Origin of the sequence: Cytobacillus kochii (genome assembly GCF_044790165.1) — a bacterium.
Classification (GTDB): domain Bacteria; phylum Bacillota; class Bacilli; order Bacillales; family Cytobacillaceae; genus Cytobacillus; species Cytobacillus kochii.
Genome location: NZ_CP085254.1, coordinates 2,478,611 through 2,536,281, shown reverse-complemented (window position 1 = coordinate 2,536,281; position 57,671 = coordinate 2,478,611). Strand labels below are relative to the sequence as shown.

The 57,671-nt window shown below is 35.6% G+C and carries 59 protein-coding genes (1 of these 59 cut by a window edge); 42 read left to right on the top strand and 17 right to left on the bottom strand.

Annotated features, from left to right (window positions below; genetic code table 11):
• From LG276_RS13100 to LG276_RS13085, 4 genes are all read left to right on the top strand, one after another.
• A protein-coding gene (locus LG276_RS13100; RefSeq protein WP_251161727.1) for a xanthine dehydrogenase family protein subunit M crosses the window boundary here: on the top strand, positions 1-205 show its 3' portion. It extends 689 nt beyond the left edge of the window; only the last 205 of its 894 coding nucleotides appear in the window; its start codon lies beyond the left edge, outside the window; its stop codon occupies positions 203-205.
• Between the two features lies 1 nt (position 206).
• A complete protein-coding gene (locus tag LG276_RS13095; protein WP_308937070.1) occupies positions 207-671 on the top strand; it encodes a 2Fe-2S iron-sulfur cluster-binding protein in 465 nt (154 codons plus the stop codon).
• A 14-nt stretch (positions 672-685) separates the two neighbouring features.
• Entirely contained in the window at positions 686-3,058 is a 2,373-nt protein-coding gene (locus LG276_RS13090; RefSeq protein WP_251161726.1) for a xanthine dehydrogenase family protein molybdopterin-binding subunit, read from the top strand.
• 161 nt (positions 3,059-3,219) lie between these two features.
• Positions 3,220-4,494 carry an MFS transporter gene (locus tag LG276_RS13085; RefSeq protein ID WP_251161725.1) on the top strand — a complete coding sequence of 425 codons (1,275 nt, stop codon included), beginning with the start codon at positions 3,220-3,222 and terminating at the stop codon, positions 4,492-4,494.
• Positions 4,495-4,571: 77 nt separating this feature from the next.
• On the opposite strand, the gene LG276_RS13080 is transcribed toward LG276_RS13085, so the two are convergent.
• Together LG276_RS13080 and LG276_RS13075 are read right to left on the bottom strand one after the other, a co-directional pair.
• Positions 4,572-5,003: a terpene synthase gene (locus LG276_RS13080; protein WP_251161724.1), complete on the bottom strand. Its 432-nt coding sequence runs from the start codon at positions 5,001-5,003 to the stop codon at positions 4,572-4,574.
• A 36-nt stretch (positions 5,004-5,039) separates the two neighbouring features.
• Positions 5,040-5,954, bottom strand: coding sequence for a DMT family transporter (locus tag LG276_RS13075; protein WP_251161723.1), 915 nt, complete (start codon positions 5,952-5,954; stop codon positions 5,040-5,042).
• A gap of 116 nt (positions 5,955-6,070) precedes the next feature.
• Here LG276_RS13075 and LG276_RS13070 point away from each other — a divergent pair, with 116 nt between their 5' ends.
• Entirely contained in the window at positions 6,071-6,940 is an 870-nt protein-coding gene (locus tag LG276_RS13070; protein ID WP_224938343.1) for a LysR family transcriptional regulator, read from the top strand.
• 54 nt (positions 6,941-6,994) lie between these two features.
• On the opposite strand, the gene LG276_RS13065 is transcribed toward LG276_RS13070, so the two are convergent.
• Positions 6,995-7,435 (bottom strand): OsmC family protein, encoded by a 441-nt coding sequence (locus tag LG276_RS13065; RefSeq protein WP_251161722.1) that lies wholly within the window; start codon positions 7,433-7,435, stop codon positions 6,995-6,997.
• 117 nt (positions 7,436-7,552) lie between these two features.
• Here LG276_RS13065 and LG276_RS13060 point away from each other — a divergent pair, with 117 nt between their 5' ends.
• The 6 genes from LG276_RS13060 (at position 7,553) to LG276_RS13035 (ending at position 12,281) form a co-directional block, all read left to right on the top strand.
• Positions 7,553-8,308 carry an exodeoxyribonuclease III gene (locus LG276_RS13060; RefSeq protein WP_251161721.1) on the top strand — a complete coding sequence of 252 codons (756 nt, stop codon included), beginning with the start codon at positions 7,553-7,555 and terminating at the stop codon, positions 8,306-8,308.
• A gap of 440 nt (positions 8,309-8,748) precedes the next feature.
• Positions 8,749-9,477, top strand: a complete 729-nt coding sequence (locus tag LG276_RS13055; RefSeq protein WP_095373096.1) for a DUF421 domain-containing protein — start codon at positions 8,749-8,751, stop codon at positions 9,475-9,477.
• Complete coding sequence (locus LG276_RS13050; RefSeq protein ID WP_095373097.1) at positions 9,478-9,846, top strand: DUF4363 family protein; 369 nt, start codon at positions 9,478-9,480, stop codon at positions 9,844-9,846.
• A 47-nt stretch (positions 9,847-9,893) separates the two neighbouring features.
• On the top strand, positions 9,894-10,949 hold the full coding sequence (locus tag LG276_RS13045) for an undecaprenyldiphospho-muramoylpentapeptide beta-N-acetylglucosaminyltransferase (protein ID WP_285840865.1): 1,056 nt from the start codon (positions 9,894-9,896) through the stop codon (positions 10,947-10,949).
• Positions 10,950-11,041: 92 nt separating this feature from the next.
• A complete protein-coding gene (locus tag LG276_RS13040; protein WP_191814296.1) occupies positions 11,042-11,305 on the top strand; it encodes a DUF1450 domain-containing protein in 264 nt (87 codons plus the stop codon).
• A 13-nt stretch (positions 11,306-11,318) separates the two neighbouring features.
• The gene (locus LG276_RS13035) at positions 11,319-12,281 is read left to right on the top strand and encodes a rhodanese-related sulfurtransferase (protein ID WP_224938338.1); all 963 of its coding nucleotides are present in this window, start codon (positions 11,319-11,321) and stop codon (positions 12,279-12,281) included.
• Between the two features lie 45 nt (positions 12,282-12,326).
• Here LG276_RS13035 and LG276_RS13030 read toward each other — a convergent pair whose 3' ends face one another.
• Positions 12,327-12,944 carry an NUDIX hydrolase gene (locus LG276_RS13030; RefSeq protein ID WP_251161719.1) on the bottom strand — a complete coding sequence of 206 codons (618 nt, stop codon included), beginning with the start codon at positions 12,942-12,944 and terminating at the stop codon, positions 12,327-12,329.
• 420 nt (positions 12,945-13,364) lie between these two features.
• On the opposite strand from LG276_RS13030, the gene LG276_RS13025 reads away from it, so the two are divergent.
• Complete coding sequence (locus LG276_RS13025; RefSeq protein WP_251161718.1) at positions 13,365-13,976, top strand: superoxide dismutase; 612 nt, start codon at positions 13,365-13,367, stop codon at positions 13,974-13,976.
• 429 nt (positions 13,977-14,405) lie between these two features.
• Here LG276_RS13025 and LG276_RS13020 read toward each other — a convergent pair whose 3' ends face one another.
• On the bottom strand, positions 14,406-15,035 hold the full coding sequence (locus LG276_RS13020) for a metalloregulator ArsR/SmtB family transcription factor (RefSeq protein ID WP_224938336.1): 630 nt from the start codon (positions 15,033-15,035) through the stop codon (positions 14,406-14,408).
• 187 nt (positions 15,036-15,222) lie between these two features.
• Here LG276_RS13020 and LG276_RS13015 point away from each other — a divergent pair, with 187 nt between their 5' ends.
• The 7 genes from LG276_RS13015 to LG276_RS12985 all read left to right on the top strand — a co-directional run bounded on the left by LG276_RS13015 (position 15,223) and on the right by LG276_RS12985 (position 21,370).
• Entirely contained in the window at positions 15,223-16,182 is a 960-nt protein-coding gene (locus LG276_RS13015; protein ID WP_251161717.1) for an MBL fold metallo-hydrolase, read from the top strand.
• A 443-nt stretch (positions 16,183-16,625) separates the two neighbouring features.
• Positions 16,626-17,216 carry a CalY family protein gene (locus LG276_RS13010; RefSeq protein ID WP_224938334.1) on the top strand — a complete coding sequence of 197 codons (591 nt, stop codon included), beginning with the start codon at positions 16,626-16,628 and terminating at the stop codon, positions 17,214-17,216.
• 36 nt (positions 17,217-17,252) lie between these two features.
• On the top strand, positions 17,253-18,836 hold the full coding sequence (locus LG276_RS13005) for a M4 family metallopeptidase (protein WP_251161716.1): 1,584 nt from the start codon (positions 17,253-17,255) through the stop codon (positions 18,834-18,836).
• A gap of 67 nt (positions 18,837-18,903) precedes the next feature.
• Positions 18,904-19,332, top strand: coding sequence for a hypothetical protein (locus LG276_RS13000; protein WP_251161715.1), 429 nt, complete (start codon positions 18,904-18,906; stop codon positions 19,330-19,332).
• Positions 19,333-19,881: a signal peptidase I SipW gene (sipW, locus tag LG276_RS12995; RefSeq protein WP_251161714.1), complete on the top strand. Its 549-nt coding sequence runs from the start codon at positions 19,333-19,335 to the stop codon at positions 19,879-19,881. It begins immediately after the preceding gene.
• Positions 19,882-20,192: 311 nt separating this feature from the next.
• Positions 20,193-20,522, top strand: a complete 330-nt coding sequence (locus LG276_RS12990; RefSeq protein ID WP_251161713.1) for a transposase — start codon at positions 20,193-20,195, stop codon at positions 20,520-20,522.
• The gene (locus LG276_RS12985; RefSeq protein WP_373370910.1) at positions 20,519-21,370 is read left to right on the top strand and encodes an IS3 family transposase; all 852 of its coding nucleotides are present in this window, start codon (positions 20,519-20,521) and stop codon (positions 21,368-21,370) included. The genes LG276_RS12990 and LG276_RS12985 overlap by 4 nt, the downstream gene beginning before the upstream one ends.
• Before the next feature lie 59 nt (positions 21,371-21,429).
• On the opposite strand, the gene LG276_RS12980 is transcribed toward LG276_RS12985, so the two are convergent.
• A complete protein-coding gene (locus LG276_RS12980; RefSeq protein ID WP_224936639.1) occupies positions 21,430-22,449 on the bottom strand; it encodes an AI-2E family transporter in 1,020 nt (339 codons plus the stop codon).
• Positions 22,450-22,492: 43 nt separating this feature from the next.
• Positions 22,493-22,807, bottom strand: a complete 315-nt coding sequence (locus LG276_RS12975; protein WP_224936638.1) for a hypothetical protein — start codon at positions 22,805-22,807, stop codon at positions 22,493-22,495.
• Positions 22,808-23,041: 234 nt separating this feature from the next.
• On the opposite strand from LG276_RS12975, the gene LG276_RS12970 reads away from it, so the two are divergent.
• A complete protein-coding gene (locus LG276_RS12970; protein WP_251161711.1) occupies positions 23,042-24,169 on the top strand; it encodes a metallophosphoesterase in 1,128 nt (375 codons plus the stop codon).
• A 300-nt stretch (positions 24,170-24,469) separates the two neighbouring features.
• Here LG276_RS12970 and LG276_RS12965 read toward each other — a convergent pair whose 3' ends face one another.
• Together LG276_RS12965 and LG276_RS12960 are read right to left on the bottom strand one after the other, a co-directional pair.
• Complete coding sequence (locus LG276_RS12965; RefSeq protein ID WP_251161710.1) at positions 24,470-25,918, bottom strand: spore germination protein; 1,449 nt, start codon at positions 25,916-25,918, stop codon at positions 24,470-24,472.
• 5 nt (positions 25,919-25,923) lie between these two features.
• Entirely contained in the window at positions 25,924-27,000 is a 1,077-nt protein-coding gene (locus LG276_RS12960; RefSeq protein ID WP_251161709.1) for an endospore germination permease, read from the bottom strand.
• A 153-nt stretch (positions 27,001-27,153) separates the two neighbouring features.
• Between LG276_RS12960 and LG276_RS12955 the strand changes: the two genes are divergently transcribed.
• From LG276_RS12955 to LG276_RS12910, 10 genes are all read left to right on the top strand, one after another.
• On the top strand, positions 27,154-28,260 hold the full coding sequence (locus LG276_RS12955) for an ABC transporter ATP-binding protein (RefSeq protein WP_224936634.1): 1,107 nt from the start codon (positions 27,154-27,156) through the stop codon (positions 28,258-28,260).
• Positions 28,250-29,056 carry an ABC transporter permease gene (locus tag LG276_RS12950; RefSeq protein WP_251161708.1) on the top strand — a complete coding sequence of 269 codons (807 nt, stop codon included), beginning with the start codon at positions 28,250-28,252 and terminating at the stop codon, positions 29,054-29,056. Before LG276_RS12955 ends, LG276_RS12950 begins: the two co-directional genes overlap by 11 nt.
• Positions 29,053-29,853 (top strand): ABC transporter permease, encoded by an 801-nt coding sequence (locus tag LG276_RS12945; RefSeq protein WP_224936633.1) that lies wholly within the window; start codon positions 29,053-29,055, stop codon positions 29,851-29,853. Before LG276_RS12950 ends, LG276_RS12945 begins: the two co-directional genes overlap by 4 nt.
• Positions 29,850-30,926 (top strand): PotD/PotF family extracellular solute-binding protein, encoded by a 1,077-nt coding sequence (locus LG276_RS12940; RefSeq protein WP_251161707.1) that lies wholly within the window; start codon positions 29,850-29,852, stop codon positions 30,924-30,926. Before LG276_RS12945 ends, LG276_RS12940 begins: the two co-directional genes overlap by 4 nt.
• 396 nt (positions 30,927-31,322) lie before the next feature.
• Positions 31,323-32,168, top strand: coding sequence for a MurR/RpiR family transcriptional regulator (locus LG276_RS12935; RefSeq protein WP_251161706.1), 846 nt, complete (start codon positions 31,323-31,325; stop codon positions 32,166-32,168).
• Positions 32,169-32,180: 12 nt separating this feature from the next.
• On the top strand, positions 32,181-33,317 hold the full coding sequence (locus LG276_RS12930; RefSeq protein WP_251161705.1) for a M20 peptidase aminoacylase family protein: 1,137 nt from the start codon (positions 32,181-32,183) through the stop codon (positions 33,315-33,317).
• 3 nt (positions 33,318-33,320) lie between these two features.
• Positions 33,321-34,157 carry a GNAT family N-acetyltransferase gene (locus LG276_RS12925; protein WP_251161704.1) on the top strand — a complete coding sequence of 279 codons (837 nt, stop codon included), beginning with the start codon at positions 33,321-33,323 and terminating at the stop codon, positions 34,155-34,157.
• A complete protein-coding gene (gene menC / locus LG276_RS12920) occupies positions 34,154-35,260 on the top strand; it encodes an o-succinylbenzoate synthase (protein ID WP_281202874.1) in 1,107 nt (368 codons plus the stop codon). The genes LG276_RS12925 and menC overlap by 4 nt, the downstream gene beginning before the upstream one ends.
• A 91-nt stretch (positions 35,261-35,351) precedes the next feature.
• Positions 35,352-36,431: a hypothetical protein gene (locus LG276_RS12915; RefSeq protein WP_224936627.1), complete on the top strand. Its 1,080-nt coding sequence runs from the start codon at positions 35,352-35,354 to the stop codon at positions 36,429-36,431.
• A 56-nt stretch (positions 36,432-36,487) separates the two neighbouring features.
• Positions 36,488-37,267: a divergent polysaccharide deacetylase family protein gene (locus LG276_RS12910; protein ID WP_373370907.1), complete on the top strand. Its 780-nt coding sequence runs from the start codon at positions 36,488-36,490 to the stop codon at positions 37,265-37,267.
• Positions 37,268-37,447: 180 nt separating this feature from the next.
• Here the strand turns inward: LG276_RS12910 and LG276_RS12905 are convergent, their stop codons facing one another.
• Both LG276_RS12905 and LG276_RS12900 read right to left on the bottom strand, forming a co-directional pair.
• Positions 37,448-38,305, bottom strand: coding sequence for an ATP-binding protein (locus tag LG276_RS12905; RefSeq protein ID WP_224936626.1), 858 nt, complete (start codon positions 38,303-38,305; stop codon positions 37,448-37,450).
• 559 nt (positions 38,306-38,864) lie between these two features.
• A complete protein-coding gene (locus LG276_RS12900; RefSeq protein ID WP_251162014.1) occupies positions 38,865-40,511 on the bottom strand; it encodes an AAA family ATPase in 1,647 nt (548 codons plus the stop codon).
• Between the two features lie 388 nt (positions 40,512-40,899).
• Between LG276_RS12900 and LG276_RS12895 the strand changes: the two genes are divergently transcribed.
• The gene (locus LG276_RS12895) at positions 40,900-41,172 is read left to right on the top strand and encodes a hypothetical protein (protein ID WP_224936625.1); all 273 of its coding nucleotides are present in this window, start codon (positions 40,900-40,902) and stop codon (positions 41,170-41,172) included.
• Positions 41,173-41,203: 31 nt separating this feature from the next.
• Here the strand turns inward: LG276_RS12895 and qoxD are convergent, their stop codons facing one another.
• From qoxD to qoxA, 4 genes are read right to left on the bottom strand one after another with little or no spacing between them, the layout of a single operon-like run.
• Positions 41,204-41,494 (bottom strand): cytochrome aa3 quinol oxidase subunit IV, encoded by a 291-nt coding sequence (gene qoxD, locus LG276_RS12890; protein ID WP_095373680.1) that lies wholly within the window; start codon positions 41,492-41,494, stop codon positions 41,204-41,206.
• Between the two features lie 2 nt (positions 41,495-41,496).
• Positions 41,497-42,093, bottom strand: coding sequence for a cytochrome aa3 quinol oxidase subunit III (gene qoxC, locus LG276_RS12885; protein WP_095373124.1), 597 nt, complete (start codon positions 42,091-42,093; stop codon positions 41,497-41,499).
• Entirely contained in the window at positions 42,093-44,039 is a 1,947-nt protein-coding gene (qoxB, locus tag LG276_RS12880; protein WP_251161702.1) for a cytochrome aa3 quinol oxidase subunit I, read from the bottom strand. The genes qoxC and qoxB overlap by 1 nt, the downstream gene beginning before the upstream one ends.
• 44 nt (positions 44,040-44,083) lie before the next feature.
• Complete coding sequence (gene qoxA, locus LG276_RS12875; RefSeq protein WP_224936623.1) at positions 44,084-44,998, bottom strand: cytochrome aa3 quinol oxidase subunit II; 915 nt, start codon at positions 44,996-44,998, stop codon at positions 44,084-44,086.
• Positions 44,999-45,868: 870 nt separating this feature from the next.
• Here qoxA and LG276_RS12870 point away from each other — a divergent pair.
• The gene (locus tag LG276_RS12870) at positions 45,869-46,198 is read left to right on the top strand and encodes a DUF3889 domain-containing protein (RefSeq protein ID WP_251161700.1); all 330 of its coding nucleotides are present in this window, start codon (positions 45,869-45,871) and stop codon (positions 46,196-46,198) included.
• On the opposite strand, the gene LG276_RS12865 is transcribed toward LG276_RS12870, so the two are convergent.
• On the bottom strand, positions 46,195-46,386 hold the full coding sequence (locus LG276_RS12865; RefSeq protein ID WP_251161699.1) for a small, acid-soluble spore protein, H family: 192 nt from the start codon (positions 46,384-46,386) through the stop codon (positions 46,195-46,197). The two genes, LG276_RS12870 and LG276_RS12865, sit on opposite strands and share 4 nt — an antisense overlap.
• Before the next feature lie 436 nt (positions 46,387-46,822).
• Here LG276_RS12865 and LG276_RS12860 point away from each other — a divergent pair, with 436 nt between their 5' ends.
• The 3 genes from LG276_RS12860 to LG276_RS12850 all read left to right on the top strand — a co-directional run bounded on the left by LG276_RS12860 (position 46,823) and on the right by LG276_RS12850 (position 51,674).
• Entirely contained in the window at positions 46,823-49,657 is a 2,835-nt protein-coding gene (locus LG276_RS12860) for a 2-oxoglutarate dehydrogenase E1 component (RefSeq protein WP_251161698.1), read from the top strand.
• 16 nt (positions 49,658-49,673) lie between these two features.
• The gene (gene odhB / locus LG276_RS12855) at positions 49,674-50,921 is read left to right on the top strand and encodes a 2-oxoglutarate dehydrogenase complex dihydrolipoyllysine-residue succinyltransferase (RefSeq protein ID WP_095373129.1); all 1,248 of its coding nucleotides are present in this window, start codon (positions 49,674-49,676) and stop codon (positions 50,919-50,921) included.
• A 618-nt stretch (positions 50,922-51,539) separates the two neighbouring features.
• The gene (locus LG276_RS12850; RefSeq protein WP_263624168.1) at positions 51,540-51,674 is read left to right on the top strand and encodes a hypothetical protein; all 135 of its coding nucleotides are present in this window, start codon (positions 51,540-51,542) and stop codon (positions 51,672-51,674) included.
• Between the two features lie 79 nt (positions 51,675-51,753).
• Here LG276_RS12850 and sda read toward each other — a convergent pair whose 3' ends face one another.
• Positions 51,754-51,885, bottom strand: a complete 132-nt coding sequence (gene sda, locus LG276_RS12845) for a sporulation histidine kinase inhibitor Sda (protein ID WP_095373130.1) — start codon at positions 51,883-51,885, stop codon at positions 51,754-51,756.
• A gap of 257 nt (positions 51,886-52,142) precedes the next feature.
• Between sda and LG276_RS12840 the strand changes: the two genes are divergently transcribed.
• From LG276_RS12840 to LG276_RS12810, 7 genes are all read left to right on the top strand, one after another.
• Positions 52,143-52,886, top strand: a complete 744-nt coding sequence (locus LG276_RS12840; RefSeq protein WP_251161697.1) for a VOC family protein — start codon at positions 52,143-52,145, stop codon at positions 52,884-52,886.
• A 15-nt stretch (positions 52,887-52,901) separates the two neighbouring features.
• Positions 52,902-53,405: a GNAT family N-acetyltransferase gene (locus LG276_RS12835; protein ID WP_251161696.1), complete on the top strand. Its 504-nt coding sequence runs from the start codon at positions 52,902-52,904 to the stop codon at positions 53,403-53,405.
• Positions 53,406-53,430: 25 nt separating this feature from the next.
• Entirely contained in the window at positions 53,431-53,901 is a 471-nt protein-coding gene (locus tag LG276_RS12830) for a GNAT family N-acetyltransferase (protein WP_251161695.1), read from the top strand.
• A 243-nt stretch (positions 53,902-54,144) separates the two neighbouring features.
• Positions 54,145-55,788 carry an AMP-binding protein gene (locus LG276_RS12825; protein WP_251161694.1) on the top strand — a complete coding sequence of 548 codons (1,644 nt, stop codon included), beginning with the start codon at positions 54,145-54,147 and terminating at the stop codon, positions 55,786-55,788.
• A 241-nt stretch (positions 55,789-56,029) separates the two neighbouring features.
• Positions 56,030-56,899 carry a gamma-glutamylcyclotransferase gene (locus LG276_RS12820; RefSeq protein ID WP_251161693.1) on the top strand — a complete coding sequence of 290 codons (870 nt, stop codon included), beginning with the start codon at positions 56,030-56,032 and terminating at the stop codon, positions 56,897-56,899.
• A gap of 72 nt (positions 56,900-56,971) precedes the next feature.
• Positions 56,972-57,160 (top strand): hypothetical protein, encoded by a 189-nt coding sequence (locus LG276_RS12815; protein WP_224936613.1) that lies wholly within the window; start codon positions 56,972-56,974, stop codon positions 57,158-57,160.
• A 115-nt stretch (positions 57,161-57,275) separates the two neighbouring features.
• Positions 57,276-57,479 (top strand): DUF6501 family protein, encoded by a 204-nt coding sequence (locus LG276_RS12810; RefSeq protein ID WP_095373136.1) that lies wholly within the window; start codon positions 57,276-57,278, stop codon positions 57,477-57,479.
• Positions 57,480-57,671: the final 192 nt, after the last annotated feature.

Sequence of the window (57,671 nt, the reverse complement as noted above, 5' to 3'; positions counted from 1 at the left end):
AGAAGCTGAGGAATTATTAATAGGAAAGAAAGTAACGGAAGCTTTATTAAAAGAAATCGCTGAATTAACGAGTGAGTGTGTGGACCCAGAAGGAGATTTGCACGGAAGTGCTGATTATCGCAGGGAACTTATTGGGACCCTATTAAAACGTGCAATAGAAGAAGCAATAGCAAGAGCATGGGAAGGAGAAGAGAAGGTTGGATAAAGTGAATATTTCTTTAAATGTAAATGGAGAAAAAGTGGAAAGAGATATAGAACCTAGGCTCTTATTAACAGACTTCTTAAGAGAAGAATTATTTTTAACAGGCACACATGTCGGTTGCGAGCATGGGGTATGCGGGGCATGTACAATACTTTTAAACGGTGAAGCGGTTCGAGGTTGTTTAATGCTAGCTGTTCAAGCAGATGGGGCAACAATTGAAACGGTTGAATCACTTGCTGGTGAAGATGGTCAATTAAATCCTCTTCAACAAGCATTTACGGATTGCCATTCCCTCCAATGTGGATTTTGCACACCAGGGTTCTTAATGACACTAACGCAATTTACGAAAGAAAATCCCAATCCGACAGAAGAAGAAATTCGAGAAGCCATCTCAGGGAATCTTTGCCGTTGTACAGGCTATGCCAATATTGTTAAAGCAGTAAAGCAAGTTACACATCAAACGGTATAAAAGGAGGGAGAAACATGCATAAATATATCGGAAAAAGCATGCACAGAAAGGAAGATTATCGCCTTTTAACTGGAACGGGCATGTTTGTAGGCGATATTAGTTTAACCAATATGGCAGAGGCAGTATTTGTAAGAAGCCCTCATGCACATGCGAAGATTGTGGACATAAATATAGAGGCTGCAAAAGCAATAGAGGGTGTTTATGGTATATTTACTGCAAAAGATATTGAAGACATCAAACCATTGACGCAATTTGAATCACATTGTTTTTTGCCACCCAATTTAGTTGAGGCTATATCGCCAACAATCAACTTTAACTATGAAGATATTTTGGCTAAGAAGAAAGTTACATACGTTGGCCAATCTGTAGCAATAGTTGTGGCGAAAAATCGTTACATCGCCGAAGATGCAGCTGATCTAGTTGAAGTAACGTATGAGCCGCTACAACCCCTTGTTGACCCATATGAGGCACGAAAAGAGGGTGCACCTCTCATACAAGAACATTTAGAAAGTAATATTCAGTCCCATTTTCATGTGACAACAGGCAATGTTGAGCAAGCATTTGCCGAGGCGGACTATATAATAAATGAAAAAATTCGCACCCCACGACTCGGATCAAATCCGTTAGAAACAAGAGGAGTAGTGGCGAAATTTGATACAAGAAATCAAGAGCTGAGAGTTTGGTCGTCTTCGCAAATGCCTTATGAAATCAGATCTACTCTAGCACATTGTTTGTCATTACCCGATTTAAGTATTCGTGTTACAGCACCTGATGTTGGAGGGGGATTTGGACCAAAAGGAGGTGTTCACCCAGAAGAGATTGTTATTCCTTACTTGGCTAAAAAATTGCAGAGGCCGATAAAATGGGTAGAGGACCGAATGGAGCATTTAACAAGTGCAAGGCAATCTAGGGATCAAATCCATGATGTGAAAGTTTCTTTTAAACAGGATGGAACGATTACGGCAATTAAGGATTTTTTTGTGATTGATAGTGGTGCTGTTAATTTCTTCGCCTTAACTTGTGCTTATAATAGTGCCTATCATTTAAGAGGAGCTTATAAAATCCCTAATTATGATAGTGAATGTGAAGTCATCTTAACGACCAAAACACCTAATGTCCCATTTAGGGGGGCAGGTAGACCTGAAGTAGTCTTTGTAATGGATCGAATTATCGATATCGTCGCAAGAAAATTAAAAGTAGATCCAATCGAAATTATGAAGAAAAATATGATCCAAGCTGAAGACATGCCTTATGATCAAGGAATTCTAGTAAAAGATGGTCATCAGCTTATTTATGATAGTGGCGATTATCCTGATGCATTACGCAAGGCAGTTGATTTAGTTGACTATGATGCTTTTAGAAAAGAACAAGAAGAGAAGAAGAAAGAAGGTAAGCTAGTTGGTATCGGCATCTCTTCTTACGTAGAAGGTACGGGCGCAGGACCTTATGAAGGGGCACATATCTCTATTGACCCTTCTGGTCATGTAACAGCTTATTTAGGCTGTACCCCTCAAGGACAAGGGCATGAAACAGTATTTTCACAAATTGCAGCAGACGGATTGGGTGTAAATCCGCAAAATATTACTGTTCGAGTTGGCGAAACAACTGTGTTGCCAATGGGTCAAGGAACTTACGCAAGCCGAAGCGCAGTAAATGCAGGTTCAGCTATTTATGAGGCAGCATTAAAAATGAGAGAGAAAGTGTTAAAAATCGCTGCACATTTGCTAAAAACGGATGAAGATTTAGTCATTGATGAAGGGAAAATATATGCAGAGACTTCTCCTGAAAAGTTTGTCACCTATCAAGATGTGGGGCGAGCGGCGCTGCCTGCTAAATTAGGGAATTTACCAGAAGGCATGGAAGCAAGCTTAGAAGTAACACATTATTTTGCCCCTCCAACCGTTACATTTGCTGCTTCGATTCATATGGCACAAGTGGAGGTTGATAAAGAAACAGGTTTTGTAGATTTACAGAAATATAGTGTTGTACATGATTGTGGTACGGTTATTAATCCGATGATTGTTGATGGTCAAGTGCAAGGCGGTATTGCACAAGGAATTGGTTCAGCTCTTTACGAAGAAATCGTCTATGACCAAACAGGGCAATTGCTTACCGGTACTTATATGGATTATTTATTACCAACATCGATGGAAGTACCAACGGTGGCAAAAGCACACCAGGAATTTAAATCAACAAGAAATCGCCTAGGGATAAAAGGTGTAGGTGAGGGGGGTGCCATCGCGCCACCAGCTGCAATAGCAAATGCAATTGTAGATGCACTTCATCCATTAGAAATTAAAACAAATGATTTACCTATCAGTCCAAATAAGTTAAGAACATGGATTAAGGAAGCAGAGGCATCTTTTCAAACACTACAAACAAATTAAAGGAAAAAAACAGGTATCTTCCAAAGGATTTTGTGGGAAATCCCTTTGATTGCAAGATACCTGTTCTATCTTAAAGATTACTAGGAAAGCCATCAATAAGAGTGTATTTATTATATCACTCTTCTACTAACATGCCAATTTTCACAAGGAGTGATTCAACTATGCAAAAGGCAAATGTACTACACGAAGAAAACATGACAAAGGCAACAAATGCTAGGTGGATTTATATTTCACTACCATTAATGCTACTGTTCACGGTTTCAATGATCGATAAATCTAATATTAATATACTATTTGCAGAAAGACAGTTTTTACAAGATTTAGCTATTAGTGATAATGTGATCAAGGGAACATTAAGTTCTGTCTTTTTAATTACATACGCATTAGGGCAGTTTTTCTGGGGATTTGTAGTCGACCGTATCGGCGCATTTAAGAGTGGAATGATTGGTATAGCCATTTGGGGTATAGCGATGATTATCGGTGGAGTAGCTACATCGGTTACGGCATTATTATGGTCAAGAGCATTACTAGGGGTAGGTGAAGGTGTTTTATACCCCATTGCACTTACCTTAACTGCTAAGTGGTTTCCGCAACAAGAACAAGGGAAAGCTCAGTCTTTTTGGTTTACAGGGAATGCAATCGGACCAGTTATTGGTATTCCAGCGATCGCATTAATTGCCGCCTCTTTTGGATGGAGAGAAAGTTATTTCGCACTAGCGATTATTTCTTTTATTTGTTTGGCCATATTTATTTTTATGATTAGAAACAAACCATCTGAACATTATGCAACTAATGCTGCAGAAGTGAACTATATAGAAAAGGGACAAGGAGTGAAAAAGACTGCTAACATCGATACAGGAAGTGTTAAATCTGTTTTAACTAGTCCTCTGTTCTGGATATTAACAACAGTATATGCTTGCGTCTCAATCGGTTTTTTTGGATTTTCTACATTTTTGCCAAGCTATTTAACAGAAGCAAAGGGGATTGATTTTGTTAATTCAGCTATGATTAATGCAGCGGGTTATGCTCTTGCCATCATCGTTCAATTAGTATGTGGCTATCTTTCTGATAGATGGATGAAACGGGCTATATTTGTCGCCGTAGCAAGTGTCATCATCATAGGCTGCTTCGTAGGCTTCTTATACACTACGAATACTACAATCGTTATTCTACTTACAATTATTCTATTAAGTGTATTATACATGCCAGCACCGATAACCATGACGATGCTCCATGAAGTCGCTTCATCCCAAGTGATGGGGAGAATAAGCGGTACATTCGGATGTGTATCTTATTTAGTAGCAGCTGCTGGGCCAATGGTTGTTGGCTTTTTCAGTACAACAACAGGCTCTTTTACAGGCGGTTTTATGGCGTTAATTAGTTTTATCGTTCTTTCACTTTTATTATGTGTGTATTTGATGAAAAAAGGTTATTGATATAGAATCATTTTAAAAAAATTAAAAAAGTAGAGTCGTTCTGAACGAAGTGAACGGCTCTATTTTTTTTAGAAACCTTAATCTTGTGATAAATAAATCCAATTTTTTTCATCAAATTCTTCTATTATATAATTTGAACCAATACTTTGTAGGATTTTATTAAAGGATTTTATATCGTCTTCGTTCTCATACAAATCTTCTTGAATATATTCCTTCATAATAAAATTTGTTAAGTGAGTTTTGTTAACGAAGTCCGAAAAATATATTCGTAGTGTTTCCGAATCCTCTTCGTTTAACTTTTCATCATTAATAATAGAAATTCTGAAAACATTTAGTATCTCATCAATATCTTCATCTTCCATATAACATAGCGGCTCTAGTTTTTTATCATCATTTGTAAATGGTTTTCTAGTATCTTCAATGATTACATAAGATAAGAAATGTTCTTGCTTCCATACATGAAAGATTTCTAAATCACGTAATTTTAAGACTCTACGAAGTGATAACATAAACTTCCTCCTTTCCATATTAAGTTAATGGCTGTACTAAAGTAGAATTTTTTCTGTTTTTTGTTCCATTGTTTGCTCAGTTTTTACCTTAACAGGCACTCGATAGCTCCCTAATGTCGCAACAATCACACCACAAATAATTAAAAAAGCACCTATGATATCTCGAATGGTAAATGCTTCACCAAGAATAATGACAGCTAGACCGGCAGCGAATATAGGTTCTAGCGAAAACATTAAACTCGTTTGTGTTGGTGAGGTATGTTTTTGTGCCACAGCTTGGGAAATAAAGCCAAAGGCACTACATAGGATCGCTAGTCCAAGTATACTCATCCAAGCAACTGTGTTTTGTGGTAGGATTGGTGATTCAAAAAAGCTACTTAAAACAAGAGCGAGTATACCAGCAAAGCCGAGTTGCATGATACCAACTGTAATGGGTTCATGATCCTTAGTGACTCTTCCAATAATCAAAATATGAATAGCGTATGCGAGTGCGGAAAGCATACATAAAATATCACCGTAATTGAATGATAATGATTGTGTAATTGTCATGATGATAATACCAACAAATGTAATGATGATGCCAATTCTAACTGGCACGATTGGTAACCTTCTTTGCAGAATACTTTGGATCACCGGAACGAATATGACCGTCATACTTAATAAAAATCCGGCATTAGAAGCATCTGTCATCGTCAAGCCAACAGTAACTAAAGAGAACACAAGTAATAATAAGAAGCCTAATAGAAAACTGTAAAATAAAAGTTCCATATTTACATGCCGTAAAGAACGATAAAAAAAGGTAGCGGCAATTACAAAGGCAATTAAACATCTTAATGCGACAAGGTTAAATGGTTCAATCGACGCGATTCCCATCTTCATAAAAATATAAGATAATCCCCAGAAAAAATTCACCACCACTAAAAGAATCGTTGCTTTCGTGTGCATACTCATAACCATTTCTCCATTCTCATGATTTTCTACATGTATTATAATGAATCTATTAACATTAATAAAACGAATCTTTTTCATTATTTATATGAAATAATTTCATGAAAAGGAGTAGCGAGATGAGTTTAGTTAAATATGAGATTTATAGCAAGGTTTCTGAGCTTCAAAGTTTTACGAAAGCAGCAGAAGTACTAGGGATGACACAATCTGCAGTCAGTCATGCGATGGCTAATTTAGAAAAGGAATTAGGTTTCACGCTTTTTCATCGTTCAAGAGGTGGGCTAACATTGACGAATGAAGGAAGAAGCATGCTTGTAAGTATTCGTAAGGTGTTACACTATGACGAACAAGTACAACAAGAGGCAGCAAAAATAACGGGTTTGATGAAAGGAACAGTAAAAGTAGGTACATTTACGAGTGTTTCATCTACTTGGTTACCCGAAATCATTAAATCAATGGAGCAAAGTTATCCTTATATCCGTATTGAATTAATTGAAGGAGATTATGAAGCGATTGACCGTTGGATTCTTAATGGAAAATTAGACTGTGGCTTTATTAATGTCGATAGCTCCAGTCATTTTGATGTTATTCCGTTAAAAAAGGACCGTTTGCGTTGTATTGTGTCAACAGATCATCCTTTTTCAACAAGAAGTGAGATAAGCGTACAAGAGTTAAAGGATATTCCTTTTATCATGCCGACATATGGGGGGTACCATGAAGTAAAAGATTTATTTGCTAAAGCGGAGATCCAACCAAATATTCGCTTTGAATTAATGGCGGAAGATTCAATTAAGTCAATGGTTGCTCATAATTTTGGTGTAAGCATATTACCAGAATTATTATTAGAAACCATTCCTAAAAATTGTGTGGTAATGCCATTAAAGGAAGAAAGCTATCGCATATTAGGATTAGCGATGAAGTTTAATCTGTCACCAGCAGCCAAAAGATTTGTAGAGATCACGGAGAGGTGGTTGGCGTCGTTTTATTAAATCCTCACGCCTCTAGGGAAAACCCGTAAGAGACGTGGATTGAAAACGATACTTTTATTTAATGGTTACTTCTAGTTCAATATCTACATTGCCTTGTATGGCGCGCGAAATCATGCAGGATGCTTCTGCTTTTTTAGCCAATTTCAGAGCAAGATCTCTGTCACGTTCATTATCACGGTTAGTAAGTACGATGGTTGGTTTATGAATGATTTTCTTATAAGTTAAGACGCCATTCGTTTCGTTAACAATTGCAGTTGATTCCATCGATAAATCATTTTTCTCTACTTTACTTCTTTCCATCATGGCAGCTAAGGTAATGATATAACAAGTGGCAGCAGCACCTAGAAGCATTTCATCTGGGTTAGTCCCTACTCCTGGACCGTTCATTTCAGGTGGAATAGATACTTTTGTACGCAGTTGTCCACTTTCGATTGTTCCGACGCTATTTCGTAATCCTGGAAAGTGTGCTTTTAAATGAAATTGATGATCGGCCATTAGTATTCCTCCTTCAAACTATACGTAAAAACTATAGCAAATCACAAGGCTTTTATCAAAGACAAACTTCCTATAGAATAAGAAGGGACAGATAGAGAAAAAGGGGAGTTTAGCAACATGAAATTTGTGTCATGGAATGTAAATGGTTTGCGTGCTTGTGTGAAAAAAGGCTTTCTCGACTTTTTTGCAGAAGTGGATGCGGATGTGTTTTGTATACAAGAATCAAAGCTTCAAGCAGGTCAAATAGAATTAGATTTAAATGGCTATCATCAATATTGGAATTATGCTGTTAAGAAGGGCTATTCAGGAACCGCTATTTTTACTAAAGAAAAACCTCTATCAGTAAAATATGGCGTAGGGGAAAACGAAGAACAAGAAGAAGGTAGAATTATTACGTTAGAATTTGAAACGTTTTACCTTGTAAATGTATATACACCGAATTCAAAAAGAGATCTTTCCCGATTAGACTATCGTTTACAATGGGAAGATGATTTAAAAACATATTTGCTTTCGTTAGAGGCGGAAAAACCTGTGATTTATACAGGGGACTTAAATGTTGCACACCAAACAATTGATTTGAAGAATGCAAAGTCCAATATTGGAAATTCAGGATTTACTGATGAAGAACGTGGGAAAATGACAAGTCTCCTTGAATCAGGGTTTGTCGATTCTTTCAGATACCTTTATCCAGAAAAGACGGATGTCTATACATGGTGGTCGTACATGGCCAAAGTGAGAGAGCGGAATATTGGCTGGCGAATTGATTATTTTATCGTGTCGGAAAAATTAAAAGCACAAATCAAAGATGCCGGTGCACACTGTCAAACAATGGGTAGTGACCATTGTCCGATTTTCTTAGAATTAGATATATAAGGAAAAATGAAGTGAAGTCTAATGAGGCTTCATTTTTTTGTGTTGTGCATATTAATCGACAAAGGATAAAACATTATCTAGGTAATTAAAAGTTTAAGTTGAGAGAATCAGTTGCATAGAAGAATGATGAATCAGACTCGTTAAGAAATGACGGAAGATAAACATTATATTTTACAGCAAACCTTGGTTGGAGATGATATCATACAGAACCGAGCAATCTATTGTGGAACTAACAAAATAAAATTAAATAGATGTTAACTAAGCAAACAAACTTGTGAAAATGGTGCGAGAATCTTGTTCCTTTAAATAAGAACCCTTGTATCTATACAAAAAAATTCATTTGTAAAAAATCTATTTACTCCCCTCAAACTTCAAAGGTTTTCTGGATACTTTTTCTAGTTCTGCTCATACTAAAGGCAATGATTGTAGGAGTGAAGTCAATGAATGAGACATCGGTCGTTATTGTAAGGTCGATTATTGCTTTTGGTACATTACTTATATTTACACGATTTTTAGGTAAACAAACAGTGAGTCAAATCACATTCTTTGATTACATTTTAGGTATCTCGATTGGTTCTATGGCCGCAAATCTTTCAGCAGACATCGCGACAGATGCTTGGCCATATTGGGTGGGGCTGTTTACATGGACGGTTCTTGTATTATGTCTGCAAAAAGTAACAATGAAGTGGCGACAAGCATCAATCTATTTCGATGGGGAGCCTGTCATCGTTATTATGGATGGGGAAATTATGGATGAAGTTATGAAGAAACTGCGTTACCGTATCTCTGATCTCCAAGAACAACTAAGAGAAAAAGGGATATTTGATTTAAAAGAGGTAGATTATGCAATTGTAGAAAAAGATGGGCAAATATCCGTGTTAAAAAAAGCGGATTATTTACCAGTTACCCCAAGAGATTTACAGTTAAAGTCTACATATAAAGGAATAGGGACGGAATTAATTTATGATGGTGTGCTTGTCCGCAATAATTTGCAGCAATTGCAAAAATCTGAGGAATGGCTGATGAAAGAATTAAAAAATCGTGGATATACAAAAATTAGTGATATCTTTCTAGCGATTATTGATAGCAACGGGATGCTCTTTATTGACGCTTATCATGATAAAATGAAAAAACCCGTAGATATAACAGATTTTAAAGGATTGAAGTAAATGAAAGAGTTTATTCTTTATAAATTGATTCCATTACTTATATTGGCTATTTTTATTTTTACAATGAAGTCTGGAGATTTTCTTAAACAACCACTTGTTGATGGCGATGATGTAATAGGGACGCTTTCTTTAGTTGAACAATCAATTCACGAAGGCGATTGGAAAAGTGCAAAAAAACAAATCAATAGAGCCAAAGAAGGGTTTTTAACTGTTCAGATGCGAGTGCAGTTTTCTGTAGAGAAAAATGAACTGAATCAAATAGGCACAAGTTTAAACCGAGCAATTGGCTTTATTGATGTTCATGATGAGGGAGGAGCTCAGGCTGAAATAGAAGAAATCAAATTTGCATGGGAGGGGTTAGGAAAATAAAATAACAGTAAGACCTATAAATAAGAGAATGAGGAGAATGATTGATGTTGGCTAAGAAAAAAGTAGTTTTAACAGGAGGGGGATCAGCGGGGCATGTTACTCCTAATCTCGCCCTTATTACAGAATTACAGAAAGAAGTCGATTTTTTTTACATAGGTTCGAAAACAGGCATTGAAAAGGAGTTAATCGCAAAGACCGAGGTCCCTTATTTTTCAATTTCCAGTGGGAAATTAAGAAGATATATAGACTTAGAGAATGTAAGGGATATCTTTCGCGTCATGAAAGGTGTAATTGACGCAAGGAGAATCTTAAAACAGATAAAACCTGATTTGCTTTTTTCAAAGGGTGGATTTGTATCAGTCCCCGTAATAATTGCTGCTAAAATGCTAAAAATACCAGCATTTATCCATGAGAGTGATTTAACACCCGGGTTAGCAAATAAAATTGCCCAACGGTTTGCTGAAAAAGTGTTTACTTCGTTTGAAGAAGCGAATGCTTATTTTCCGCGAGAAAAAGTGTTTGCCATTGGCTCACCAATACGGCCAGAAATATTTAACGGCGATAAAAACACGGCCCTAAAGTTGCTTCATTTTTCTAGTGTAAAGCCAATTATTACTGTTATGGGTGGTAGTTTAGGTGCCAAAAAGATAAACGAACAAGTTCGCAAGGAATTACCAAATCTATTAGGTAACTATCAAGTTGTGCATATTTGTGGAAAAGGTCAAGTTGATGAAAGTTTACTAGGGAAAGCAGGTTATAAACAATTTGAATATATTCATGAGGAATTACCACATATCCTTGCCGCTACTCATTGTGTAATCACAAGGGGTGGATCCAATGCGTTATTTGAATTCTTAGCACTAAATATGCCCATGCTAATCATTCCCCTATCTAAAAAACAAAGTAGAGGTGATCAATTGTTAAATGCTGAGTCTTTTGCACAAAAAGGATTCGCTAAAGTAATCGAGGAAGAAGCAATTGGTTCCTTATTACAAACGTTAAGACAAATGGAATTGGATAGAGCAGAAATGATTGCTAGTATGAGCAAATCTCCTTTGACGAACGGTTTAAAAGTTATAGTGAATGAGATTAGGGAAAGGTAATTGTTGCAAATCTATTTGAAAATGCTTGTCAAAGCATGGTATAGTATTCTACGGATAAATAGGAAATAGACATCTAAAAAAGGATGTTGTAAATGGGATTATTTAATAAAATTTTTTCAAAAAAAGAACAAGTTACGATAGAATTTTGTGAAAAGAACCTCGATCGTTTTTATACTGATGAAGACTTTGCACTTTTTGGCCCTTTTCTTTCTAGTAAAGAGGTATCTTACAAACAATATGAATGCCAATCACATTGTAAGCAATGCAAGAAAAGTCCATATGCAATAGTTAATGGCGAGTTTATACAATGTGAAACACCCAGTGAACTATTATCGCAAATGAAAGAACAGAAATAAGCAGGTGGAAGAAATGACAGAAGAAAATAATCAATACCGCGTCTTACTCTATTATAAATATGTAACAATCGAACACCCTGAAGCCTTTAGTAAACATCATTTAAAAGCATGTCGTGAGCTCGGATTAAAAGGAAGAATCCTTGTTGCCAAAGAAGGTATAAACGGTACGGTTTCAGGCACAGTAGAACAAACAAATGCGTATATAGATATGATGAAAAACGACAACCGCTTCAGTGATATGGTCTTTAAAATTGATGAAACGAATGGACATGCATTCAAGAAAATGCATGTCAGACCTCGTAAAGAAATAGTGACATTAAAACTTGAGGATGATCTCAATCCTAATGAGATCACAGGCAAATATTTAGAGCCAAAAGCATTCTTTGAAGCAATGCAAGCAGAGGATACTGTTGTTATTGATGCAAGAAACGATTATGAATATGATATCGGCCACTTTAGAGGGGCGATTAGACCGGATGTTGAAGCATTTCGTGATTTACCTGATTGGATACGTGAACATAAAGACCAACTTTCTGGGAAGAAGATTTTAACATATTGTACAGGTGGCATACGTTGTGAAAAATTCTCTGGTTGGTTAGTAAGAGAAGGTTTTGAAGATGTGAATCAGCTACATGGTGGCATTGTCACATATGGTAAGGACCCAGAAGTTCAAGGAGAACTATGGGACGGTCAATGTTATGTATTTGATGAAAGAATCAGTGTGCCAATTAATCAGAAAGAACATACCATTGTCGGAAAAGACTATTTCACTGGTGAATCTTGTGAACGTTATGTTAATTGTGCTAATCCTGAATGTGATAAACGTTTTATGACGACAGAAGAAAACGAACATAAATATTTACGGAGCTGTTCGGATGAGTGCCGCACACATCCTGATAATTTATACGTGAAAGAAAAGGGTTTAACAGATGAAGAGTGGCAAGAGCGATTACAGAAGATAACAATTGACGCATAAGAAAAAGGCTCATAACCAAAAATGGGAATGGGCTTTTTTCTTTGATTAATCGATGATGGGGAATGTATGAGGATCTTTAAGGTAGCCAAATGCCATTTTGATTTGTTCTTCCGTATTTCGATTAAGGGATAGTGGAGGTAAGTTGTTTTCAGGAAAAAAATCAATCGCTTCGGTTTCTATTCCGCAGGTAGCTTGTCCGCCCGTAATCTCACATAAAATAAATATTTTATAATAATGGAAGATTTGTTTGGGATGCGGGTGCTTATTCATATCCAACAAGGCAATGAGCTTCTTCGCAACACAAATAAAACCTGATTCTTCTTGAATTTCTTTTATAACATTCTCACTTGCAGATAAGCCAACATCACAAAAACCACCTGGTAAGGACCATTTGTTATCAACATTTTCTTTCACTAGTAATATTTTGTTTTTCCTGAAAACAACGCCTCGTACGTCAATTTTCGGTGTTTGATAGCCAGATTCATTACTTAATACGGCCACAATTTCGTCTGTTGATTGTCCTGAGTACTCACCTATGATCTCAGCACTCAGTTCTTTTAACTGCTCATACCTTTCAATATCATAGATATCTTTCGAAAAGGCTAAGCCAGATTGTGCAATCGCTTGGATTTTCCTCGCCCATGTTAACCACTGGTCGCTCATTATCTCATCCCCTTTGATAACCTTTACACCATGTTAGTTAATCATCCAATTCGATATTTGCTTGTGATCGAAACTCCGTCGTTTGGTAAGCTTTAGATGTTTTCAGAAATCCCTGTTTCTGATGGTCCTAACATTGATAGGCATTCATGATGAGAAAGTGTATGCTCATTAAATTGTTAAACATCTTGTTTAACGCAGCGTTAAAAATTTAATGTTTTGGCTAACGTACCATCGAAATCAAAGGAGGACTGCTTTCATAAAATCATCCTCATACTCATTTTATACCAATTTTAACAAAAGAAGGTAGGAATAGGAAGTTTTATTTTCTAGCTACTTTTTATACTTATTAGTTGAAAAAGTAGATAAGGTATTCTAAAATATAGAGTGTAAATAGATTTTACATATTAGGAGGAATTCAAAATGGCTAAACACGAATTACCAGCATTACCTTATGCAAATGATGCGCTTGAACCACATATCGATGCGCAAACAATGGAAATCCACCATGATCGTCACCATGCAACATATGTAAACAACTTAAATGCTGCATTAGAAGGACATGACGAGTTAGCTAGCAAATCTATTGAAGAACTAATTGCTAACTTAGACGCTGTTCCTGAAGTTATTCGTACAGCTGTACGTAATAACGGTGGCGGACATGCAAACCACAGCTTGTTCTGGACACTTCTTTCTCCAAACGGTGGCGGTGCACCAACTGGTGACGTTGCTGGTGCAATTGAAGAAGCTTTTGGTAGCTATGATGCATTCAAAGACCAATTCGCTAAAGCTGCAGCTGGACGCTTCGGTTCTGGTTGGGCATGGTTAGTATCTGAAAATGGTCAATTATCTATTACAAGCACACCAAACCAAGATAGCCCAGTAATGGAAGGTAAAACACCAATCCTTGGTCTTGATGTTTGGGAGCATGCTTACTACTTAAAATATCAAAACAAACGCCCAGATTATGTTCAAGCATTCTTCAATGTTGTGAATTGGGATGAAGTAAACAAATTATTCGCAGCATCAAAATAAGGATGTTGATCAGGGACCCAAAATTTGAATTTGGGTCTTTTTTATATGCAAAATGAGAGGGAAGAAATAGTTAAGAATTTACTGATGTAAAAGTAAATACCAAAAACACCAAACACCTGAGGAATATAGAAAAAGAATAGCAAATAAAAAATATGCATAAAACACCTATGAAAACAGATAAGAGGAGTGGACAAACAGAAAAATTATTCCATATTGTGTAAATGTAAGTAAAGGGAATATACAAATAATTGCAAAATATGAGGGATATTGAAGGGCTTAAAAAGTGATAAATGTACACTGTTGTTCTTATAGGGATGTATCACAATAAAAGATAAATACATAAAAGAAACTAAGTTAAAAGTAAAGCCTAGAAATCGAAACTTGGTGAATATAAAAGAAAAACTATTACTCTAGCAAGTAATAGTTGAATCAATTAAATTTAATTTTAAATTGGCAATGATCATGGCCTTCTGTTTTGCATCTTACACGATGGACTTGATTTGTGTTTAATGCTTGCTTGAACAATTGGGTTTCACAATGACAAGCTGTTTTATACGATTGGGCAATGGAAAGAATGGGACAATTAAATTCTGTAAGCTCATATTCGTCTGTTCCTGTTTTCAACAAGTTTGCCATATAGCCTTTTTCATTTTGTATGTTTAATAATGTTTGCATTTTCATATCAGGGGCTTGTTCTTGTAATCTATGTTCGTACTCTTCCACTAGTCGCTTTTCTCGTTTAATAAATAAGTTTTCAATCGCTTCACTGCCATACAATTCTTCAATATCAAAGAGAAATTCAAGTGATAGACCTTCATAATTTTTTGGAAAATAATGTTCGCCTTTACTTGTTAAATAGTAGAACTGAGTCGGTCTACCTAAGGCTTGTTTCGTTTCTTTGGACGCGATTAAACCGCTATTCTCTAATCCGGTTAAATGTTTTCTCACCGCCATATGGCTAATATTCAGGCGCTCCTTAAGGTCGTTGACAGACATGGAAGACTCTTTTTTTAATAAAAATAACACTTTATCTTTTGTTGATTCAGCATGAAATTCCATTCTATCACCTCAAGTATAGTCAATATTCGCGTGGCAATGGCCGGTTTGACAATCATACTTATTATACTATATTGTATAAAAAAACTTAAGAGATAATCATTGCCAGCGGAATTTTTAGAGAAATAAGACATTTCGATTGAGTGCTCATTCAAACATTTGAGATAAATAGTTTAGTAGGGGGAATAAAATGATTTATCCAATAACCATACCGACAAAAAGTGATTTGCGTTCTTTTAATTTTTTTCTTGTAGAAGGTAGTAAAGGATTAACTTTAATAGATGCTGGAATTAATCATGAAGCATGTTGGCAGCAATTTCTTCAACTATTACAGCGCCATCAATTTCTGTTAGAGGATATCAATGAAATCATCCTTACCCATTCACACGAGGATCATACAGGCTTGATTACTAGAATTATTGAAAAACACAACATCCCCGTTTATGTTCATGCTGAAGCGATTCCTCGGTTAAAGAGGGAAAAGTCATTTTTTGAAAAAAGAATTTCCTTTTATGAAATATTATATCGTGAAATGGGTTGTGGCAAGGAAGGTGAAAAAAGAGTACAGCAGCTCAAGAATATCGTCATAGAAAAACAAAACGAGGGATTGCATGCTGATTATAGAACGTTAAGTGAAAATGATTATATTATTAATAGAAAAGTAATTGAAACACCAGGACATGCTCCTGATCATATCGCTTTAATAGATGAAAGAAACAATGTGATGTTAGGTGGAGACCACCTTATCGCCCATATATCAAGTAATGCTTTAATTGAACCTTATATGAATGGTGAAAGAAGAAAGACGGTCCTTGAGTATGTGGAGTCACTGCAAAAATGTTTAACCTATGATATTGACTATTGTTATAGTGGGAATGGTGAACAAATAACGAATCCACATCTACTTATACATAAAAGGTTGAAAGGGATAGAAAGAAAAGCTGAAAAATTCCTATCCTATGTTTCTGAAGCAGAAAAAACAGCGAGTGAAATTGCCCGGTATTTTTACCCGGACAAATATTATACGCAGTTCAGCCTTGTTATGTCAGAGGTAATTGGTCACTTAGATTATTTGGAAGAAAAGAACAAAGTAGAGAAGGGAATGGAAAATGGAGTTTGGCGGTATAAAACCGTTAAGCACATTAAGTAGAAAGTTTTTATAGGGGAAATGGATTTTCTCATATGGAACATTTGATGAGGTCCAATCCCCCTTTAGCTCTGTTCTCTTAATATTAAATAACTCCATATACAACTCTCTCTGTCAATGATAGATTAATATCGTAACTGCATAGTGGATTAGACAAATACCTATATACAATAGGTAGGAGACGGGCAAAGGGGATAACAAGCTTTGCATATGATTGGGTTGCTAATAGTAAGCTTGAAAAATCACTTTTTCCGCCTAAAATAATGGTAATAAATACCTCATTTTTACTAAAAATGTGAAAAATGAAGGAATATGACTATATTTAAATAGGGCATAGGAAACTTAATTCCAACCATTGATTCCTTTATGTTTGACGTAAGCTTTTCTTATAAGACTAAGCAAATGAAGAAAAGTCTAAATAAAGGGTTGAAAGGAGCAGATTTACTATGGGAGTGAAAAGAAAGCTTGCATCTGGGATGATGTCAGCAGCACTTGGATTGGCTCTGGTTGGAGGAGGAACATTTGCCTATTTTTCCGATGAAGTAACGACGAATCATGTATTTGCTGCTGGCACACTAGACTTATCAATTAATCCTGAGGTTGTGTTTCAAGTTGAGAACATCAAACCGGGTGACACAGTCACGAGAGAGCTTGTTTTAAGTAATAGTGGTTCGTTGCCAATTGAATCCGTTCACCTGCTCACAAATTACCAAGTATCGGATGAATTATCTGATAATACAGAAGATTTCGGCAAACATATTCGTGTAAACTTTTTGTGGAATTGGGAGAAAGAGTCAGAACCTATTTTCGAGACAACTTTGTATGAATTAAAGAATATGGACCCTGATATTGTTCAAAGAGACCTATGGGATCCTTTATGGAAACAGAATAGTGGCCTAGCTCCAGGAGAAACAAATGAGATATGGGTACAATTCGAATTTGTTGAAAACGGTGAAGATCAAAACCAATTCCAAGGGGATCAGTTAGATCTAGAATGGGTATTTAATGCTTCACAAACAGCTGGTGAGGAGAAGTAGAGTAAATGAAAATAAGCAATGGGGAGGCGTTTTTGCATGTCGATAAAAACGAAAGTATTATCAACAGCATTCATTTTAGGGATGCTAGCGAGTCCTATTCAAGGGCAAGTTTATGCAAATGAATCACAAACCAAACTGTATAGCGAATCATCTCAGCTTACTGAGCATATGAAGGTAAGTGAGACTGTTGAGCCTAAACAAATACTTGAAAGCTATCTACTTTCTAAAAGTAAGCAATTCAATTTATCTAATAAACAAATGAGCGAAAATTTCACAATAAAAGATTATGAATTTATTAAAAATGAAAACTTTCATCACTATCGTTTGCAACAATTATATAAAGGTATTCCTATATATGGAGCAGAACAAACTTTTAATATTAGAAAAGATACTGATAAAGTTACTTTTTATGGTGAAGTCGTTTCAGACATCGATATTGACCTAAAAGCTACAACCGACCAAATAAGTGAAAAAAAGGCTATTTCCATTGCAACAGCAGGAATAGAAGCATCAATTGGCGAAGTAAACCAATATGATAGTGAAATAACAGCAGAAAAATACATTTACAAGTTTAATGATAACTATTATCCTGTTTATCTTGTGAAAGCTTCCACCACCTCTCCGGAAGTAGGGTATTGGCATTACTTTGTAAATTTAGAGACTGGGCAGATTATTGATTCCTTTAATGCAGCAAATGAAATAACGGCATTTGGTTATGGTGTATTCGGAGATAAACAAATGTTTAAGGCATCTTACATTGATGGTTTGTTTAAGATGTATGACCAAACAAGAGGTGATGGGGTCATTACATACGATTATGATAATAATATTAATGAAGATATTGTTAGTAGAAGTAAGTTATTTACCGATGGTGCTGCAGTTGATGCTCATGCCAATTCTCAAAAGACATACGACTACTACCAAAAAACCTTTGATCGCAACTCTGTAGATGATCAAGGGCAAAGATTACTCTCCCGTGTACATGTTGGGGATAATTGGAACAATGCTTCTTGGAATGGTGTATATATGTCTTATGGAGATGGTGATGGTATTAGATTTCATCCGCTAGCTGGTGGTCTTGATGTGGCTGCACATGAAATGTCTCACGGTGTCATTCAACATACAGCAGGGTTAATTTACCGCAATGAATCAGGTGCGTTGAATGAATCATTTGCTGATATTTTCGGAGCAATGGTCGATCGAGATGATTGGATTATCGGTGAAGATATTATGGCGAATGGGGCGATTGGATTACGCTCTATGGAAGACCCAGCTAGTTTAATTGAGAATAGAACACAACAACCTTATCCAGATCATTGGGATAGAAGGTATACAGGTTCTCTCGATAATGGTGGTGTCCATATTAATAGTAGTATTAATAATAAAGCTGCTTACCTTGTCTCTGAAGGGGGAGAGCATTACGGAGTGGAAGTAACTGGTGTTGGCCGAGAGAAAACGGAACAAATTTTTTATCGGGCCTTATCGGTTTATTTAACACCAAATTCAACATTTGCCATGATGAGACAAGCTGCCATCGATGCTGCAGAAGATCTCTATGGTGAGGATTCAGCGGCAGTTACGGCAGTTGAACAAGCTTATAACGCTGTTGGCGTTCAATAATTAAAACATAAATATGCTGGGGAAATAATCATCGTTCCCCAGCCCTTGAAAGAAAAGGGGATATAACATGAAGCGCAATGGAAAAATCATTTTATTACTCTCTGTTCTGTCTATCTATTCTCTCATTTTGACTTTCCATTCAGTTTTAATAGGGCAAACAAAAGCAAGTTATACATATTCAACCTCCGTTGATGTAAATGTAGAGAGTAAAGTCTGGTCATCTAATGAAGAAGTAAGCAATAGTGAAAAAAAACGAGAGACAGAAAATGAGCATGAAGAGGAAAATGACCAAGAGATAGAAAAGCAAGAGGATGAAAAGATGGCAAAAGAAGATAAGCAACAGCAGGAGGAGCAAAACGAAAGTACTGAAGAAGAAGAAAAAAACGTCGATGTTGAACATAACCAAGAAGAACTGGAAGAAGAGGAAGTTAGTAACGAAAATCCATCTTCTGATGACGAAATTGAACAAACACTTGAAGAAGAGGAAGTTGAATAAATGAGAAAGGTACTTAATTGGTTTAGTACGGCTTTGACGGTTTTCTTAATGGTTATAGTTATCGTGTTAGCGGTTGTTGTTGTTGCTGCTAAAGCATCAGGCGGGGAACCAACAATTTTAGGGTACCAATTAAAGTCTGTGTTATCTGGTTCTATGGAACCCACGTTTCAAACAGGTGCAGTTATTGCCGTAAAACCACTAGAGCAGGATGAAAAGCAATCTTTACAAAAGCAAGATATTATCACTTTTCAAAGTGAAGAAGGCATGCCTGTTACCCATCGTATTCATAAGGTTATCCATAGTGGCGTGCACACGATGTATGAAACAAAAGGAGATAATAATAATACAATTGATAAAGATCTCGTACTTTCCGACAATGTAACAGCTAAGTATACCGGCTTTACTATTCCTTACGCAGGCTATTTTACACAATTCGCACAGTCTAGGGAGGGAAGCGCGTTATTATTAATTGTTCCAGGTGTTTTCTTACTTATATATGCTTTATTCTTAATTATAACGGGTTTAAAGTCCATTCAAAATCAACAATAAGGAAACCTCACGAGAACAACTACTTAGGAGGTTTCTTTTTTATATTTCTCATCGATTGTTACTAGCCCTTGAGTTTATTTTAAAGTAATGATTCGTGCGGAGGTAATATAAATGAAGGGGTACCCCTCATTAATCGGGGGTGTACAAATTCAACTGATTTAACGATAATGCCGTCATTCACAGCTAAAAGCTTCAGGAGAAAAATGAAGAATAAAAGCCGTGCTTTATGTTAATGTCCCCTTTAAGTAGACATTCAAAAAAACCTTCATGTTACCATGAAGGAAAGAATACTACTTGGAGGGGATTTTTCTATGGCAAAGAAAGGACAAACTTTTAATAGTTATTCGGAAGAGTTTAAACATAATGCCGTCATGAAATATGTGAATGGGTCTAAAAGTTATAAAGCATTGGCAGAGGAACTGGGAATCCGTCACTGTAGCCAGCTTAAAGTGTGGGTTAAGAAATGGAAAGAAGGAGCCCCGTTTGATGAGCGTAAAGGAGTTTCTAATCCTTTAAAAGGCAGGCCTAGGACTAAATTTAAGTCGGTTGAAGAGGAAAGGGATTATTTGAAAGCACAAGTTGAATTTCTAAAAAAGCAGTATCCAAATCTGGTAAAGGAGGAGAAAACCCCAGACGAATGAAATATGAATTGGTGGATGAGTTAAGGGTTACCTATCCGGTCTCCTGGCTGTTGGAGATTGCCTATATCAAACCGGCAAGCTACTACAAATGGAGAAAAAACAATCATAAACGAGAAGAAAAAGTTAGGGATGAACAAGAGATTCGAGAGCACATTTTGGGCATACATTTCATGCATCCCGAATATGGACGACCCCGTATTACAGACGAATTAAATGAAAACGGGTATTTAATTAATCACAAAAAGGTCTACCGATTGATGGCGGCAATGAACATCCAATCAGTCATCCGAAAAAAGAGAAAACGACATGGTCATATTCCTTCTAACCTCTTTCCTAACCGTCTGAAAAGGAAGTTCAAGGCGGTAGGACCTAATCAAAAAATGGTAACGGATATCACATTTGTGTCTGTTGGCGAAGAATATTATTATTTATCGGTCATACAGGATCTCTTTAATAACGAAATAGTAAGTTGGGAGCTAGCCCAAAGAAATGATTTGGAACTTGTGTTAAAAACGGTAGAGAAATGGACAAAGAAAAAAGACGTGGCTGGAGCCGTTCTCCATTCGGATCAAGGCTTCCAGTACACGTCAAAAATATACAGCAACCGATTAAAGGATTATGGCATCGAAGGCAGCCACTCTCGCAAAGGAAACTGCCTGGACAATGCCTGTATAGAATCATTCTTTTCACACCTCAAAACCGAGAAGCTGTATATAAGTAAGTGTAAGGGAGAAGAAGAGCTAGAGCAAGCTCTTGAGGATTACATTTACCATTACAATTACAAACGAAGACAAAAGAAACTAAAGAAACGCGCGCCGATTGAATATCGACACGCGCTCACTGCTTAGCTTTTTATGTTGTCTACTTGACAGGGGCAAGACCATTATGCACAGCTTTTATCTTATATTTACACTTTTACCGACTTTTTTCCTGTCGTTTTCACATCTAATACATCTAGTAAGAAGACGAACACTGGTATACCGACAATAAGTCCCCATACGCCAAAGAAATGTTCCCCGAAAATCAATACGATAAAAGTATAGAAGACAGGTAAATTGGTTTTTGATGACATTAGCTTTGGATTAAGTATATATGCTTCGATTGCGTGAATAATCATAATGACGACTAATAAATAAATGACTAGCATGAATCCACCAATCGTATATCCGATTAAGCTTAATGGCACCAATGATATAATCACGCCCGCAACTGGTATTAAGCCTAAAAAGAAAATAAGAATAGATAATCCCATTAAATGGGGAAAATCCATTATCCATAGTGCAAATGTTGTTAATGCACAGTTCACAAGGGCAATAATAAATTGTGCCTCAATTACTTTGCCAAATGTTTGAACAAACTTAGAACCAAAGTAAGCAATCTCATTATAAAATGGTGCAACTTTGCTATATTTGAATTTGTTTGTAAAGGCAATCAATTTCGGCTTCTCTAAAACGAAGAAAATACTTAAAATAAGTGAAATCAAAAATTGTATACCAAATGAACTTATATCAGAGAAGTATTTAAGTAGAACGGTTACCCCTTGTTCTAAATAAGATGATATTTCATTTCGTTCATATAATTCTGTAATATAGTTCATGATAATATTGTCATGTTTTTGGCTAAAGAAACTTTGCATTTGTCCAATCAGTTGCGAGATTTCAAAAATAATAACTGGTAAATATCTGCTGATTCCAACAGTAAATATCGCAATAATGAATAAGTAAAGACCGATTACTGTGAATTTTCGATTTATGTTCACTTTCTTCAAGACAAGATTTACTAAGCGGTCCATTAGAAAGGAAATAATAAACGTAATAAGGATGACATTAATCATACTTCTCATTAAAAATAAAGCGAATACGAGAATTGCAAAAATAATAACTCTTTTAATCCCGCTACTTTGTAACCAATTCTTGAAATTTTCCATTTTCACATTCCCCCTATAAAATCTTCAACAATAAAGCATCTTTTTATATAAGGAGATTAGATAAATAACTGGATTGATACTGGACGGGTAGTTGAAATCGATCCTGTTTTGATTGTTGGTTCTCCTGAATGATGCTATGGGGTTCTTCTAAGCGAACAAAATCATTGATTTTATGTACAATAGGATTATTTTCTTCTGGTATAACCATCTCTGTAGGCCTTTTAAATGTAGCAAAAGTAGCCGTTATTTGAACATCATCATCATAATGTAAAGACCGATGCTCGTTTATATCCTCAGTTAAAAATGGCGTAATGAACATATAGCAAATGAACATCATTGATAAACATATCTTATACAAAACCTACATCCTCTCAGTATTTCCTTATATTTATTATTCTATCCTACTTTTTTTTAATTTCATATATTTTTCTTTAGATAAAAAAATATAATAGCTTGTTCTAACATATGCACAATACGTGTCATAAATGTACTAATTGGAATAAAGTGGTTTAGGACAATTCTACTTTCCATCGAATGATTTTAAGTAAGTCATGACAAAATAAGAATTCATCAAATGTGTTGAGGTGAAATGATGAAAAGTCATATGCGAAAGATAACTGTCGTTTTCTTTATACTTCCTATCATTGGATGGCTCTTGGGTTTATCGCTATTTCCTAGCGCTTATGCCACATCAGCAGCTCCAGTAAAATTACGGATTCTACAAACAACAGATATGCATGGTCATATGATGGATGAAAACGATGAAGGCGAATCTGTTAGCGATTTTGGACTCGTTAGAACCGCAACCTTAATTAAAAGTGAACGTAATGAAAACAAAAATGTCCTGTTATTTGATACTGGTGATATCTTAGAAGGAAATGCATTTGCAGATTATATATTTCAAACAAGATTGATGCATTTAGGACAAACTCACCCGGTTATTCATGTCATGAATACACTACGGTATGATGCCATGACACTCGGAAATCATGAATTCAATTATGGTATCGGCTTTTTAACAGAAAGCTTAAGAGATGTGACTTTTCCAATTGTAAGTAGCAATATATACAATGAGGATATGACGAAAAACATCTTTGATGATGTTTCATATATGAACCCATATGTGATTCTTGATCGGACATTGGTCGATGCAAATGGGGATGAACGTGCAATTAAAATTGGAGTGATTGGTTTTTTAACCCCCATTGTCGCCGATTGGAATAGTAATTACTTTAAGCAAAAGTTAAAAATGAGGACAATTACTGAAACGGCCAATCAGTATATTCCCCAAATGAAAGCAAAAGGAGCAGATATCATCATAGCTTTGGCTCATGTGGGTGTGAATGCGGATAAGGGCCTTGCGGAGCAAGAAGGGAATAGTGTCAATGAATTAAAATCAATTGAGAATATTGATGTGATTCTATTTGGACATAGTCATAATATTTTCCCAGAAAAACCGAATGAATGGCTTCAATCTCAGACAACACCATTCATTGTTCAAGCGGGGCATTGGGGAAATCATTTAGGAAGAATAGAACTTGAGTTAACTTATGATGGAGAACAATGGATTATTGAAGAAGGAGCTACTTCTGTAATCCCAATTTATAAGCAAGTTAAAGGAAAAAAAGTACCTAATGTCGCCAAAGATAAGCAAGTAGAGGCATTAATGAAGGGTCCCTATAATGAGTTAAAGAGTTTCCGCAAGTGGCACGCGCATTGATTGTAAACGGAAGAATGTAAATAAAAATCAATATATAATAAAGTGAATATATGAAGGATTTCAGTTAAAAGTTGGGGAGTTTAAAACTCCTTTTTTCTTAGTCTCATTTTGTATAAATGATGGCGCTACAGTTACTGCATTAATCGCAAATGTTGCAGTTTTTCCTAATTTTGCTAATTTTAAAAACTGTAATCTTTGATAATCTGGCCCGATTTCAAAAGTATGCGCGGAGCCGAACTTCTCTACTTTGGCAACCACTAAAAATCAGGCAAGTAGTATGTTTGTGAATGAACACCTTCTTTAATCATTGTCACTATTTTTTCGTGTTTTGTCTTTAACACCGTAAGATAGGTTTCTCTTTTTCTGCAGGCTAAAAGGAAGTGTAATGAACATTTTTAGTTCTTCTGACCACTTTCTTTGCCTTGCTATGGTTAAAAAAGGCATACCAAAGGATTTGAGTGTAGATAAGTGGATAAATACACAAATTAATGAAAGAATAAAACCAAAAATTCCAAAAGCATAACTAATTAATAAAACAGCCATTCTCAAGAAAAAGACATTACCCGTAAGACTGGCATTGACGAGAGTAAACCCTGCGATGGCTGTAATTCCTACAACAATGAGTAGCGTCGGCGAGGTTATACCGGCTCTGATCGCTGCATCACCAATGATTAAGCCCCCTATAACAGCAACTGTTTGTCCAATTCCTTTAGGCAGTCTTGCACCCGCTTCTTTAAATAACTCAAACATAATAAAAATTGTAAACATTTCCAGCAGTGTGGAAAACGGTAAACCCATCTTTGCAACTGTAATAGTGGCAATTAACGGCAAAGGTAATTGCCCAACATTATGGGTAACGAGTGCCGTATAAAATCCAGGTAAAAAAACGGTCAGGAATAAGCTTAGTAATCGTATCATTCGTTCTACTGAGGAGTAATAAAAGCTAATATTACTATCTTCGGCTGTTTTAACAAGGAAGCTTAAGTTGATGGGGGCAATAATCACAGTCGGGGCACCATCAATAATAATCGAAAATCTTCCTTGATTGAGTGATTCAACAACAAAATCAGGCCGACCTGAGAAATTTGTAAGTGGTAGTAGGGAGAATTTATTTTCCACAAGTAACTCTTCTAATTCATCACGACTCTGCAAAATATCGACATCAATGTGATTTAGTTTCTCTCGCACATTGTTAATTATTTGTTCATTCATCACATCTTTAATATACAGAAGTGCAACCCTCGTATTTGACCGACGCCCAATTACAAACTCTTCATTAACGAACGAGGGGGTTTTTAACCTTTTACGTACAAGTCCAAGGTTAGTGTCAATATTTTCGATAAAGCCGTCTTTTGGTCCCGTTACTGATACTTCAATAACAGATTCTTCGGGTTGTCTATTGGGCTCATCTTTCACATCATAATAATAAATACGTTCACGGAAGTTTGATAACACAGCTAATTTACCACAAAATACTTGATTTATTAATTCTTCTTTTGTTAATTTAGCTTTTAAACTGTAATCACTTTGTATGTAGTTATAAAGTTTTTCATTGTCATTATCCTCATCCATTAAAAAAGGAAGCACAAGAGAGTGGACTAACTTTATGTTTACAATGGGACGACAATAGATAATAATCAACTCTCCCTTAGGAGTATGCCGAACAGGAACGCTTTTGATCTGTATATCTGCAGAATGATTAAAAACTTCTGCTAACTTTTCTTTTGTAAAAAGGGATTGATCATACAAGCTCTTTAACCTCCTAGGAATAATTGTTTATTCTTAAAGATATATATAGAAACCATAATAAATTGAATAGGTAGAACAATCGTTGATATGGGTAAGAAATAACGAAAAACAAAATTATAAAATAGGTCTTGGTCTAACGGCATAACAACTGCAATGAATAACAAAATAAAGATGATAGAGATAGGTGTTCTGTTTTTCTCCCCTTTCGTAAGAATTTGAGAGGTGAGGTAGATAAAAAATCCAATTCGAATCGTAGCACCTGATAGCCATTGGAAAATAGCAAAAAAGTCTGTATGAGAAATATATCTTCCAATAGATATGATTCGCCACTCTTCAAATGCTGGGTACCTAAATTCGGAAGCGTATTTTGGACCAAATTCCACTATCGCTCCAATTGCCGGCCCAATCATTAATCCGATAATAAGTACACCCAGAATGATTAAATGTTTAATTTTAATCATTCCTTTCATATGGGGTAGGAAAAATAAAACAAAAGCAATCTCAATAATCGGTAAGCTTGTGTAAAACATCCCTTTTAGAATATCTAGTACACCCTCTTGGAATATGGGTAATAACAACTCATAATGTTTTTTCTTCATATTGGCGAAAGAAACAAAAAATCCTAAAAATACGACTACTGGTAGTAACAAGCGGCTAATAATGGCCATTGATTCTACACCGGAAAAACTACAATAGAAGCAGGCAATTAATAGTACACCACCAATGATCATACTGGAGAAATTCTGCATGAAACTTAACTGTGACCAATAGATAATTTCTTTTGTAGAGACAAAGGCAGAAATTATTAAATATAGGAGTAAAGGGAAGAATAAAATATAGAATTTGAATCTCCCTAATTGTTCACTAATAATTCGAATAAATGGTGTTCCTTTAACTGTTTGTCCCACTTTATAAATAAGAGGGGTGAATAGAATCAAAGGAATAATGGCAAGTAACATACTGATCCATGTATCGCGTCTAGAAGTAGACAATACAGCAGGAATAATTTCAACATGAGCAAACAAGCCGATGCCGAGAATCATAATATAGGCAATGCTAATAAAGCTTAGTTTTTGATTCAAAATTACTCACCTGTTTTTTTCCTTATTGTTTCAGCTATTCCAATTATTATGCGCAGATAAAAATATCTATATATATTTATTATTGTGTATTGATTATCAGTTTTTTTTAATCTAGAATTACTAAGGAATATCTTATAGAAGAAGGAGATTGGAATGTCAGACCAAACTATTATTCGTTTTGAAAACGTAACAAAGCAATATGACAATGACCCGGCTGTCTTAAATGATGTTTCATTTGAAATAGAGCGTGGGAAATTCTATACTTTGCTCGGTCCTTCTGGATGCGGAAAAACGACCATACTTCGCTTAATTGCCGGATTTATTTCGCCATCAAAAGGTAATATTTATTTTAATAATAAAAAGGTAAACGAAGTACCTGCAAATAAAAGACAAGTGAATACTGTCTTTCAGGATTATGCACTCTTTCCTCATTTAAATGTCTTTGAAAACGTGGCATTTGGACTTAGAATAAAAAAATTAAAATCTGAAATGATTAACCAAAAAGTGATAGAAGCTTTGAAATTTGTGAACTTAGAAGGATATGAAAAAAGAGAGATAAAAGAGATGTCAGGTGGGCAAAGGCAACGTGTTGCGATTGCACGAGCGATTGTTAATGAACCTGAGCTTATTCTTCTTGATGAACCATTATCTGCACTAGATTTAAAGTTACGAACAGAAATGCAATATGAATTGCGAGAATTACAAAGAAATTTAGGCATCACTTTTATTTTTGTGACACATGATCAAGAAGAGGCATTAGCGATGTCTGATGAAATTTTTGTTCTGAATAACGGTAAAATAGAACAGAGTGGTACGCCTAATGATATTTATGATGAGCCGATTAACCGTTTTGTTGCCGACTTTATCGGTGAATCTAATATTGTTGAAGGTGTAATGGTTGAAGATTATGTCGTTCAGTTTACGGGCAAAACATTCGATTGTGTCGATGGCGGTTTAAATCAAAATGAAACGGTCGAAATTGTCATTCGCCCAGAAGATTTAGAAATTACTAGCCCTAATGTAGGTAAGTTAAAGGTGAAAGTAGACTCACAATTATTTAGAGGCGTACATTATGAGATAAGTTGTTATGATGAAGATGGCAATGAGTGGCTCGTTCACTCGACAAAAAAAGCAATTGTCGGAAGTGAAATTGGTCTCAACTTTGAGCCAGAAGACATACATGTCATGCGTCTTGGTGAAACAGAAGAGGAATTCGATAAGCGTCTTGAAGCATATGAAGAGGGAAGTTATGAAAGCTAAATCTCGTAATTATTATTTAATTCCTTATGTTTTATGGATTGCTCTTTTTGTCATCACACCAATCGTCCTAGTCGTTTATTATTCTTTTTTTAATATAGAAGGTGAATTTTCGTTAGAGAATTACCAAAAATTCTTTACACCAGTTTATTTAAAAATGACACTTAGCTCCTTTTGGTACGCGTTTTTAATTACATTTTTCACGTTATTAATCGCTTATCCAACTGCTTATTTATTAACAAAAACAAAGCATAAACAACTATGGTTACTCCTTATTATCGTTCCTTCATGGATCAATTTATTATTAAAGGCTTATGCATTTATTGGTATTTTTGGTACATACGGAGCAGCGAATAAATTTCTTGAAGTGATGGGTGTAGGTGGAAAGCAAATTTTGTTTACAGACTTTAGTTTTGTGTTTGTCTCTGTTTATATCTTTTTACCGTTTATGATTTTACCAATATTTAATGCACTAGATGAACTGAACCCATCTTTTATTGATGCTTCGAAAGATTTAGGTGCTTCAAGCTGGCGAACCTTCTCTCGTGTCGTTTTCCCTTTGACTTTAGATGGGGTGAAAGCTGGATGTCAAATCGTATTCATCCCTGCCTTATCTTTGTTCATGCTGACAAGGTTAATCGCAGGAAATCGAGTGATTACATTGGGAACAGCTATTGAGCAACATTTTCTCGTGACACAAGATTGGGGAATGGGGGCAACCATTGCTGTTTTCTTAATTATCTTTATGGTTGTCATTATGCTTCTTACTGGTAGAAGAAAGAGAGGCGAAATGAGATGAAGAAATTTAAATGGTCCTCTCTTTATTTAATCATTGTTTTTATGGTTTTATATGCACCGATTTTTTATTTGATTTTTTATTCTTTCAATAGTGGCGGTGACATGTATCACTTTGAAGGGTTTACATTGGATTGGTATAAAGAAATATTTAATGACACTAGGCTACTCATTATAGTATTAAATACAATTATTGTTGCCTTGCTTTCATCAGCAATATCAACAGTTTTAGGGGTAGCTGGCGCTATGGCCATTTATTATGCAAGAAGAAGAAGAACAAAAAATACTTTATTGTCGTTAAATAATGTTTTAATTGTTAGTCCAGATGTCATTATCGGCGCATCTTTTCTCATTTTTTTCACAATGATAGGTATAAAGCTTGGCTTCATTTCCGTCTTGTTGGCACATATTGCCTTTAGTGTACCAATTGTTGTCCTAATGGTATTACCTAAGTTAGAAGAAATGAGTACGAGTATCATATATGCGGCACTGGATTTAGGTGCAAGTCGATTAGATGTGTTAACAAAGGTTGTATTACCTTATATTACCCCTGGTATATTTGCTGGTTTCTTCATGGCACTTACTTATTCTTTGGATGATTTTGCTGTCACCTTTTTTGTGACCGGTAATGGATTCTCAACTCTTTCTGTAGAAATTTATGCGTTGGCGAGACAAGGGGTTTCTCTAAGTATTAACGCCTTATCAGCATTGTTATTTTTATTCACCATGCTTTTAGTTGTTGGTTATTACTTTATAACAAAGAAAACGAGCAAGATAGGTCGAATGGGGGTTAGAAAATGAAAAACCTCATACGTGCTTTGTCACTTGTATTAATTGTTTCTTTTGTCTTGTTGTATATCGTTCACCGCTTAAATACTGCACAAGGATATACAGGCGAGAACACGATTACTGTCTATAACTGGGGAGACTATATAGACCCTGAATTATTAGACCAATTTGAAGATGAAACAGGTATCAAAGTAATATACGAAACCTTTGATTCAAATGAAGCCATGTTAACAAAAATCGAGCAAGGTGGGACTTCATACGATATAGCGGTACCTTCAGAATACATGATTGATAAAATGAAACAGGAAGATTTACTTCTCCCCATTGATCATGCACAACTGCCGAATTTGAAAAATATTGATCCACGTTTTCTTAATTTAGCTTTTGATGAGAACAATGAATATTCTATTCCTTATTTTTGGGGAACAGTAGGTATTCTCTATCATCCTGATAAAGTAAGTGATGAAATTGATTTTAAACAATGGGACGATCTTTGGCATCCAAGCTTGAAAAATGATGTATTACTCGTTGATGGAGCGAGAGAGGTCATAGGTTTTGGACTGAATAGTCTCGAGTATTCATTAAACGAAACAGATAAAGCAAGATTACTGGAAGCGAAGAATAAACTGGATACATTAACACCAAATATTAAAGCCATCGTTGGTGATGAAATTAAATTATTAATGCAAAATAATGAAGCGGCCGTTGCTGTTTTATGGTCTGGAACTGCCCAAGATGCGATGTGGGAAAATGAATCACTGGAATATACGGTTCCTGAAGAAGGATCGAATCTTTGGTTTGACAACATGGTCATCCCAAAGACAACAAAAAATAAAGAAGCGGCTCATCAATTTATTAATTTTATGCTAGATCCGAAAGTTGCTGCGCAAAACGCTGAATATGTAGGTTACTCAACACCGAATAAAGCAGCTCTTCCTCATATGGATGAGGAAACAACGAGTGATGAGCGTTTCTATCCGGATGAAGAGCAAACAGCTAAGTTAGAAGTATACGAGAACTTAGGTAAACAAATGCTTGCTTATTATAACGAACTGTTTCTTGAATTTAAAATGCATCGTAAATAAACAATAAAATAAAGAAGAACAGAAAAGATCGTCAGAGCAGCCGCAAAGCGGACAAATTTCAATGGTGGAATTTGTCCGCTTTTTTAATGGAAGAGTACAATGAAATGCTTATAGGCAATAAATGCTGTTCGTACTTTATGATTTTTTTGATGATAACAATGGTGGCATTTAAAAAGGGTGAGCCGTTAAATTTATCGGAAGGGTAACGAACGTGGGAGATAGTCATGCTTGGATAAAAAATAAGAACTACTCTAAATAATATATTGCAGCTGAAACTTTTTCTCTATAAAGCATTGAAATAACTGAAAAATTGTGATAATTTACTATAAACAAGAAGTTAAAACTTCTAATATATTGCATAAAAAGTACAGACTTCATTTTGAGGTAGGTGTTCAGGTGAATCTGAAAGAAGTTATTACAGGGAGTTATGAAAAACTATCGAAAACACAGCAGAAATTAGCAAGTTATTTACTAGACCATTATCAAGATATAGCCGTATTGTCTGCAAGTGAATTAGGTAAAAAAGCAGGTGTGAGCGAAACCACTGTGATCCGTTTTTGTTATCGAATAGGATTATCAGGATATACGCAATTACAAAAAGAAGTGCGTGAGCAATTATTTCATGATAAAAGCAGCTTGGATTCTTATATTCAAATGAAGCAACCATTTGTTGGCGAACCACATTTTCTTGAAAAAGTGATGAACATGGATGCAGAGCGAATCACCCAAGCCATTCAGACAATAGATGAAGCAAAATTTGATTTGACTATTGAGCAATTAAAATCAGCCCAAAAGGTTTATATTATTGGTGCAAGAACATCATTTGCTGCTGCAAGCTGGTTAGCATTTACATTAGGGCTTATGAAGGATGATGTCCATCTTATTCGAACAGAGTCCGATGATTTATTGAAGATTCTCCATTCGATGGATGAAACTTCAGTAGTGGTTTCAATCAGCTTTCATCGTTATGTGAAAAGCACTACTGATTTTACCAAGCAAGCAAAAAGTCGAAATGCCAAAGTCGTTGGCATTACTGACACGCCACTATCTCCATTAAAAAACAATGTCGACATTCTCATTCCACTATTTTCAGGGAGGAAACCTACACTTGATTCTACACCAGTGCTTTTTTCATTCTTGAATGCGTTGATTGCGGCAATGATGACAGAGAATAAAGAGTCATTTAAAGAAGAAAAGGATTACTACGATAAAGTATTCCATGATTATTTTGAATCTAGTTAACAGATTAAAGAGGTGAAAGAATTGCAGGAACTTGAAGCACTAAAGCCAAAATTAACAAACATATTTAATCATCTCCATCAAAACCCGGAAATCAGTTGGCAAGAAACAAAAACGACAACATTTATTGCTGAAGTCTTAAAAAAAGAAGGGATCCTGTTTCAAACCTTGCCTAAAACGACAGGACTTATTGCCGAAATAGGTAGCGGTGAAAAAGCCATTGGCGTTAGAACTGATATAGATGCATTGTGGCAGGAAGTTGATGGAGTAATGCAGGCCAATCATTCGTGTGGGCATGATGCACATATGACCATGGCGATTGGTACATTACTTGTGCTGCATCGTTTGAATGCTCAGAAAAAAGGTAGGGTTAAATTTCTATTCCAACCAGCAGAAGAAAAAGGTACCGGGGCATTAAAGTTTATTGAAGAGGGATTAATAGACGATTTGAATTATTTATACGGTGTCCATGTAAGGCCGATACAGGAGTTGAGAGATGGTCAATGTTCACCAGCAATTATGCACGGAGCTGGACGGTTCGTTACTGGAGAAATCATTGGTGAAGATGCCCATGGAGCGAGACCTCACCTCGGGCAAAGCGCGATTGAAATAGGTGCAGCGATTGTTCAAGAATTGAATCGTGTCAAATTAGATCCAATGGTCCCACATTCAGTTAAAATGACGAAGTTCCAAGCCGGGGGTGACTCAAGTAATATTATCCCAGGTAAAGCACATTTCAGTTTAGATTTAAGAGCGCAAACAAATGAAGTGATGCAACAATTAGCAACTAAAGTAGAAGCAATTTTTGCTCACATTTCTTCTCTTCACGAGGTAGAAATTCATTATAAAACAACGGCTGATATTGCTGCAGCACAAGTAGATACTGATGCAGTGCAAATAATGGGTCAGGCAATTGTTGAAACAATCGGTAAAGAAAAAATGGTTCCACCAATTATCACATCTGGAGGAGAAGATTTTCATTTTTATACTTTGAAAAGACCTGAATTGAAGGCAACGATGCTCGGACTTGGTTGTGGATTAACTCCTGGGTTACATCATCCTAAAATGAATTTTAACCATGAAGCGATATTTACGGGTATTGAAATTCTTGTCAAAACAGTCTTAAATACGTTAGAAAAAGAAGGTGCGTAACCTATGCTCGCTGGCTTAGCGATAAAAAAATTGACCACGATAGAAGAAATGGAATCAATCCAAAAGTTAGAGCGAGACGTATGGGGAATGGATCCCATTCCTATCCACCAAACAGCAACAGCAATAAAAAATGGTGGCCTCATGCTAGGCGCATTTGATGAAAATGAATTGATTGGATTTAGCTATGGATTTCCTGGTTATGCAAATGGAGAAGCGTTTCTTTGTTCTCATATGCTCGGTATCCATCAAAGCTATCGTGATAAAGGAATTGGTGCTCTACTAAAAGTTGCACAGAGGGAAGCTGCTGAGGAAATGGGGTACAATCTGATTCGTTGGACATTTGATCCTTTACAAAGCAGGAATGCTTACTTGAATTTATCAAAACTAAATGGTATTTGTAATGATTATCTTGTGAATTGTTATGGTGAAATGGTAGATGGAATTAATAAAGGCTTACCAAGCGATCGTTTCAACATAGAATGGCGAATCAGCAGTTCACATGTCAAACAACAACTTAACTATGATGTGACACCGATCTATCCATTTGAAGTTTTCAATCGAAACGATTTTCCTGCGATAAGCGATATGGAACAAACTTTACAAACCATTGATTATAATGAAATGAGTATTGCTGTTCCCATTCCAGCGGAGTTTATGGAAATTAAAAAACATAATCCTTCACTAGCAAAGGAATGGCGAGAGGTGACAAGAAGGATATTTCAGCAATTATTTCAGCATGGGTACACCGCGTATGATGTCCAAAAAAATAATCATGTAAGTTATATCATCACTATCAAAAGACAAAAATTACAATTAGATGTGAGGAGAAGAGATCAATGAAATTAAAGGAAGTAAAGTTACGCCATCTAAAAATGACAATGAAAGCACCTTTTGCCACTAGCTTTGGATCTTTTCAAGATAAAGAGTTTATCTTATTAGAAGCAACTGATGAATTAGGTAATACTGGTTGGGGAGAATCTGTTGCTTTTGAGGTGCCTTGGTATAATGAAGAAACCTTTAAAACGAATTGGCATATGCTTGAGGATTTTCTCATTCCAGCATTATTAAATAAAGAAATGACTCATCCAGCTGAAGTAAATGAAATCTTTTCTTCTATAAGAAAAAACAATATGGCCAAGTCTACAATAGAAGGCGCTGTTTGGGATCTATATGCAAAAAGAAATCAAATCACTTTGGCTAAGGCACTTGGTGGAGAAAAGAAGAAGATTGAAGTAGGTATCAGTATCGGCATACAGAAATCTGTAGAAGATTTACTGCAATTAATTGAGGGCTATGTAAATGAAGGCTATAAAAGAATGAAAGTAAAAATTAAGCCGGGCTGGGACATAGATGTGATGAGACAAGTAAGAGAGAAGTTTCCTGACATTCTCCTAATGGCTGATGCAAACTCTGCTTATCGTTTATCAGACATTCAGCATCTTAAACAATTAGATGAGTTCAATTTAATGATGATTGAGCAACCTTTAGCTTCGGATGATATTGTTGATCATGCTAAACTTCAAGCTGAAATGAAAACGCCGATTTGTCTAGATGAAAGCATCCATTCGTTAGAGGATACGCGAAAAGCTGTGGAGTTGGGTAGTTGCAAAATCATTAATATCAAAATTGGACGAGTAGGCGGCTTAACAGAAGCAAAGAAAATCCATGACTATTGTCAAGAACAAGGTATTGCTGTTTGGTGTGGAGGAATGTTAGAGTCAGGCGTTGGAAGAGCTCATAATGTTGCTTTAACTACTTTAGCCAATTTTATTATGCCTGGTGACACTGCAGGTTCCTCAAGATATTGGGAAAAGGATATTATAACACCTGAGGTTGTTGTTGAAGATGGATATATTACCGTACCTGAAAACGCCGGAATAGGTTACGCCCCGGATTTAGCGGTCATTGAAAAATATACAATAATGGAAAAAACGTATCAATAATGTCTAATAAGAAAGCCAGCTGTGTGTATATAGGCAGCTGCTTTCATTATTAATGAAATATCAGAAAATTCAAATATAAGGATGAGGTTTTATGAGAAAAATCATACAAATAGCAGGTGCTTATATTGGTACAATCATTGGAGCTGGTTTTGCATCTGGACAAGAGGTATTGCAATTCTTCACTAATTTTGGCTGGTTAGGTTTTATTGGTACAATAGTCGCTACGTTTTTATTCATTATTCTCGGTATGAATATTACGCAAATAGGTAGTAGGCTACAAACAGAATCACACAAAGATGTTGTTCACTATATTTGTGGAAAATATATAGGGAGAGTAGTGGATTTTATTATTACTTTCTTTTTATTCGGTGTGGCAACCATTATGTTTGCAGGTGCAGGTTCAACATTAGAACAACAATTTGGTATTGCGAGTCAAATAGGAAGTTTAATCATGGTGCTGTTAACCGTGTTGACTTGTTTTGTAAACGTGAATCGAGTCATGACTATAATCGGTAGTATCACTCCTTTTCTTCTCATGCTTGTTATGATTATTTCAGCGTATGCTCTATTTACAGCTGATGCAAACTTCTCACAATTGAGTCACGTAGCTCAAGAAGGTAGTCCAGCAGCACCACATTGGTTACTAGGTGCAGTACTTTATGTTTCCTATAACATTACATGTGGAGTGGCAATGCTAGCTGTTATGGGTGGCACTACTAAAAACGCGAAACAAGCAGGTTGGGGCGGAGTTCTTGGTGGTTTGGGTCTTGGTCTTATGCTAATACTCATTAATGTCGGAATGTTCACAAGAATAGGGGATGTGGCAACACTCGATATTCCGATGCTCTTTCTAGCAAATGAAATCTCTCCAATCGTTGGTGTGTTGATGACAATTATTCTTTTAGGAATGATTTATAACACTGCCGTTGGAATGATTTATAGCTTTACTTCAAGGATAGTGAAAAGAGAAAGCAAACATTTTAAATGGGCAGTTCTTGCCATTAGTTTAACATCTTTTGTTTCTAGTTTCTTTGGATTTACTAACTTAGTTGGTATCCTGTATCCGATTACTGGCTATTTAGGTTTAGTTCTTATTGCTGCTGTAATCATCGCGTGGGTTCGAAATAGAAAAACGTCCTACACGCAAGTAGAAAAAAAATCAGCTTTATAAAAACGAATGCAATTTTCTTCGAAGTTATGGGAAATTTAACTTTGAGGAGTGATGAGATGAAACGATTATTGTTCATAAGTTTGCTAGTTCATATCATGTTATTTCCATTGATGAGTAAAGACAGTTTCGCACAAGTTGATGAAGGGGGGAAGCCATCTTTATCAATTGTGATTGATGATTTAGGTAACCATATGAATGGAACAGAAGATATTCTTAATTTACAGGCAAAGTTAACTGTTGCGATTATGCCGTTTATGCCTTCAACAACTGCAGATGCCAATGCAGCCATTGAAAAAGGTCATGAAGTAATCGTTCATATGCCGATGGAGCCCAAAGTAGGGAAAAAAAGTTGGTTAGGTCCAGGAGCGATTACTGCTGATCTGAGTGATGAAGAAATTCGCAAAAGGGTAGAGGAGGCAATTGAGAATGTACCACATGCTGTTGGGATGAATCATCATATGGGGTCGAAAATCACTGAAGATAAAAGAATTATGCAAATTGTGCTAGAGGTTTGTGCTGAAAGGGGCTTATATTATCTTGATAGTAAAACCACTGGCAAGAGTGTCATACCAGAAATAGCAGAAGAGCTACACTTACCTTATCTAGAGAACAATCTTTTTTTTGATGACACATATTCCGTCAGTCATATTGAAAAACAAACTCAGAGACTGGAGAATAGACTTAAAACTGAAAACCGCCTAATTGCGATAGGCCATGTTGGTGTTTCGGGACCAATGATGGTTACCGTATTAAATCGCCATATTGAGCATTTGAAAGAAAATGCTCATATCATTCCTTTATCTGAACAGATTGAAGGAAGTGAATGGCTTCGTTAATAGAATGGTTCCGAGAAGTTAAGAACTAACTTATGAGAAGATATATTAGAAGTGATAATGGCTTCATCTTAAATTATCACTTCTAATATATAAGGAAATAAGGACTTTATTCTCTTGTTATTTCCTAGGCAAGCGCAAGAAGTGACATATTCCTTCTTCATTGAGGGAAATGCGACATCGTTAGACAGAATCTGATGTAGAAAAATACAAATGAATGGCTGTTCCTTCGTCCTCATTACTTTCTATTTCATATTTCCCATTCATTTTTTTTATAATATCAAAGGCAATCATTAAACCAAGGCCAGTTCCTCTCGTTTTTGTTGAAAAATACGGTTGTCCGATTCGTGATAACTCGTCTTTTGACATTCCTTTCCCATTATCTCGAACCGTAATTTTTACTTTGTTTTTTAAGGAAAAAACCTCAATCTCTACCGTGCCATTTTCATTAATGGCTTCAATAGCATTTTTAATAAAATTAATTAGCAGTTGTTTTAACTCATTAGCATTTCCATCTATATAAATGGGGTAGTGGGTTATTTTACACTGCAATTGAATATTCGACAGATGGGCATATGATTTCATAAATTCAGTTACTTCTTGAATGATCGGAATAAGGTCAAATGTTATGACGGTGTTATTAGCAGGTTTTGATAAAGTGAGAAAATCATTAATCATTTGATTGGTTCGTTCTAGTTCTTTTAAAGAGACTTCGATGTACTGTATTTGTGTCTTAGTAAGATTTTGCTCAGCGTGCATTAATTGCATAAATCCTTTTACAGTGGTCATTGGGTTTCTTATTTCATGAGCGATGGATGCAGCTAATTGACTAATCGCATTGAGTTTATCTGCCGCTTGAATCGTCTCTCTCATTAATAAATGAGATTGGTGCATTTCAATCATATAAATGATCAATATTAATGTTAAAGCGTAAACGAAGACAAGAAATAATGCTTGAATAAAAAATTGTGTTTCCTGATTCTTAAAAAATATAATCATTCTAGTACTGGCGATAGGAATATAAAATAATAATCCTATCAATATTTTCTTTCTTAAAGAACTTTTTTGGTAAAATTTTGTTAGTAAATGAAATATGAAAGCGAGGACGAGATAATTGACTATGAGAAATACATCGCTAGTATCGCTTTCAAACAAACGGTAAATAAGAGCGAAAAATAATAAGCATAATCCGGTATATTTATGAACATAGAAAAAACAAATAAATATGGGTATGTACATTAAATCAAAAACAGTATGGTTAGAAAGATGCACTGGAAAAAGAATAGTTAAGATTAATGAAAGTAAAATAGCAACAAAAAAAATGCCAACTTTCTTTTTATGATGATATTTAGAAGGGACAATTATTTTTGTCATTGGTATAATCATTAAAATCAAAAAATGCAGTATAATATTTGTGATGAATTCATACAAAAGCATCATTCCTAACATGGTTATATATTCATATATATACATTATACATTTAGTTGGAGATTCCTGCTTCATTTTGTCGAATAATAGAATCGTATAGGAGAGGGAAGAGGTGAAAAATGAACACTTTCAACAGGCGGTTGAAAGTGTTCATTTATATGTGTTGGCATTTTCATTTGTTTCGTACTAATTGTTCAATTTCATCTCCATCTAATGTTTCATAAGACATGAGGGCGTGAACAATGTTTGCATGCGCCTTACTATGTTCGAGTAGTAAGGACTCTGCTCGTTTTAATGCTTGAAAATAAAGTGATTGTAATAATTCGTCTTTACGCTTTGATTCAAAAGAAAGGGTGAATCCATCTTCTAAGAGACCGTTTTCAACCATCTGTTCTAATAATTGCTTTGCTTGTTGGACATCTCCGCTTACACCGATACTATGCTCACCTAATAGTTGTCTTTCTGCTACTCCTCCACCTAAAATCATTGCCACTTGATCAAGCAATTCGCTAAAAGTAGATAAATGGAGTTCTTTTTGAATAGGTGCAACATAACCCAATGCTTGGCCACGAGGAATAATGGTCGCTTTTCTAACTGAACCCGGTTTTGTCACAGCTGCAATAAGAGCATGGCCCGCTTCATGGATGGCTACTCTTCGCTTAATATTTGCATCTTGTAAAGGTAGGCTGCTATTTCCTAGTATGGTTCGGTCCAATGCAAAATTGAGATCATCTTTTGTTATTTCTTTATGATTATTGAGTATTGCTTTTCTACTTGCTGTTTCAAACAGAGAATGGAGATCAGCTCCAGAAAAACCGGATGTTGATTCAGCTAAAACTGTAAGTGAAGCTGAGACATCACTGGCAAGTTGTCGATTTTTTGCATGAATATCAATGATTTCTTTTCTTCCTTTCAAATCAGGTAACTGAATATGAAAGCTGAAGTCAATTCTGCCTGGTCGAAGAAATGCATCATCTAGCATATCTTTTCTGTTCGTTGCTGCAATAAATAAAATACCATCATTGGATAGCCCGCCATCTAATTGAACGAGTAATTCCGTTAATGTTTTTTCACTTTCTTCCCCGCCATGAGGCTTTCTTTTGCCTGCTAAAGCATCTACCTCGTCTATAAAAATAACAGCAGGTTGATTCTTGCGGGCATTTTGAAAGAGTGAACGCACTCTTGCAGCACCAATACCAACAAACATTTCATTAAAGGCAGAACCACTTGAAGAGTAAAATTGCGCATTTAATTCCTTAGCTATTGCTTGTGCAAGCAATGTTTTACCAGTCCCAGGAGGGCCATAAAGAAGAATCCCTTTAGGAGGTTTAATCCCTAATTCTACTGCTTTAGCTGGCGACTTCAAGGATGATATGGTTTGTAATAATTCATCCTTCATTTCGGGTTGCAAGCCTCCAACATCATTTAATGTTGTCGAGGGGAGCGGTTTCGCTTTAGATACAGATTGTTTTAATTGATTGGTTGCACCCATTTTTCCTGATTTAAACAAATAAATAACTGTTGCAATGAATAATGATAAGAAAGCAATAATAATCCATATACTATATGAGTTAGTCGCAGAATATTTATATTCTATTGGATAAGTAGCGACAAGGTTTTCAACTTTATCACTATTAGGTGTGATATGAGAAATAAATTTTTTCTCGTCTATTACCACTTCTATTTTTCCGTTTTTATATTCCTTCATTTCAATGTCAGCTTGGGAATAATTTTGTATATTGGCTTCTAATTGAGAGAAGGGGATTGTATGAGTGGTTGGTTTATTCATCAAATAATAGGTGATAAAAATAGCTAACATACATAACAGTGATATAAGAATGAGAGTTGCACGTTTTATTTTATGTGACAAATTTATAACCCCCAAAAAAATTAATATCAAACATGTTTTGGTAATGTAAATATATGTCCATTATAAAGGGAGAGAAAAGCTATTTTTAGTATAAAACGTTGTTAACATAGGAATATAATGCATAATTTGTGAAGAAAATAAGTAGTAAAACCGTTATTTTTGTCAAAAATAAGGCTAAAAGTAAAATCAAACTATAATTATTTGCATAATATAATAAAAAATAACTAATTAATCGAAAAGTCAACCCAAAAACAGAGATATTTTTGTCAAATTTGCGAAAAAATATTGACATAAATGTGAACAGGGTGGATAATGGATGAAAAGGAGGATGATGGAAATGAATACATCAAAAGCTATGTTAAATGCAGTTAAGTATTATGGAGGTACATTATTGATTGCCGGAATCATCATCTTTTCGATCGGATTCTTTGGAAACGTTTCCAGTACGTTAACTGGTATTGGTATTGGTACGGTAATGGGAGCCATTTTTGTCTTTTTAATGGGCGTCTTTTTTGTAGCTACAGAGGAAGTATTAGAAAAGACAGGTAGAAGAAAATCTAAACTAGATACATTAGCAAAAGTAACAGCAACATCTATTAAAACAAAGTAGGAGCGCCCGAAAGAGGACGCTCCTTTTTTATTTATTGAATTTGGTAAGTCCAAACCATTGTTAGTAGGGAACCAAGAATGGTGAAGATTGCAATTAATACACCATAGTAAATTGTAATATAGATGGCGTTTTTATCTTCTGATTCACCAGCATGCATGAATAGTACTAATTGTAGCCCTGCTTGAATAAAAGCAGTTACAAGTAAGATTGTCATTCCAACTGCAAATGACATATCAAAGAAGTAAACCATTAGGGCAACAGCTGTCAGCACGAGTGAAAAGATAAATCCCATCACTTGTTTCATCGGGAATAATTCTTTCATCATTACATCATTCCTTTCAGATAGACGAAGCTGAAGATGAAGATCCAAACAACGTCTAGGAAGTGCCAGTAAAGAGAGAAGATAAATGACTTATTCGTTGTTCTTGGTGTTAAGCCATATTTCTTTACTTGAATTAGGATACATGTTCCCCAGAATAACCCGAAAGTTACGTGCGCGCCGTGTGTTCCTAAAGTTGTTAATAGGATTGCACTAAATGCACTTGTTTGTAGTCCTGCGCCAACATGAACATAATGAACGAATTCATAAATCTCAACACCGAGGAAGATAGCCCCAAGTACGATTGTTGCAATAAAGAATCCCATCATTGCTTTTTGGCGGCCAAGTCTCATCGCGTGAACCATGAGGCCAATTGTAAAACTACTTGTTAGTAGAACGAGCGTTTCAATTAATACAGGTGTGATTTCAAAAATTTCAGCACCCGATGGGCCATCACCTGTACCACCTGACAAAATAAAGTAAGATGCAAATAATGTAGCAAATAACATAACTTCCGCACCGAGGAAAATCCAGAAGCCAAGAATCTTTAAGCGATTTTCATCAGTACTGTACTCAAGAGGGAGAGAGTGATCAATCTTCATTATCTTTTACCTCCCAATTCTTTTTCTGTTTCTTCTATTTCTTCAATAGAAATATATCTTCCATGATCATTTTCAAATGATTGATAAGCCATACAAGCGAAAATACCTAGTGTACAAATAATTAACGGAATCCACATTGCAAAGACGAACGAGAATCCCCACATGAAGAAGATAATTCCCATAATGAATGGAATACCACTGTTGTTCGGCATGTGAATCTTTTCAATTTTATCTGGGAATAACGGTGTGCCTTTTTTCTTTGAATCCCAGAATGTTTCATAGGAATCGATCTTAGGCATAGTTGCAAAATTATACTCAGGAACTGGTGTATGTGTAGCCCACTCAAGTGTACGTGCATCCCAAGGATCTGATCCAATGTCTCGTGATGCATAACGGAAACTATAGTAAATGTTATAAACAATTAACGCAAATCCTGCTGCTAACATAAGGGCGCCAACCATAGAAATCATATTCCAAATACCAAATCCACTTGCTTCAGAATAAGTGTACATACGTCTTGCTTGACCATCTAAACCAGAGATGAACATTGGCATAAAGGCAACTAATGTACCAATAGCAATAATCCAAGCGCCGATTTTACCAAGACGATCATTTAACATGAAGCCGAACATTTTTGGCCAGTAGTAGTAAAGGGCAGCTAGCATTGCGAACACAACCCCAGGAATGATTACCATATGGAAGTGAGCAACTAAGAACATTGTATTATGGTATTGATAGTCAGCTGCTGACATACCTAGCATAACCCCTGTTACACCACCAAGTGTGAAAAGTGGGATAAACAACATTGAGTAAAGCATTGGCGTTGTCATAGTGATTTTACCTTTATACAGTGTTAACAACCAGTTGAATATTTTTACACCGGTAGGTACTGCTATTGCCATCGTTGTAATAGAGAAAATACTGTTAACGAAAGCGCCTTGACCCATTGTAAAGAAGTGGTGAACCCATACAACGAATGATAATAGTGAAATAATTACCATTGAAGCAACCATTGATTTATAACCATATAGGTTACGTCTAGCGAAAGTAGAGATTACTTCACTGTAAATACCGAATGCAGGCAAGATCAAGATATATACTTCAGGGTGTCCCCAAACCCAGAAAAGGTTGGCCCATAACATATCCATACCGCCATTTGTTGATGCGAAGAAATGTGTACCGAATAAACGATCTAATGTACCCATTGCAAGCGCAACTGTTAATACAGGGAAAGCAAATACGATAATAACGTTCGTAATTAATGCTGACCAAGTAAACATTGGCATTTTCATTAATGTCATGCCTGGAGCACGCATTTTCAAGATTGTCGTCATAAAGTTGATACCTGTTGCTAATGTACCAAGACCGGCAATCTGTATAGCAATCATATAATAGTTCGTACCGACAGAGGTACTAAATTCATTATCTGCTAACGGGAAATAAGATGTCCAACCCGCATCTGGTGAACCTCCGATAACGAATGAGATATTGAATAACATCGCACCGGCAAAGAATAACCAGAAGCTAAGTGCATTAAGACGTGGGAACGCAACATCGCGAGCCCCAATTTGCAGTGGAACAACAAAGTTCATAAAACCGATAATAAATGGCATAGCCATGAAGAGAATCATAACAACACCATGTGTAGTGAATATCTCGTTATAATGCTGTGCATCAAGCAATTTGTTCTCAGGTGCTGATAATTGCGCACGCATCATAATTGCGTCAGCGCCTCCACGGAATAGCATGAGGATCGCTGCAATAATATACATAATACCTAATCGTTTATGGTCAACAGTTGTTAACCATTCACGCCATAAATAACCCCATTTTTTAAAATATGTTATCCCAACTACAATGGCAATAGAAACAATTGCAATTGCTACCATTGAAGCATAAATAGCTGGACTTGGATGTGGTATGGCAAAACGTTCAAAGAACTCCATCCTGTATACTCCTTTCAGAAGATGTCAATAGACACTTCATCTAATTAATGGCTACTGTGGTCAGAGTGACCTTCGTGCTCATCATGATTTTCATGATTTTCTTCTGAATCTTCATCATTTGATTGATGATGTTCATGCCCTTCAGGTGCTGGGCTAAAGTCTAAATGAGTGCCAGTAAAAGTCATCTTACCTAAGTGACCTGGCTCTAGTAACTCTTCAAATTTATCTTCAGTAATTGGATCAGCTGTTTGATGAACTTCATCTACCCATTCCTCAAATTCAACTGGAGACATTGCTGTTACATCAAATGTATTTTCAGCAAAACCTTTTCCGCTGAAGTTCGCATTTCTACCCATGAATTCACCAGGATGATCAGCAGCTAAATGTAATGTTGTTACCATATCGGCCATTGCATATTTCTGTCCGCCAAGTTGTGGAATCCAGAAGCTAGTAATTGGACCGAATGAGTAAAGTTTAAATTCAAGTGCCCGATCAGTAGGTATATATAAGTAATTTACTGTTTCAATATCTTCTTCAGGATAGCTGAAGTGCCATTTCCAGTTAGATGATGATGCATATACAACTAATGGCTCCTTATCCTCATACCCTGGCGGTGTTGCTTCAACTTTATAGTTACTTTGGACAGAAACAAATGATAGATAAGCAACAATTAGTACAGGTATTCCGACACAAACTGCCTCCACCCATTTATTTCCCTCGATGTGAGGTGGTTCATAATCTTTTCCTTGTTTAGATGAACGAAATTTAATGAGCATATATGCAAGCATTGCAAAAACTACAATAACAATGCCAGACATTAACCATATGGACATCATAATATCGTTAGCCTGGACTTCGGCCTGTGGACCTTTAGGATTTAGAACAGTAAGTGGTTCACACCCAGCAAGTACAGCGGCAATGGCAACTATAGCCAATAAAAGAGCCCTTTTCAATTTCATTGATGTACCCCTTTCTATCTTTCTAAAAATCTATTGTTTTATTTGAACGTGAATATCACGCCTGTAACCCTATGTTAGTATCATAAATGGTTAAAAACAATTGAATGTGATAGGTGTCACAAAATGTTCATGAACAAATGATGAATTTGGTCACAAAATGTTCATGAAACTGAAAGTAAAAAGAAAAAATAATATTATTTAAATACTATATTTTAAGAAAAAACTGAAAAATTAATATTGTATCATTCAATAAATATTAAAGGTTGCTTCTGTATTTATTATATTAATATAAATGATGTTGCGTATTTGATTGACAGTACCCTCAGAAAAAGTGTGAAGTCTTCGAATGGTTTTGAAACGGATGGAGAAAAGAGGGGGGTTATCTTGTTAAAGAAATTTGATATTGATCAATTTTTAGACGGTGTATATAACCCGACTGATGATATTCATCATTTAATAGACATAATTGAAATAGATGATTTACTTGAGAGAACAAAATAGCCCTTTATGTCTTCCACTTTTTGTTTTAGATGTTGTACGATTACTTTTTTTTAAAATCATAACTAAAACTAATCAAATGAACTAGTAAAGGACATATTCTTATATTTTTTTAAAGGCTATGTTGATATTTATGGTATAAGGGTTAATGGAACAATAGATAAAGAAAAGCGGGCAAGTTTTAACCATTAACTTGCTCGCTTTTCTTTGTCCATTGATATTTACTTTTGCACAAGCAAGTTTTGCCTTGAATTTTTTCTTTCATTATATAACCCATTACCCAAAAAAACTTTCATAAAGAATAAACATTTAAAAGATAGTAAAACTATAAATATTTCCATCAAAAAATGAAAGTGAAGAGGTGAGGAGAAAATGGAGAAAAGAGTGTTTCTCTCGATTGTCATAGTGTTGTTTAGCTATATATTAATTTCAAGCCCTCAAACAAACTATGCCGTTTATGATGCTCCTTCTTATGCAAAATGGGGTAAAGAAGCGATGATGATTGCAAAGGAAAAATATCCATCAGCAGATATTGTTGATTATCAGCATCTTGGAAAAGAAGTAAAGGAAAAGACAGAAATAGAAAAGTTTAAACTTTGGATGCGTCAACAGGAGATAGAATATGGGCTCTATGTGTTTATTGAATATGATAAAGATTCGGAGAAAATCGTCCATATTATAACGAAAAAAACTGACCGTTAACGAATTGTATTTTCTTCTATTAATTGTGCGAGTGGAACAACTTGATTCTTATCTACGTTGTTTCTTTCGCACACCCTCGCCATTTTAGTTAGTTCATAGAGATCGACAATCACGATTTTTACGCCATCGAAAGTTACTTCATATTCGATTTGACTTTTTAGTAGTTCCCTCGCTCTAGATAAATCCATAAGTTCACATCCTCTCTCGTAGTATTTTATTCAGTTTGAATATTTAGTGCACAATTCTACCAATAATAAGGCTTTTGATATATACTTAAATAGGCAAACGGTTTAGAAGTTGAATGATTTTCAACTTGTAGACGTTAGTTCATCTTTCCAATTTATTACACTAATAGGCGTGATATAGGAATTAAATTAATTCACTTTTTTAATATAAGTATTTTTTCTAAAAATATTAGCTGTATTTTCGTGATTTTCTCTTTTTTCCCTTTGTATATGCGCCTTTAACGTGGTAAAATGGCTTAGGAAACATTTCGTCCTCTGGAAATTAACATTATTCGGAATTTTTATATACGAAATAATATTGTTACTATCCTAGAATGGATATGGGGCGGAAATAAATTATCCAAATATATTTAAAAAAGAGTTGTGGAGGTAATTTTCCATGAAGAAGCCTTCAGAGGGTAGCGGACCTTTAGAACAAAGTTTTTACGGTCCTAACCTTGGCTATGTAATCGAGCTTTATGAGATGTATTTAGAAAATCCAGAAGCAGTCGACCAAGAAATGAGAGAGTATTTTGAGGTTAATGGTTCACCATTGCAACAAACAGGGGTAGCTCCTGTAAGTATAGGAGCAGAAAGCACTGGCGTAAGTCCAGAACAAATTGAAAAAACTTTATCAGCTATTCGTCTTGCCGATTTTATTCGTTCAAACGGACATAAAGCTGCTGATATTTATCCCCTAGTTAATAGGGAAGAAAAGAATGTTGCTATTTTTGATTTATGTAATTATGGATTAACAGAAGCAGATTTACGTGCAATACCAGCTCATCTTATATGTACAGATGCGAATATTCCGTTAAGAGATGGATTAGAAGCATTTGAATACTTAAAAAATGCTTATATGGATACGTTAGCATTTGAGTTCACTCATGTTGACAATTTAGAAGAAAAGGATTGGCTTCGTCGCAAGGTAGAAACAAATAGCCTTAAACTTAACTTGCAAAAACCTGAAAAGGCGAAAGTGTACAAAAGATTAACGGAAGTAGAAGAGTTTGAGAAATTCTTACACCGTACTTTCGTCGGTCAAAAACGCTTCTCTATTGAAGGTTTAGATACGATGGTACCAATGTTAGATGAAATTGTATCAGGTTCAGTGGCGAATGGCACAAAAACAATAAATATTGGAATGGCACACCGCGGACGTTTAAATGTGCTTGCTCATGTACTTGGTAAGCCTTATGAGATGATATTCGCGGAGTTTCAGCATGCGCCAAACAAAGATCTTGTCCCATCTGAAGGCTCTATTGGCATCAGCTATGGATGGACAGGCGATGTAAAATACCATCTTGGATTAGACAAACAAATTAAGGCTGAAAATACAACAGTTGCAAACTTAACACTTGCGAACAACCCAAGCCATTTAGAGTTCGTTGGTCCTGTTGTTGAAGGATATACAAGAGCGGCTCAAGATAAACGTACTTCTGGTGGTTTCCCAGAAGTTAATTACGACGAAGCACTTTCCATCATCATTCACGGAGACGCTGCTTTTCCAGGGCAAGGTGTTGTCGCTGAAACATTAAATCTAGGTCAATTAAATGGCTATAATACTGGTGGTTCTATCCATATTATTGCTAATAACACGATTGGCTTTACAACAGAATCTTATGATTCTAGATCGACTAGATATGCAAGTGATTTAGCCAAAGGCTATGAGGTTCCAATCGTGCATGTAAATGCAGATGATCCCGAAGCAGTCATCAATGCCGCTAAATTAGCTATTGAATATAGAGATAAATTCCATAAAGATTTCTTAATTGACTTAATTGGGTATCGCCGCTTTGGTCACAATGAAATGGACGAGCCGATGACCACAAACCCAGCGATGTATAATATTATCCATAAAAGACCAACGATTAAAGAGCTTTACGGCGAGAAATTAAAAAAAGATCAGTTCTTAACAGAAGAAGAGGTTACTGCTATTCATTCAGAAGTAGCAGAAAAACTTCAGCAAGCTTACGATAAAGTGCCAGATAAACAAGAAGATGCAACTGAATTAAATCCACCTGAGACAGTGGAAAATGGTATACCAAGCATTCAAACTGCTGTGCCATTAGAGTCTTTACAGCAATTGAATGAAGAGCTTCTAAATTGGCCGGAAGAATATAAAGTCTTTAGAAAGCTAAGTAAAATATTACAACGTCGTAAAAATGGACTAGAAGAGGTTGGGAAAATTGATTGGGGTCACGCTGAAACATTAGCATTCGCTTCAATTATTTCAGATGGTACGCCTGTAAGACTTACAGGTCAAGATTCAGAGCGTGGAACATTTGCCCATAGAAATATCATGTTACATGATGAAGTGACAGGTAAATCGTTCTCACCTTTACATCAAATCTCAACTGCTAAAGCTTCATTTGCTGTTCATAATAGCCCGTTGTCAGAAATGGCTGTTCTAGGTTTTGAATATGGTTATAATGTGTCAGCTCCAGAAACTTTAGTTCTTTGGGAAGCACAGTTTGGTGACTTTGCGAACTCTGCACAAGTTATGTTTGATCAATTCATTTCTGCTGGTCGCGCAAAATGGGGGCAAAAATCTGGTCTAGTAATGCTTCTTCCACATGGATATGAAGGACAAGGTCCAGAACATTCAAGTGCAAGATTAGAAAGATTCCTGCAGCTGGCAGCTGAAAATAACTGGACAGTAGCTAACCTTTCTTCAGCAGCACAGTACTTCCATATTTTAAGAAGACAAGCAGCGATTTTGAATCAGGAAGAAGTAAGACCATTGGTCATAATGTCACCTAAGAGTCTTTTACGAAATCCTACAGTTGCTGCAACTGCTAAAGATTTATCAGAAGGACAGTTTAACTCGATTCTTGAGCAATCTGACCTTGGTGAGAAAAAAGATCAAGTGAAGAGAATTGTTTTCACATCAGGAAAAATGGCTATTGATTTAGAAGATAAATTAAAAGATATTGAAGATAAAGAGTGGTTCCATATTGTACGTGTAGAAGAGATTTATCCGTTCCCATTTGCTGACATTACGGAAGTAGTAAAACGTTATCCAAATCTTGAAGAAATGATCTGGGTGCAAGAGGAACCGAAGAATATGGGCGCATGGAATTTTGTTGAACCAAGGTTAAAACATATTGCCCCTGACGGAGTAGAGGTAAATTATATCGGTAGACGCCGCCGCTCAAGCACAGCAGAAGGCGATCCAGTCGTGCATAAAAAAGAGCAGCAGAGAATTATTGAAGAATCTTTAACACGTAAGTAATAAGGAGGAAATTATTGTGGCAGATATTAAAGTTCCTGAATTAGCAGAATCAATTACAGAAGGTACGGTCGCTCAGTGGCTAAAACAACCTGGTGATACAGTCAATAAAGGTGATTATGTTGTTGAGCTTGAAACAGACAAAGTAAATGTAGAAATCATTTCTGAATATAGTGGTGTACTTGCAGAATTAAAAGCAGAAGAAGGCGACACTGTGAATGTAGGGGATACCATCGCAGTTGTAAGTGAAGGTGGAGAAGCTCCTGCTCCTAAAGCAGAAGAGAAGAAAGAGGAAGCACCTCAAGAGGTTAAAGAAGAAGCGAAACCAGCTGATTCCAAACCAGCGGAAGATAATAAACAACGCACAATTGCTTCACCGGCAGCTAGAAAAATGGCGCGTGAAAAAGGAATCGATTTAAGTGAAGTTCCAACTACAGATCCTATGGGAAGAGTACGTTCACAAGATGTTGCGAACTACGATCCAAATCAAGCGACTCAAGCAGCGCAGCCACAAGCTGCATCTAAACCAGCTCCTAAGCCAGCCGCAACTGATGCAAATAGTGAAAAACCAGTAGAACGCATCCGTATGAGCCGTCGTCGTCAAACAATTGCGAAAAGACTTGTAGAAGTTCAACAAACATCTGCTATGTTAACAACATTCAATGAAATTGATATGACAAATGTTATGAACTTACGTAAAAAACGTAAAGATAAATTCCAAGAAGAAAATGATGTAAAACTTGGATTTATGTCTTTCTTCACAAAAGCGGTTGTCGCAGCACTTAAACGTAGCCCGTTATTAAACGCTGAAATTGACGGCGACCAACTAGTTCTTAAAAAATTCTATGACATCGGTATCGCTGTTTCAACAGATGAAGGTTTAGTAGTTCCAGTTGTTAGAGATGCTGACCGTAAAAACTTTGCAGAAATTGAAAAGGATATTATGGGCCTTGGTAAAAAAGCAAGAGATAATAAATTAGCTATTTCTGACTTACAAGGTGGAACATTCACCATTACTAATGGTGGTGTGTTTGGTTCATTATTATCAACACCAATCCTTAATGGACCACAAGTAGGTATCCTAGGGATGCATTCTATCCAAACTCGTCCAGTAGCCATTGATGCTGAAAGAATGGAAAACCGCCCAATGATGTATGTTGCTCTCTCTTATGACCACCGTATTGTTGATGGTAAAGAAGCAGTAACATTCCTTAAACGTGTGAAAGAATTAATTGAAGACCCTGAGTCTTTATTATTTGAAGCTTAATTTAAAATAAACTAATACTCAAAAGGGTTTAAAGCGAGGAAGTGAAGCGATTTATTGTTCACTTCCTCGCTTTTTGTTATCAGTCACCCTCATGATTGAACCCTTCATTTGAACCCGAGAGTATTGTAAAAGGGGCATATTCCTCTAAAAGAGAAGAAATCAAAGCTTGAACCTGTCACAAAAGGAAGAGCCATAGCCCTTTAGCAGTAAAACAAATATGGTGTCAACGAGCATAAGATCATCACTCATGAACATGTCTTTTAGGAAAGAAGTCAAAAATAAAGCAAATTACTAACTTTTTTTACACATGAACTACGCTAGGTCTGAGGAGAAAACGAGTGAGTTTCATCAAACATGAACAGGTTCAGAAAAAGTACGAGTGGTAACAAATAATATTCACATTTTCCTATATCATTCATCTACATGCTACTCATCCCATTTATTGTTGCATTAAAAAAAGATCATGTATTCCTCACTATTAATCATCATTTCAAGCACTTTAGGAAATAGTAAGGGATATGCACTTGATAAAAAGATTTTTAGAAATATAAAAATGTTGCATGGAGGAAACTTTATTGATAAAATGCATATTATGATAGAAAAGCAGGAGTGATTACCATGAGAGGAAGGAAAAATAGGATATTGAAATATTCCGTACTGTTCAAAAAGCTAGGTGTTATTTCTGATATGGACTATAAACAGATACTACAAAATAATGAGATTCAAACAACAAAGGAAATAAAGCAACGATAATTAAAATGTGATGGATATCTTCCGCGTTACCGAAAGGATTAAAATAAAAAGGCGAGCAAATATTTGCTCGCCTTATGCTTTACTCTTTAAATGGTTTTAATCCCCGTTTTTGAATTTCATCTTTAAGTATCCGAATCCATTCCTTTTCAGAACCTGACTTTAATGCATCACGATACGAGACGACCAACTGTTCATTACTCATTATCTTCATTTGATACATACCTCCTAGGTAAAGGATTGAATATTCTTTTATTTATTGTAAACGTTATCCCCTGTTTTGAAAAGGAGAAATGTATAAAAATTTTAATTGTTAAGGAAATGTAAAATGTTTATAAAGGACACACAATTCATTTAAGAAGTAAAAGTTGAGTGAAAAACATTCATAGATAAGTAGAAAAGTTATGGTAAACTAATCTTAGCTAAGGTAAAGTTGGATGAATTTTCTTTTGATGAAAGGGGTATCCTTCAATGCAACTTGATCATATCGTTCATTTTATTAAACGAAATCCGCAAGAGATTATCGATTACTTATCTGTTATGAATATAAAAGCGGTCCAGGGTGGTAGGCATGAAAAATGGGGAACATATAATAGTTTATTGTACTTAAACTCATCTTATATAGAATTTTTAGCAATAGAAAATAAAGCAACTGCTATGCAATCAGATAACCCTTTAGTACAACAAGCTGTACAGGATTTAGCTACTTTTGAGGGGTTAGGTCAAGTATGTTTTCGCACAGAAAATATTGAGGTGTTAAAGCAAGAATTAAATGAAAAGGGATATAAAACCTATCCGATCTTTCCTGGTGAACGGATGAGGGCAGATGGGCAAATGATTAAATGGAAGATGCTATTTTTGCAAGCAAAACGAGAAGTGCCTTTTCCTTTTTTTATTCAATGGGAACAAGATGACCATACGAGATATGAAGAATTCAAATCATTAGGTATGATAGATCAACAACTTATCCATACAAAAATAAAGGACATTAAGTATATTGTAGACTCACCTGAAGAAACAGCTGCAGAATGGCGTGAGTTGTTTCAAGGAAAACAACACGGTACAAACGTTATGATTGCAAACGTAGCCTTTGAGTTTGCAGCATATAACAAAAAATACGCGAATAAGAACCGTCCCGTTCATATCACATTACAACCTTTTTTGAAGAACGAGGAAACAATACAACTCTTTGGCTCTTCTTATCATTCGTTATAGAAAGAGGGGTGTCACATGCACATATATGAAACGAAACGAATGTCATTCTTTGTATTTAAAAAAGAGTATATTAAGCAAATGAATGAAATTTGGGGCAATCAGGAAGTAATGGCCAGAAGTGGAGGAGCAGTTGCTTCCGTCAAGATTCCTAAAATCGTCAAATGGTATGAAGACTGTCATAAAGAATACGGCCTATCGGTATATAGTTTAAAAGATAAGAAAAGCAATGAAGTTATTGGAGCGGCTGGATTTAATATTGATGCATCAGTGAAACGAATTGAATTAATTGCCCATTTCAGAAAATCGTATTGGCATAAAGGCTATGCGACAGAAGCTATTACAGGTTGTATCAAATTAGCTAAAAGACATAAAAAAGTAAAATATATTCAAGCCTCATGTGACCCAAAAAACGAAGCATCCATAAGAATCGTGGAAAAATTAGGGTTTACGTTATTAGGAAAAGAGTGGTTTGAAGACACTCGCCAAGAAGAACTTGTATATGAGTTGAGATTATTTTAATAACGATAAACTGGAGGAAAATGATATGGAAACTACCACGTTTAATAAAGTAAAAGAATACGAGGCAGTCATCCTCAGTTCATGGACATATCCATCTCCTTACGATTTTTATAATCACGCTCAAACAGAAGACAGTAAACAAGAATGGCTAACGGGAAACTACTTTTGTATATATAAACAGGAAGAAATGATTGGTTTCTTTTGTTACGGTGAATCAGCAAGAGTACCGGTGATAAGCAGTCATCTATATATAGATGATTGCATTGATATTGGCATAGGGATGAGACCGGATTTAACAGGAAAGGGATTGGGAAGCAGTTTTTTAACCAAGATTCTTATGGAAATAGAAAGGCTTTTTCCAAACACCCCAATAAGGTTAACAGTGGCTTCATTTAATCAACGAGCCATCCATCTTTATGAAAAACTCGGTTTTATTATTCAACACCATTTTCAAAGAAAAAGTACAAACTTTTATATAATGGTAAGAAAAAAATAAAGGAAATAATACGAGGAGGTTCGAATATATAAATATTCGAGCTTTTTTATTTTTATTAGAATAGAAATCTACATTTGTTTTTAACTGTTGGACATAAAGCACCATCGGAATATGAATTTACAAATCTGGTTTGGTTCATTTTGTACTGTACTTTAATATGATAAGTACTAAAATGATACATTCGAATTTTACATAAGAATAAATGAAAGCGTTTCAATCATAATTTTCTGAGGAGGAGAAGAATTGTCTGAATTATTAAATATAACGATTGGCGATTTATTAGAAAAAAGAGCAAAAGAAAATCCTAATCATGAAGCATTAGTCTATGCAGATAGAGGTTTGAGGTACACATATCATAGCTTTAATGAGTATTGTCGTACAGTTGCTAAAGGTTTCATGAAACTCGGCTTAGAAAAAGGAGAACATGTAGCGATTTGGGCTTCTAATACCCCTGAATGGGTAAGTGCTCAGTTTGCAACAGGTAAAACCGGATCTGTGTTAGTAACTGTCAATACGAATTATCAAGCTGCTGAACTTGAATATTTATTACAACAATCTGATGCCACCACTATTATTTTAATGGAAAAATACCGCGACCAATCATATATTGATATTCTCTATAAAATCGCACCAGAACTAAAAACATCGCAGCCTGGCCAGTTAAGATGTAGCAAGCTTCCCTTTCTTAAAAACGTCATCGTGTTAGGAGAGAAGCGCTTTGCTGGCACCTACAGTTGGGAAGATGTTGTAGCTCTTGGTGAAGGATGTAGTGACGAGGCTTTAAATGAGCGTTTGCTTTCACTTCAGCCGGATGATGTTATTAACATGCAGTATACCTCAGGCACAACTGGATTTCCGAAAGGCGTTATGCTCACACATAGTAATGTCGTGAATAACGCATTAAATATTGCCGCTTGTATGAAGCTCACAAAAGATGATCGACTATGTATTCCTGTACCATTCTTCCATTGCTTTGGTTGTGTCATTGGCACCTTGGCTTGTGTGTCAGTTGGGGCAACGATGGTACCTGTACAGGAATTTCATCCTGATACCGTTTTACAAACGGTTGAACAAGAAAAATGTACGGCCCTTCATGGAGTGCCAACAATGTTTATAGCTGAAATCAATAGCAAAAATTTCACAAAATATAATTTACAATCATTGCGAACAGGTGTGATGGCTGGATCCAATTGTCCGATTGAAGTAATGAAGGCTGTGATTGAAAAAATGGGTATTGAAGAGATTACAATTTGTTATGGTCAAACGGAATCTTCACCAGTTATTACACAAACACGCACTGATGATCCTATTAATTTACGCGTAGAATCAGTTGGCCGAGCATTGCCAGAAGTTGAAGTGAAAATTGTTGAACCTGGGACAGCAAATGAAGTGCCAATTGGTACTCAAGGGGAACTCTGCACAAAAGGATATCATGTTATGAAAGGTTATTATAACAATCCCGAAGCGACAGAACAAGCTATCGACAAAGAGGGATGGTTGCACACTGGTGATTTAGCTATTATGGATGAAAATGGTTATTGTAAAATAACAGGTCGTCTAAAAGATATGATTATAAGAGGTGGAGAAAACGTATACCCTAGAGAAATTGAAGAATTTCTCTATAGTCATCCAGATATTTTAGATGTTCAAGTTGTAGGTGTTCCTGATGAGATATACGGTGAAGAGGTAATGGCATGGATTATTTTAAGAGATCATGCCAACATTACGGCTGAAGAAATTAAAGAATATTGTAAAGACAAAATATCTAAGCATAAAATACCTAAACATATTACTTTTACGAAAGAATATCCAATGACTGCTTCTGGTAAAATACAAAAATTCAAATTAAAGGAACAAGCGATTCAATCCATTAGTGCCCAGAAATGATGAGTGAAAAGAGGAGATCAAATATAAAAAGTGGAGAGTAAAGAGCAAGAGACAAGGCAATCATTTGCCTTGTCTCTTATTCACCCATATTTCTAGCTCTATTCGATATTGGTGATATTTAGTTAAGGTAAAAATATGGTAAAAAATTGTTAATAAAGAGGGAATCACTTTCAAATTGTTGAATATTGTAGGAGGAGGAAGAATAAGTATATTACTATAGTGACAATAAAGGAGCGCATTTATGGGTATGGCAACGATTCACCTCTTTGTGTATGGTACATTACGAAAAAATGAGATCCATCATGATTATTTAACTGAAGCTCGTTTAATGGCCGAACAAGCTTGGGTAAATGGAGTCATGTTTGATACGGGTGATGGTTATCCGAGAGTCGAATTGTCAGATAAACTAGCTGAAAAAGTATATGGAGAATTATACGTTTTAAGTGCCGAACATTTAGAGGCAATTGATGTTTTAGAAGGGTATGTAAAAGGTGATAAGCATTCATTATCTGTAAGAAAAAAAGTACACGTACATACGGATTTAGGAGTGCGACAAGGTTTTATTTATGTTTCCCCCGCTGAAGTTCTACAGCAAGAAGCAATTAAAGTTTCAGACTGGAAGGTATACAACCTGCAAAAGAATTCCCCAAAGACTTTTTACTATTTTGCTTATGGGTCTTGTATGGATACAGAAAGATTTATGAAAGCTGGAGTTGACCACTTATTTAAAAATGTCGTTGGTATAGGTGTGTTAAAAGGCTATCAAATGGGCTATTATTTCTATGCACCAGATGGGAATCGAGCGGACATCATTGAAGGTTCTGGTGAAACAGAAGGTATTGTTTATCAATTACCGATAGAAGCAATAGATTATTTATTCAAAAGAGAAGGAGTCACTGTTGGTCACTATCGACCGACTTTTGTTAATCTGACAATTGAAGGGGCAATATATAAAGATGTGTTAACCTTCCATGTTTATGATAAAAATCCCCAGTCTTCTCCACCATCCTTTTATGCGAGGGAGATTTTGCGTGCAGCTGAAGGGAGACTCAGTTATCAATATGTTCAGCATTTAAAAGAAGAGATAAATAAGCTTGGAGTCGTGAATTAAACAAAGAAGTTTACTATAAGCTACTTTGGTGGTATATAACAATGTCACCAAAGATGAAAGAAGGTCGTCTAAATGAAACAATTGACGAAAACATGCTTCTTTGAGATTGTTTATGATAAGCAACATTATCAATACTTGGAAATGATTAGAATCGATTATATTTGTGATATACTATATATAACATTTAAAGATTTTTTCACAAGTGAAATGTATACTTTTGAAAAAGAAAAAATTTCTTTTTTACAAAAAGTATTTCTATAAAAACACATTTCAAATGAGTATTTACCATCACAAATAGAAAAAAATCACTATACAGCTTGCAGAACACATTTAATTTTTTTACACTGTATAAGAGAACACATAAGGAGTGGCAAAAATGATTCATCAAACATGGCATGAAAGTGACACGTTAAAAAAGGTAAAATGTGTACATACGAATGCAGCGAAATATATTGTTAATCGTGCTTTAACTGAAGGAAAAATCTATGATGTGAAAAATGAAACAGAAGAGTTTTTCTTCATCGTTGACAACTCTGGTAAAGTTAGTGGTTTTTATAAAGACTATTTTAAAGAAGTTTAAGGCAAAAAGCTGTCAGATTGACTGACAGCTTTTTCGTGTGCAAAAAGATAGCTAAGTTCATAATATATGTAAAATGTACCTTTGAGGATGTATGCAGGTTGGAGCAAGAGATTTATATTGGGATCATAGAGGAAAGCATCGAGTGGAAATGATTGTTATAATTAACACTTACAAAATCTGTAATGTTATAAA

What these genes read in the sequence shown, in the direction of transcription:
- LG276_RS13090 (WP_251161726.1), top strand. Translation starts at nt 686, where the DNA reads ATGCATAAATATATCGGAAAAAGCATGCACAGAAAGGAAGATTATCGC.
- LG276_RS13085 (WP_251161725.1), top strand. Translation starts at nt 3,220, where the DNA reads ATGCAAAAGGCAAATGTACTACACGAAGAAAACATGACAAAGGCAACA.
- LG276_RS13080 (WP_251161724.1), bottom strand. Translation starts at nt 5,003, where the DNA reads ATGTTATCACTTCGTAGAGTCTTAAAATTACGTGATTTAGAAATCTTT.
- LG276_RS13075 (WP_251161723.1), bottom strand. Translation starts at nt 5,954, where the DNA reads ATGAGTATGCACACGAAAGCAACGATTCTTTTAGTGGTGGTGAATTTT.
- LG276_RS13070 (WP_224938343.1), top strand. Translation starts at nt 6,071, where the DNA reads ATGAGTTTAGTTAAATATGAGATTTATAGCAAGGTTTCTGAGCTTCAA.
- LG276_RS13065 (WP_251161722.1), bottom strand. Translation starts at nt 7,435, where the DNA reads ATGGCCGATCATCAATTTCATTTAAAAGCACACTTTCCAGGATTACGA.
- LG276_RS13060 (WP_251161721.1), top strand. Translation starts at nt 7,553, where the DNA reads ATGAAATTTGTGTCATGGAATGTAAATGGTTTGCGTGCTTGTGTGAAA.
- LG276_RS13055 (WP_095373096.1), top strand. Translation starts at nt 8,749, where the DNA reads ATGAATGAGACATCGGTCGTTATTGTAAGGTCGATTATTGCTTTTGGT.
- LG276_RS13050 (WP_095373097.1), top strand. Translation starts at nt 9,478, where the DNA reads ATGAAAGAGTTTATTCTTTATAAATTGATTCCATTACTTATATTGGCT.
- LG276_RS13040 (WP_191814296.1), top strand. Translation starts at nt 11,042, where the DNA reads ATGGGATTATTTAATAAAATTTTTTCAAAAAAAGAACAAGTTACGATA.
- LG276_RS13035 (WP_224938338.1), top strand. Translation starts at nt 11,319, where the DNA reads ATGACAGAAGAAAATAATCAATACCGCGTCTTACTCTATTATAAATAT.
- LG276_RS13030 (WP_251161719.1), bottom strand. Translation starts at nt 12,944, where the DNA reads ATGAGCGACCAGTGGTTAACATGGGCGAGGAAAATCCAAGCGATTGCA.
- LG276_RS13025 (WP_251161718.1), top strand. Translation starts at nt 13,365, where the DNA reads ATGGCTAAACACGAATTACCAGCATTACCTTATGCAAATGATGCGCTT.
- LG276_RS13020 (WP_224938336.1), bottom strand. Translation starts at nt 15,035, where the DNA reads ATGGAATTTCATGCTGAATCAACAAAAGATAAAGTGTTATTTTTATTA.
- LG276_RS13015 (WP_251161717.1), top strand. Translation starts at nt 15,223, where the DNA reads ATGATTTATCCAATAACCATACCGACAAAAAGTGATTTGCGTTCTTTT.
- LG276_RS13010 (WP_224938334.1), top strand. Translation starts at nt 16,626, where the DNA reads ATGGGAGTGAAAAGAAAGCTTGCATCTGGGATGATGTCAGCAGCACTT.
- LG276_RS13005 (WP_251161716.1), top strand. Translation starts at nt 17,253, where the DNA reads ATGTCGATAAAAACGAAAGTATTATCAACAGCATTCATTTTAGGGATG.
- LG276_RS13000 (WP_251161715.1), top strand. Translation starts at nt 18,904, where the DNA reads ATGAAGCGCAATGGAAAAATCATTTTATTACTCTCTGTTCTGTCTATC.
- sipW (WP_251161714.1), top strand. Translation starts at nt 19,333, where the DNA reads ATGAGAAAGGTACTTAATTGGTTTAGTACGGCTTTGACGGTTTTCTTA.
- LG276_RS12990 (WP_251161713.1), top strand. Translation starts at nt 20,193, where the DNA reads ATGGCAAAGAAAGGACAAACTTTTAATAGTTATTCGGAAGAGTTTAAA.
- LG276_RS12985 (WP_373370910.1), top strand. Translation starts at nt 20,519, where the DNA reads ATGAAATATGAATTGGTGGATGAGTTAAGGGTTACCTATCCGGTCTCC.
- LG276_RS12980 (WP_224936639.1), bottom strand. Translation starts at nt 22,449, where the DNA reads ATGGAAAATTTCAAGAATTGGTTACAAAGTAGCGGGATTAAAAGAGTT.
- LG276_RS12970 (WP_251161711.1), top strand. Translation starts at nt 23,042, where the DNA reads ATGAAAAGTCATATGCGAAAGATAACTGTCGTTTTCTTTATACTTCCT.
- LG276_RS12955 (WP_224936634.1), top strand. Translation starts at nt 27,154, where the DNA reads ATGTCAGACCAAACTATTATTCGTTTTGAAAACGTAACAAAGCAATAT.
- LG276_RS12950 (WP_251161708.1), top strand. Translation starts at nt 28,250, where the DNA reads ATGAAAGCTAAATCTCGTAATTATTATTTAATTCCTTATGTTTTATGG.
- LG276_RS12945 (WP_224936633.1), top strand. Translation starts at nt 29,053, where the DNA reads ATGAAGAAATTTAAATGGTCCTCTCTTTATTTAATCATTGTTTTTATG.
- LG276_RS12940 (WP_251161707.1), top strand. Translation starts at nt 29,850, where the DNA reads ATGAAAAACCTCATACGTGCTTTGTCACTTGTATTAATTGTTTCTTTT.
- LG276_RS12925 (WP_251161704.1), top strand. Translation starts at nt 33,321, where the DNA reads ATGCTCGCTGGCTTAGCGATAAAAAAATTGACCACGATAGAAGAAATG.
- menC (WP_281202874.1), top strand. Translation starts at nt 34,154, where the DNA reads ATGAAATTAAAGGAAGTAAAGTTACGCCATCTAAAAATGACAATGAAA.
- LG276_RS12915 (WP_224936627.1), top strand. Translation starts at nt 35,352, where the DNA reads ATGAGAAAAATCATACAAATAGCAGGTGCTTATATTGGTACAATCATT.
- LG276_RS12910 (WP_373370907.1), top strand. Translation starts at nt 36,488, where the DNA reads ATGAAACGATTATTGTTCATAAGTTTGCTAGTTCATATCATGTTATTT.
- LG276_RS12900 (WP_251162014.1), bottom strand. Translation starts at nt 40,511, where the DNA reads ATGTTAGCTATTTTTATCACCTATTATTTGATGAATAAACCAACCACT.
- LG276_RS12895 (WP_224936625.1), top strand. Translation starts at nt 40,900, where the DNA reads ATGAATACATCAAAAGCTATGTTAAATGCAGTTAAGTATTATGGAGGT.
- qoxD (WP_095373680.1), bottom strand. Translation starts at nt 41,494, where the DNA reads ATGAAAGAATTATTCCCGATGAAACAAGTGATGGGATTTATCTTTTCA.
- qoxC (WP_095373124.1), bottom strand. Translation starts at nt 42,093, where the DNA reads ATGAAGATTGATCACTCTCTCCCTCTTGAGTACAGTACTGATGAAAAT.
- qoxB (WP_251161702.1), bottom strand. Translation starts at nt 44,039, where the DNA reads ATGGAGTTCTTTGAACGTTTTGCCATACCACATCCAAGTCCAGCTATT.
- qoxA (WP_224936623.1), bottom strand. Translation starts at nt 44,998, where the DNA reads ATGAAATTGAAAAGGGCTCTTTTATTGGCTATAGTTGCCATTGCCGCT.
- LG276_RS12870 (WP_251161700.1), top strand. Translation starts at nt 45,869, where the DNA reads ATGGAGAAAAGAGTGTTTCTCTCGATTGTCATAGTGTTGTTTAGCTAT.
- LG276_RS12865 (WP_251161699.1), bottom strand. Translation starts at nt 46,386, where the DNA reads ATGGATTTATCTAGAGCGAGGGAACTACTAAAAAGTCAAATCGAATAT.
- LG276_RS12860 (WP_251161698.1), top strand. Translation starts at nt 46,823, where the DNA reads ATGAAGAAGCCTTCAGAGGGTAGCGGACCTTTAGAACAAAGTTTTTAC.
- LG276_RS12850 (WP_263624168.1), top strand. Translation starts at nt 51,540, where the DNA reads ATGAGAGGAAGGAAAAATAGGATATTGAAATATTCCGTACTGTTCAAA.
- sda (WP_095373130.1), bottom strand. Translation starts at nt 51,885, where the DNA reads ATGAAGATAATGAGTAATGAACAGTTGGTCGTCTCGTATCGTGATGCA.
- LG276_RS12840 (WP_251161697.1), top strand. Translation starts at nt 52,143, where the DNA reads ATGCAACTTGATCATATCGTTCATTTTATTAAACGAAATCCGCAAGAG.
- LG276_RS12835 (WP_251161696.1), top strand. Translation starts at nt 52,902, where the DNA reads ATGCACATATATGAAACGAAACGAATGTCATTCTTTGTATTTAAAAAA.
- LG276_RS12830 (WP_251161695.1), top strand. Translation starts at nt 53,431, where the DNA reads ATGGAAACTACCACGTTTAATAAAGTAAAAGAATACGAGGCAGTCATC.
- LG276_RS12820 (WP_251161693.1), top strand. Translation starts at nt 56,030, where the DNA reads ATGGGTATGGCAACGATTCACCTCTTTGTGTATGGTACATTACGAAAA.
- LG276_RS12815 (WP_224936613.1), top strand. Translation starts at nt 56,972, where the DNA reads ATGAAACAATTGACGAAAACATGCTTCTTTGAGATTGTTTATGATAAG.
- LG276_RS12810 (WP_095373136.1), top strand. Translation starts at nt 57,276, where the DNA reads ATGATTCATCAAACATGGCATGAAAGTGACACGTTAAAAAAGGTAAAA.